The sequence below is a fragment of the Methylophilus sp. TWE2 genome, from assembly GCF_001183865.1.
Classification (GTDB): Bacteria; Pseudomonadota; Gammaproteobacteria; order Burkholderiales; family Methylophilaceae; genus Methylophilus.
On record NZ_CP012020.1, the window covers coordinates 1,313,992 to 1,370,656 of the forward strand.

57 protein-coding genes and 2 tRNA genes (2 of these 59 running past the window's edge) are annotated in these 56,665 nt (G+C 49.6%); 19 read left to right on the forward strand and 40 right to left on the reverse strand.

Translation table 11 applies throughout. From position 1 onward, the window contains the following. The 10 genes from ACJ67_RS06325 to ACJ67_RS06375 all read right to left on the reverse strand — a co-directional run. A protein-coding gene (locus ACJ67_RS06325; protein ID WP_082163930.1) for a glycosyltransferase family 39 protein crosses the window boundary here: on the reverse strand, positions 1-397 show its start. 1,256 nt of this gene lie to the left of the window's left edge; 397 of the gene's 1,653 nt are visible here — the first part of the coding sequence; the start codon lies at positions 395-397; the stop codon falls past the left edge of the window. 247 nt (positions 398-644) lie between these two features. Next, complete coding sequence (locus ACJ67_RS06335; protein ID WP_049638348.1) at positions 645-953, reverse strand: hypothetical protein; 309 nt, start codon at positions 951-953, stop codon at positions 645-647. Continuing rightward, positions 950-1,921 carry a sodium-dependent bicarbonate transport family permease gene (locus tag ACJ67_RS06340; RefSeq protein WP_049638349.1) on the reverse strand — a complete coding sequence of 324 codons (972 nt, stop codon included), beginning with the start codon at positions 1,919-1,921 and terminating at the stop codon, positions 950-952. Before ACJ67_RS06340 ends, ACJ67_RS06335 begins: the two co-directional genes overlap by 4 nt. Before the next feature lie 219 nt (positions 1,922-2,140). Beyond that, entirely contained in the window at positions 2,141-4,702 is a 2,562-nt protein-coding gene (locus tag ACJ67_RS06345) for a methyl-accepting chemotaxis protein (protein WP_049638350.1), read from the reverse strand. Between the two features lie 255 nt (positions 4,703-4,957). Continuing rightward, positions 4,958-5,482, reverse strand: coding sequence for a TIGR00645 family protein (locus ACJ67_RS06350; protein WP_049638351.1), 525 nt, complete (start codon positions 5,480-5,482; stop codon positions 4,958-4,960). A 157-nt stretch (positions 5,483-5,639) separates the two neighbouring features. Further along, positions 5,640-6,677: a GTP-binding protein gene (locus tag ACJ67_RS06355; protein WP_049638352.1), complete on the reverse strand. Its 1,038-nt coding sequence runs from the start codon at positions 6,675-6,677 to the stop codon at positions 5,640-5,642. Between the two features lie 128 nt (positions 6,678-6,805). Continuing rightward, complete coding sequence (locus tag ACJ67_RS06360; protein ID WP_049638353.1) at positions 6,806-7,489, reverse strand: MAE_28990/MAE_18760 family HEPN-like nuclease; 684 nt, start codon at positions 7,487-7,489, stop codon at positions 6,806-6,808. Continuing rightward, a complete protein-coding gene (locus ACJ67_RS06365; protein WP_082163932.1) occupies positions 7,489-8,517 on the reverse strand; it encodes a DUF262 domain-containing protein in 1,029 nt (342 codons plus the stop codon). The genes ACJ67_RS06360 and ACJ67_RS06365 overlap by 1 nt, the downstream gene beginning before the upstream one ends. A gap of 158 nt (positions 8,518-8,675) precedes the next feature. After that, entirely contained in the window at positions 8,676-8,975 is a 300-nt protein-coding gene (locus tag ACJ67_RS06370) for a HigA family addiction module antitoxin (RefSeq protein WP_049638355.1), read from the reverse strand. Positions 8,976-8,998: 23 nt separating this feature from the next. Beyond that, a complete protein-coding gene (locus ACJ67_RS06375) occupies positions 8,999-9,277 on the reverse strand; it encodes a type II toxin-antitoxin system RelE/ParE family toxin (protein ID WP_049638356.1) in 279 nt (92 codons plus the stop codon). A 191-nt stretch (positions 9,278-9,468) separates the two neighbouring features. On the opposite strand from ACJ67_RS06375, the gene ACJ67_RS06380 reads away from it, so the two are divergent. The 4 genes from ACJ67_RS06380 to ACJ67_RS06395 are packed head-to-tail and all read left to right on the forward strand — an operon-like array spanning position 9,469 to position 11,315. Next, positions 9,469-9,729 (forward strand): YlcI/YnfO family protein, encoded by a 261-nt coding sequence (locus tag ACJ67_RS06380; protein WP_049638357.1) that lies wholly within the window; start codon positions 9,469-9,471, stop codon positions 9,727-9,729. Next, a complete protein-coding gene (locus ACJ67_RS06385) occupies positions 9,726-10,025 on the forward strand; it encodes a type II toxin-antitoxin system RelE/ParE family toxin (protein ID WP_049638358.1) in 300 nt (99 codons plus the stop codon). Before ACJ67_RS06380 ends, ACJ67_RS06385 begins: the two co-directional genes overlap by 4 nt. A 58-nt stretch (positions 10,026-10,083) precedes the next feature. Beyond that, on the forward strand, positions 10,084-10,320 hold the full coding sequence (locus ACJ67_RS15115; RefSeq protein ID WP_049638359.1) for a TIGR02450 family Trp-rich protein: 237 nt from the start codon (positions 10,084-10,086) through the stop codon (positions 10,318-10,320). After that, positions 10,317-11,315: an NAD(P)/FAD-dependent oxidoreductase gene (locus ACJ67_RS06395; RefSeq protein ID WP_231587269.1), complete on the forward strand. Its 999-nt coding sequence runs from the start codon at positions 10,317-10,319 to the stop codon at positions 11,313-11,315. Before ACJ67_RS15115 ends, ACJ67_RS06395 begins: the two co-directional genes overlap by 4 nt. A 70-nt stretch (positions 11,316-11,385) precedes the next feature. Here ACJ67_RS06395 and ACJ67_RS06400 read toward each other — a convergent pair whose 3' ends face one another. The 6 genes from ACJ67_RS06400 to ACJ67_RS06425 form a co-directional block, all read right to left on the reverse strand. Continuing rightward, positions 11,386-13,641 (reverse strand): EAL domain-containing protein, encoded by a 2,256-nt coding sequence (locus tag ACJ67_RS06400; protein WP_231587270.1) that lies wholly within the window; start codon positions 13,639-13,641, stop codon positions 11,386-11,388. Between the two features lie 32 nt (positions 13,642-13,673). After that, positions 13,674-14,915: a cation:proton antiporter gene (locus ACJ67_RS06405; RefSeq protein ID WP_049638360.1), complete on the reverse strand. Its 1,242-nt coding sequence runs from the start codon at positions 14,913-14,915 to the stop codon at positions 13,674-13,676. Positions 14,916-15,092: 177 nt separating this feature from the next. Continuing rightward, positions 15,093-16,661: a diguanylate cyclase gene (locus ACJ67_RS06410; protein ID WP_231587271.1), complete on the reverse strand. Its 1,569-nt coding sequence runs from the start codon at positions 16,659-16,661 to the stop codon at positions 15,093-15,095. Between the two features lie 251 nt (positions 16,662-16,912). After that, the gene (locus ACJ67_RS06415) at positions 16,913-17,530 is read right to left on the reverse strand and encodes a membrane integrity-associated transporter subunit PqiC (protein WP_231587272.1); all 618 of its coding nucleotides are present in this window, start codon (positions 17,528-17,530) and stop codon (positions 16,913-16,915) included. A gap of 14 nt (positions 17,531-17,544) precedes the next feature. Continuing rightward, positions 17,545-19,215 carry an intermembrane transport protein PqiB gene (pqiB, locus tag ACJ67_RS06420; protein WP_049638363.1) on the reverse strand — a complete coding sequence of 557 codons (1,671 nt, stop codon included), beginning with the start codon at positions 19,213-19,215 and terminating at the stop codon, positions 17,545-17,547. Continuing rightward, the gene (locus ACJ67_RS06425; protein ID WP_231587273.1) at positions 19,202-20,449 is read right to left on the reverse strand and encodes a paraquat-inducible protein A; all 1,248 of its coding nucleotides are present in this window, start codon (positions 20,447-20,449) and stop codon (positions 19,202-19,204) included. The genes pqiB and ACJ67_RS06425 overlap by 14 nt, the downstream gene beginning before the upstream one ends. 277 nt (positions 20,450-20,726) lie before the next feature. Between ACJ67_RS06425 and ACJ67_RS06430 the strand changes: the two genes are divergently transcribed. Continuing rightward, entirely contained in the window at positions 20,727-21,338 is a 612-nt protein-coding gene (locus tag ACJ67_RS06430; protein WP_082163936.1) for a hemerythrin domain-containing protein, read from the forward strand. 78 nt (positions 21,339-21,416) lie between these two features. On the opposite strand, the gene ACJ67_RS06435 is transcribed toward ACJ67_RS06430, so the two are convergent. From ACJ67_RS06435 to ACJ67_RS06450, 5 genes are all read right to left on the reverse strand, one after another. Beyond that, positions 21,417-23,645 (reverse strand): xanthine dehydrogenase family protein molybdopterin-binding subunit, encoded by a 2,229-nt coding sequence (locus ACJ67_RS06435; RefSeq protein ID WP_049638364.1) that lies wholly within the window; start codon positions 23,643-23,645, stop codon positions 21,417-21,419. Positions 23,646-23,665: 20 nt separating this feature from the next. Continuing rightward, positions 23,666-24,124: a (2Fe-2S)-binding protein gene (locus tag ACJ67_RS06440; protein WP_049638365.1), complete on the reverse strand. Its 459-nt coding sequence runs from the start codon at positions 24,122-24,124 to the stop codon at positions 23,666-23,668. A gap of 63 nt (positions 24,125-24,187) precedes the next feature. Continuing rightward, complete coding sequence (locus ACJ67_RS14605; RefSeq protein ID WP_082163938.1) at positions 24,188-24,340, reverse strand: DUF2474 domain-containing protein; 153 nt, start codon at positions 24,338-24,340, stop codon at positions 24,188-24,190. Further along, positions 24,340-25,341: a cytochrome d ubiquinol oxidase subunit II gene (gene cydB, locus ACJ67_RS06445; protein WP_049638366.1), complete on the reverse strand. Its 1,002-nt coding sequence runs from the start codon at positions 25,339-25,341 to the stop codon at positions 24,340-24,342. The genes ACJ67_RS14605 and cydB overlap by 1 nt, the downstream gene beginning before the upstream one ends. Then, a complete protein-coding gene (locus ACJ67_RS06450) occupies positions 25,342-26,772 on the reverse strand; it encodes a cytochrome ubiquinol oxidase subunit I (RefSeq protein ID WP_049638367.1) in 1,431 nt (476 codons plus the stop codon). Positions 26,773-27,146: 374 nt separating this feature from the next. On the opposite strand from ACJ67_RS06450, the gene ACJ67_RS06455 reads away from it, so the two are divergent. After that, the gene (locus ACJ67_RS06455; protein ID WP_049638368.1) at positions 27,147-27,653 is read left to right on the forward strand and encodes a hypothetical protein; all 507 of its coding nucleotides are present in this window, start codon (positions 27,147-27,149) and stop codon (positions 27,651-27,653) included. Positions 27,654-27,719: 66 nt separating this feature from the next. On the opposite strand, the gene ACJ67_RS06460 is transcribed toward ACJ67_RS06455, so the two are convergent. After that, positions 27,720-27,795: transfer RNA gene (locus ACJ67_RS06460), tRNA-Asn, on the reverse strand. Between the two features lie 221 nt (positions 27,796-28,016). Here ACJ67_RS06460 and ACJ67_RS06465 point away from each other — a divergent pair. Further along, positions 28,017-28,574, forward strand: a complete 558-nt coding sequence (locus tag ACJ67_RS06465; RefSeq protein WP_197080674.1) for a hypothetical protein — start codon at positions 28,017-28,019, stop codon at positions 28,572-28,574. Between the two features lie 90 nt (positions 28,575-28,664). On the opposite strand, the gene ACJ67_RS06470 is transcribed toward ACJ67_RS06465, so the two are convergent. Both ACJ67_RS06470 and ACJ67_RS06475 read right to left on the reverse strand, forming a co-directional pair. Continuing rightward, positions 28,665-29,876 (reverse strand): pyridoxal phosphate-dependent aminotransferase, encoded by a 1,212-nt coding sequence (locus ACJ67_RS06470; protein ID WP_049638369.1) that lies wholly within the window; start codon positions 29,874-29,876, stop codon positions 28,665-28,667. 153 nt (positions 29,877-30,029) lie between these two features. After that, positions 30,030-31,040: a tetratricopeptide repeat-containing serine protease family protein gene (locus ACJ67_RS06475; RefSeq protein ID WP_049638370.1), complete on the reverse strand. Its 1,011-nt coding sequence runs from the start codon at positions 31,038-31,040 to the stop codon at positions 30,030-30,032. A gap of 155 nt (positions 31,041-31,195) precedes the next feature. Here ACJ67_RS06475 and uvrB point away from each other — a divergent pair, with 155 nt between their 5' ends. The 5 genes from uvrB (at position 31,196) to ACJ67_RS06500 (ending at position 35,708) form a co-directional block, all read left to right on the forward strand. Then, on the forward strand, positions 31,196-33,229 hold the full coding sequence (gene uvrB, locus ACJ67_RS06480) for an excinuclease ABC subunit UvrB (protein WP_049638371.1): 2,034 nt from the start codon (positions 31,196-31,198) through the stop codon (positions 33,227-33,229). After that, positions 33,226-33,492, forward strand: a complete 267-nt coding sequence (locus ACJ67_RS06485) for a SemiSWEET transporter (RefSeq protein ID WP_049638372.1) — start codon at positions 33,226-33,228, stop codon at positions 33,490-33,492. Before uvrB ends, ACJ67_RS06485 begins: the two co-directional genes overlap by 4 nt. A gap of 83 nt (positions 33,493-33,575) precedes the next feature. Then, positions 33,576-34,445 carry a UTP--glucose-1-phosphate uridylyltransferase GalU gene (galU, locus tag ACJ67_RS06490; protein WP_049638373.1) on the forward strand — a complete coding sequence of 290 codons (870 nt, stop codon included), beginning with the start codon at positions 33,576-33,578 and terminating at the stop codon, positions 34,443-34,445. A gap of 5 nt (positions 34,446-34,450) precedes the next feature. Further along, entirely contained in the window at positions 34,451-34,996 is a 546-nt protein-coding gene (locus ACJ67_RS06495; RefSeq protein WP_049638374.1) for a hypoxanthine-guanine phosphoribosyltransferase, read from the forward strand. A gap of 325 nt (positions 34,997-35,321) precedes the next feature. Continuing rightward, positions 35,322-35,708 (forward strand): BLUF domain-containing protein, encoded by a 387-nt coding sequence (locus ACJ67_RS06500; protein WP_049638375.1) that lies wholly within the window; start codon positions 35,322-35,324, stop codon positions 35,706-35,708. Between the two features lie 69 nt (positions 35,709-35,777). Here the strand turns inward: ACJ67_RS06500 and ACJ67_RS06505 are convergent. The 10 genes from ACJ67_RS06505 to guaB form a co-directional block, all read right to left on the reverse strand. Continuing rightward, a tRNA-Ser gene (locus ACJ67_RS06505) sits at positions 35,778-35,868 on the reverse strand. Positions 35,869-35,968: 100 nt separating this feature from the next. Next, complete coding sequence (locus ACJ67_RS06510) at positions 35,969-37,354, reverse strand: ATP-binding protein (RefSeq protein ID WP_049638376.1); 1,386 nt, start codon at positions 37,352-37,354, stop codon at positions 35,969-35,971. Between the two features lie 9 nt (positions 37,355-37,363). After that, entirely contained in the window at positions 37,364-38,134 is a 771-nt protein-coding gene (locus tag ACJ67_RS06515) for a response regulator (RefSeq protein ID WP_049638377.1), read from the reverse strand. A gap of 82 nt (positions 38,135-38,216) precedes the next feature. Continuing rightward, complete coding sequence (locus tag ACJ67_RS06520) at positions 38,217-38,666, reverse strand: Spy/CpxP family protein refolding chaperone (RefSeq protein ID WP_049638378.1); 450 nt, start codon at positions 38,664-38,666, stop codon at positions 38,217-38,219. A 119-nt stretch (positions 38,667-38,785) separates the two neighbouring features. Next, a complete protein-coding gene (locus ACJ67_RS06525) occupies positions 38,786-40,381 on the reverse strand; it encodes an ABC-F family ATPase (protein WP_018985505.1) in 1,596 nt (531 codons plus the stop codon). 93 nt (positions 40,382-40,474) lie between these two features. Beyond that, positions 40,475-41,077, reverse strand: coding sequence for a nitroreductase family protein (locus tag ACJ67_RS06530; RefSeq protein WP_049638379.1), 603 nt, complete (start codon positions 41,075-41,077; stop codon positions 40,475-40,477). 12 nt (positions 41,078-41,089) lie between these two features. Continuing rightward, on the reverse strand, positions 41,090-41,587 hold the full coding sequence (locus ACJ67_RS06535; protein ID WP_049638380.1) for a GreA/GreB family elongation factor: 498 nt from the start codon (positions 41,585-41,587) through the stop codon (positions 41,090-41,092). Positions 41,588-41,604: 17 nt separating this feature from the next. After that, entirely contained in the window at positions 41,605-42,624 is a 1,020-nt protein-coding gene (gene trpS, locus ACJ67_RS06540; protein ID WP_049638381.1) for a tryptophan--tRNA ligase, read from the reverse strand. A 44-nt stretch (positions 42,625-42,668) separates the two neighbouring features. Then, positions 42,669-44,276: a glutamine-hydrolyzing GMP synthase gene (guaA, locus tag ACJ67_RS06545; protein ID WP_049638382.1), complete on the reverse strand. Its 1,608-nt coding sequence runs from the start codon at positions 44,274-44,276 to the stop codon at positions 42,669-42,671. A 118-nt stretch (positions 44,277-44,394) separates the two neighbouring features. After that, positions 44,395-45,855, reverse strand: coding sequence for an IMP dehydrogenase (guaB, locus tag ACJ67_RS06550; protein WP_049638383.1), 1,461 nt, complete (start codon positions 45,853-45,855; stop codon positions 44,395-44,397). 141 nt (positions 45,856-45,996) lie between these two features. Here guaB and ACJ67_RS06555 point away from each other — a divergent pair, with 141 nt between their 5' ends. Then, a complete protein-coding gene (locus ACJ67_RS06555; RefSeq protein ID WP_049638384.1) occupies positions 45,997-46,473 on the forward strand; it encodes a DUF4124 domain-containing protein in 477 nt (158 codons plus the stop codon). A gap of 14 nt (positions 46,474-46,487) precedes the next feature. Here ACJ67_RS06555 and ACJ67_RS06560 read toward each other — a convergent pair whose 3' ends face one another. Next, complete coding sequence (locus ACJ67_RS06560) at positions 46,488-46,811, reverse strand: RnfH family protein (RefSeq protein WP_049638385.1); 324 nt, start codon at positions 46,809-46,811, stop codon at positions 46,488-46,490. A 3-nt stretch (positions 46,812-46,814) separates the two neighbouring features. Continuing rightward, positions 46,815-47,249, reverse strand: a complete 435-nt coding sequence (locus ACJ67_RS06565) for a type II toxin-antitoxin system RatA family toxin (protein ID WP_049638386.1) — start codon at positions 47,247-47,249, stop codon at positions 46,815-46,817. 83 nt (positions 47,250-47,332) lie between these two features. Here ACJ67_RS06565 and smpB point away from each other — a divergent pair, with 83 nt between their 5' ends. Beyond that, on the forward strand, positions 47,333-47,788 hold the full coding sequence (gene smpB / locus ACJ67_RS06570) for an SsrA-binding protein SmpB (protein ID WP_049638387.1): 456 nt from the start codon (positions 47,333-47,335) through the stop codon (positions 47,786-47,788). Between the two features lie 7 nt (positions 47,789-47,795). Here smpB and ACJ67_RS06575 read toward each other — a convergent pair whose 3' ends face one another. Further along, a complete protein-coding gene (locus ACJ67_RS06575) occupies positions 47,796-48,635 on the reverse strand; it encodes an NAD(P)H-hydrate dehydratase (protein WP_049638388.1) in 840 nt (279 codons plus the stop codon). A gap of 131 nt (positions 48,636-48,766) precedes the next feature. On the opposite strand from ACJ67_RS06575, the gene ACJ67_RS06580 reads away from it, so the two are divergent. Genes ACJ67_RS06580 through ftsB form a run of 4 tightly spaced genes read left to right on the forward strand, consistent with a single transcriptional unit; the run spans position 48,767 to position 53,039 of the window. Then, entirely contained in the window at positions 48,767-50,401 is a 1,635-nt protein-coding gene (locus tag ACJ67_RS06580) for a CTP synthase (RefSeq protein WP_049638389.1), read from the forward strand. A gap of 9 nt (positions 50,402-50,410) precedes the next feature. Further along, positions 50,411-51,250 carry a 3-deoxy-8-phosphooctulonate synthase gene (gene kdsA, locus ACJ67_RS06585; protein WP_049638390.1) on the forward strand — a complete coding sequence of 280 codons (840 nt, stop codon included), beginning with the start codon at positions 50,411-50,413 and terminating at the stop codon, positions 51,248-51,250. Between the two features lie 31 nt (positions 51,251-51,281). Continuing rightward, positions 51,282-52,568, forward strand: a complete 1,287-nt coding sequence (eno, locus tag ACJ67_RS06590) for a phosphopyruvate hydratase (RefSeq protein ID WP_018985492.1) — start codon at positions 51,282-51,284, stop codon at positions 52,566-52,568. Positions 52,569-52,598: 30 nt separating this feature from the next. Further along, positions 52,599-53,039, forward strand: coding sequence for a cell division protein FtsB (ftsB, locus tag ACJ67_RS06595; protein WP_049638391.1), 441 nt, complete (start codon positions 52,599-52,601; stop codon positions 53,037-53,039). A 33-nt stretch (positions 53,040-53,072) separates the two neighbouring features. Here the strand turns inward: ftsB and ACJ67_RS06600 are convergent, their stop codons facing one another. Further along, positions 53,073-54,083, reverse strand: coding sequence for a folate-binding protein YgfZ (locus tag ACJ67_RS06600; protein ID WP_049638392.1), 1,011 nt, complete (start codon positions 54,081-54,083; stop codon positions 53,073-53,075). A 145-nt stretch (positions 54,084-54,228) separates the two neighbouring features. On the opposite strand from ACJ67_RS06600, the gene ACJ67_RS14810 reads away from it, so the two are divergent. Then, a complete protein-coding gene (locus tag ACJ67_RS14810; protein ID WP_156171652.1) occupies positions 54,229-54,636 on the forward strand; it encodes a hypothetical protein in 408 nt (135 codons plus the stop codon). Between the two features lie 50 nt (positions 54,637-54,686). Here ACJ67_RS14810 and ACJ67_RS06610 read toward each other — a convergent pair whose 3' ends face one another. Both ACJ67_RS06610 and ACJ67_RS06615 read right to left on the reverse strand, forming a co-directional pair. After that, positions 54,687-55,721, reverse strand: coding sequence for a VWA domain-containing protein (locus ACJ67_RS06610; protein ID WP_049638394.1), 1,035 nt, complete (start codon positions 55,719-55,721; stop codon positions 54,687-54,689). Positions 55,722-55,780: 59 nt separating this feature from the next. Beyond that, positions 55,781-56,665 carry the 3' portion of a vWA domain-containing protein gene (locus ACJ67_RS06615; RefSeq protein ID WP_049638395.1) on the reverse strand. It continues 147 nt past the right edge of the window, so 885 of the gene's 1,032 nt are visible here — the last part of the coding sequence; the start codon falls outside the window, past its right edge — the gene reads right to left on this strand; the stop codon is at positions 55,781-55,783.

Here is a 56,665-nt window from a genome sequence, read left to right on the forward strand (position 1 = left end):
ATACAGTCTTGTGAGCCAACATTGCCGAGACATATTCTCTAATAAAAAAGAAGATGGCCAGGCAGGTGACAAAAGCAGCACTCAAAGGCACCAGGCGGATACAAAAATTGTTCAGCCCACAAGCATAAAGACTGAGGTCAGTGAGCCAATAGAATAAAGGCGGTTTATGAAAAAACGGTAGTTCATTGATGGTAGGTAGCCATAGATGGCCACTCTTCAGCATCTCCCATGCAACAGTCACGTATCGTGCTTCATCTGGACTCTTTAAGGGTCTCCATCCAAGTGAGATGAGTAGCCAGATTAAAATTGCTGACCACCAGCTGATGGTTAATAGCGAAGTGGCCGGCTGTAAACTAGTACGGTTTGTTGCAATCAGTTTTGTAAAAATTTTTTCCATCACAAATAGCCATCTTCCAAATTATGTGCGTATCACCCAAGTCGTCGCTTGTGGGGTTGTTTTCAGAGGAACATATTTCATTTTGACTTTCACTGATGGCTTGTCTTCAGTACTAAGCGCTGTTCCTTTCACAGGAGTGACATTGCTGGGATCATCCCAACAGAGCTCGTAAAAAATGGTCACGGTGCAATAAATGATCAGGAGCACATATATCGAATAGAGCAAATCTCGCATAGTGTCTTTCCTCCTAGTGCAAAAGCCATTTAGCGTCAGAAACCAGACACATGCCACCATAGCGTTTGAGAATGGGTCGCAGTGTTTCAATCACACTTTTTAGCTGGTTTTCTGCGCAGGCAATCACAAAAGTGATGTTTTCAAATTTTTCGCCAAAAGCACTGCCATCCCTCAGCCCGCGTTCGCCGCGTCCGCCCACATGGTGGTAAATGGTGTAGCTTTTAATATTGATACTTTCCAGTTGTTGAATCACTTCCTCTTTCTCTATGGATTCCACGACCAGTTCAATGCGTTTCACGCCTATCATTTCTGAATCTTTCATAGTTGTTGAGCAAAATAAAAATATGTTGGAATGCCAATCACCACATTAAATGGAAAGGTGATACCAAGGGATAACGTCAGGTAAAGCGAAGGGTTGGCCTCGGGAATGGCGATCCGCATGGCAGGGGGCACGGCGATATAGGAAGCACTTGCGGCCAGCACCCCGACTAGCATTGAACCGCCATTGGAGTAACCCAGTAATGTATGCCCAAGCGCTACGCCAACCGCCCCAAGTAACAGCGGCATCAAAATGCCAAAGCTGACCAGAAACAAGCCAGCACTTTTAAAGTCGGATAACTTTTTGCCAGCCTCTATCCCCATCGCCAGCAAAAACAGGCAGAGGACACCCATAAACATCTGTTGGAAAAACGGGAGTACTGATTGCAAATTTTTCTCAGGGACGATATCGCCAATCAGCATGCTTCCCAGTAGTAACACAATACTGCCGTTGGTGAGGGACTCATGCAGGATAGACCGGCGTGTCGAGAGGGTCATGTCAGCTTCGCTGTGCATGCTATGCCGCACATGATTCGCAAGATAAAGACCGATCAAAATGGCAGGCGATTCCATGACAGCCAGCATCATCACCGGATACTTTTCATAACTCATCTGCATGGCATCAAGAAAAGCGATGGCTGTCAGAAACGTACCCGCACTGACAGAACCATAATGTGCCGCAATCGCCACCGCATTGAGTTTATCCAGATTGCTCAGTCGCCAGATCAGCTGATAAGCAATTACAGGGATGACCACGCCTAATCCTAATGCCACCATCAACGCGGGTAAGGCTTCGTCATACGAGGCATGGGATAGCTCCTGACCGCCATGAATGCCGATTCCAATCAGCAAATATACAGTCAATGATTTGACTAGCTCTGGTGGCATTTTCAGGTCAGAGCGAACCAACTGAGCCAGCATGCCAAGTAAAAAGAAAAATACGGAAGGCAACAATAAGCTTTGCAACTGCATAACACCGATCCAGGTTTTTGACACCGAGATTATGCGCAGTTAAAAGCGTTCTGAATAATATAAAAATTAGAGGAAAAAGTTCTGTTTATTAGAACGTTTATGCGGGATAAAAAACACCCCGGCTGAGCGGGGTGTTTTTTATTTGATCACTGCAGGAAGCCGTTAAATATTCAAATTGCTCAGTCAGTCTTGGCGTAATTTGTGTTTTTAGACGTGACTTTAAAAGGTTTCCCACTCCGCACTGTTGTCTGTTCCATTACGCAACACGGTACGCGTGGGCGTGTAAGCGGGACGTGCTACTGTTTTGGTCAATTTTGGTTGAGAGGCATGCAATGCAGAGGAACTCAATTTATATTGGCTCACTTTTTGATTGAGTTGCGCGGCCTGATCTACCAGTGACATGGCTGCAGCGGTGGCTTCCTCAACCAGTGCCGCGTTTTGCTGGGTGACTTCATCCAGCTGAGTCACAGCCGTATTCACCTGATCAATCCCGGTGCTTTGTTCCTGGGAAGCGGTGCTGATTTCGCCGATTAAATCCGAAATCTGCTGAATCGCCATGATGATTTCATCCATGGTGCCATTGGCCTGGTCCACATATTGGGAACCATTGGCAACTTTTTCGGAAGAGTCCACAATCAGTTGCTTGATTTCTTTGGCGGCGCTGGCTGAGCGTTGCGCCAAGTTACGTACTTCACTGGCCACCACCGCAAAGCCTCGGCCTTGTTCACCGGCACGGGCAGCTTCAACCGCTGCATTCAACGCCAGGATATTGGTCTGGAAAGCAATGCTGTCAATGACCGAAATAATTTCCTCAATACGTGAAGAGCTCTCGGTAATCTCTGACATGGTCGTCACGACTTTACCAAACACCTCACCCCCGCGGGCAGCAATTTCGCTGGCCTTAAAGGTCATCGTATTCGCCTGTTTGGCATTCGACGCATTCTGTTTTACGGTAGAGGAAATTTCTTCCATGCTGGCCGCGGTTTCTTCCAGCGAGCTGGCCTGTTCTTCCGTGCGTTGAGACAGGTCATTGTTGCCCACTGAGATCTCGTTAGCCGCGGTGTTAATCGTTTCACCGGCCACTTTGATAGAAGCAAGGATATCTGTCATGGTGTCTATAATGCTGTTGACACCTTCACACAGCTCCTTGATCTCACCTTGTTTGTCATTTGTCGTAATGCGCTGGGTTAAGTCGCCATTTTGCACTAATGCCACCACCTCACCGGTTTCGTGCACGGCGTTTTTCATGGCATTGGCTTCATTGACCTTGGCCGTAATATCTGTGGCATATTTCACCACCTTAAAGGCATTACCTTCTGCATCCAGAATAGGGTTATAACTGGCTTGCAACCAGACGATCTTGCCACCTTTACCTACGCGTTGGTACTGGCCATTATCAGGTTCGCCTTGTGCCAATTTCTCCGAGAACTGTTTGTATTCCTGGCTGTTTTTATAGCCCGAATCGACAAACATACTATGGTGATTGCCGATGATTTCCTGGTGGGTATAACCTGTCACCGCAGCAAAGTTAGGATTAACGTTGGTGATGTTACCTTTAAGGTCAAACTCAATCACTCCCATGACTTTGCTAATGGCAGCAATTTGCCCGGCAAAATCTGCGTTCTTGAGTTTCTCAGCAGTAATATCGGTGGCATATTTCACCACCTTGAATGGTTTGCCTGAGGCATCAAAAATAGGGTTGTAGCTGGCTTGTAACCAGACTTCCTTGCCGCCTTTACCAATGCGTTTGTATTGACCGTTATCTGCCTCGCCACGTGCCAGTTTCTCCCAGAACTGTCTGTATTCCTGGCTGTTTTTATAGGCAGCTTCGACAAACATGCTGTGATGACTACCAATGATTTCCTGTGGGCTATAGCCAGTCACTGCCGCGAAGTTGGGGTTAACGTTGGTAATGTTGCCTTTCAGGTCAAATTCAATGACGCCCATCACCTTGCTGATGGCAGAAATCTGGCCTTCAAAGTCTGAGTTCTTGAGTTTGTCTGCTGTGATGTCGGTGGCATATTTCACCACTTTAAAAGGTTTGCCCGCGGCATCAAAAATAGGATTGTAACTGGCTTGCAACCAGACTTCCTTGCCACCTTTGCCGATGCGTTTATATTGGCCGTTATCGGCTTCGCCCCGCGCCAGTTTTTCCCAAAATAGCTTGTATTCCTGACTATTTTTATAAGCTTGTTCAACAAACATGCTGTGGTGTTTGCCTAATATTTCTTGTTTGCTATAACCAGTCACGGCAGCAAAGTTATCATTGACGTTGGTGATATTGCCTTTAAGGTCGAACTCAATCACGCCCATGACGTGGCTGATGGCTGAAAGCTGGCCTTCAAAGTTTAAATTTCTGAGTTTTTCTGCCGTGATATCCGTGGCATATTTCACCACTTTAAATGGCTTGCCATTGGCGTCTAGAATCGGGTTGTAACTGGCTTGCAACCAGATATCATTACCGCCTTTGCCTTTGCGCAAATATTGGCCTTGATCAGCCTCACCGCGCGCGAGTTTCTCCCAAAATGCCTTATATTCTGCACTGGCTTTATAAGCAGCATCGACAAACATGCTATGGTGCTGACCAACAATCTCCTGCTTGCTGTAACCGGTCGCTGCGGCAAAATTGTCGTTGACCGCGATAATATTTCCTTTTAAGTCGAACTCAATCACGCCCATCACTTTATCAATGGCACGGATTTGCCCCTCTAAATTCAACTGTTTATGTAACTGTTCTAATGAAGGTTGCTTGGCTAATTTTCCCAATATATTTAGACCCATCTCACCACTCCATTTATATAAATTAATTTAAGAATTATTATCGCGACATTATTTTCATATTAAATACTTAAAGTTCATAAGGGTATATGTGAATAAGGCGTGGATTTGTAGTCCAATTAGCGAAATAAGCGCGGAAGAGCCGTTTGTTTTGGCGTTTTATTTCTGTAATTACCTGTCATGGTTAAAACGATGTGATAGATCAAAAACAAAAAGCCCACCAAAAGGTGGGCTTTTAGGGGATTCAGCAGACTTTATTTAGTGGTCGCTGCCATGCCCGGCAATTTTATCCATCCAGGCAAATAACACGCCGGTGATAATAAACGTCAGGTGGATCCCCACCAGCCAGGCCATTTGCTCGGTGCTGAAAGAAGCGGTGCCAGAGCTTTGGTGCACAAACGCCTTCAGCAGGTCGATGGCAGAAATCGCAACGATAGAACCAATCAGTTTCAGTTTAAGGCCAGAGTAATCCACTTTACCCATCCATTCAGGGCGGTCTTCACTGTCGGCCGTATCAATGCGCGAGACAAAGTTTTCATAACCGCTGAAAATCACCATAATCAGCAAGTTACCCACCAGCGTGATATCCACCAGCGCCAGCAATGACAGCACCGTTTCCTGCTCGGTGAGTGACCCCAAATGCCCGGCAATATGGGAAAACTCCTGGCCAAATTTCACCAGCAAAATCACCAGCCCGCCCACCAGGCCGAGATACATCGGCGCCATCAGCCAACGGCTACTAAAAATCAACTGCTCTAAAATTCTTTCCAAAAACTTCGCCATGAAAACTCCAAATAGAAACTACTAATTTTTCTCAATGAATGATTTTGCAGGATGAAGCGCAAGGCGCACGGAACACAGAAACCGGATTGTACTTGTAGTACATGAGGATTTCGCGTACCGCGCAACACAGCGATTCGCCTGTTAAATCACTTCATTCCTAGAATTGCGTAAGCATGTCACGAACTGCGCTTTCTTCTATGCCCTTGCCAATAATCACAATCCGGCTAATCGGCTCATCCTCATCCCAGCCTTCAAGCAGCGTAGGCGGGTAGGGCGTAAAGTGCACCGCGTGTATCGCTAGCGGTGCAGGCGCATCTTCCACATGCAAAATGCCTTTCATGCGCAGTAGCTTTTCGCCATGCGTCTGGCACAACTTGAGTATTACGCTTTTAAAGTCACCCCACGCCATCGGCTTAGGCAAGTAGACGGTAAACGTGTTCACATCATCATGCGAAGGCGCTTTAGGCAAAGTGCCTTTTTTTGCCGCACTAAACCCACTGGCAGGCGCACGCAACCAGCGCTGCGGGTTGGCCTGCTTGCTGGCAAAGTCAAACAAGCCTACATCAATAATCTGCATCGGGTCTATCTCGCCATGTAACACAAACTGCTGCGTCGCATTCGGGTTAATCTCGGTCAGCTTCGCCTGCAAAGCCTCAATCTGCTCAGGCGTTGCTGTGTCACGCTTGGTAATCAGCAACACATCCGCCACCGCCGCTTGTTTCAGCGCTTCTTTCTGTTGCCCAATCTGCTGCAAACCATACGCCGCATCTATCGTCACCACCACAGCGTCTAAACGATACACCGATTCAATCACCGGCTCATTCATCAGGTTAGCCAAAATCGGGCCAGGGTCCGCCATGCCGGTGGTTTCAATCACCAGGCGGTTAAATTCCGGCACCGCTTGCAAACTGCGCTTAAAGAACAAATCGCGCATGGTGTCCGCCAGCTCATTTTTAAGCGAGCAACACAAACAGCCAGAACTCAACAACACCGTGTTATCGGCAATATGCTCGCTCTCAATGGTTTGCGAAATCTGGCTATTGGCAAAAATCTGGTCCAAGCCTGCTTCACCGAGCTCATTGATGATCACGGCAGTGTCTTTCATGGCAGGGTTATGCAGCAGTTTGTTGAGCAGGGTGGTTTTGCCGCTACCCAAAAAACCAGTGAGCAGCGTGACGGGGATACGTTTATCCATATAAATTCTAATAAAACGAGTGTGGGAGGTATTTTAACGCGGATATTTATTGGTATTGCTAAGTGTTTAAACTTATATATGGTGGTGCTATTTGTAACAACAAGAGAAAATTAAGTAATTTATTGAGTTTAATAGAATCGTTTGAATGATGATTTAATAAATTTCTTTTGTATAAAGTGTAATTCTGTAACGTCAGTTATTTTTTGGGTAGCAGTCGCAATGGTGTCCATTTTTTTTCTTAAAACATCAACTCTAAATTTTTCACCAACCTTCGCGGCACTATCTCGACCATGAGCCACAGCATTTCGCCTCTCTACAATCTCATCGATAGTAACTTCTTCAGATTTTTCTAAGGTGGGCGATTCAATTCCCAAAGCTCTAAGAGATTCATTTATTGTTTTTGCCCAAACGTTTTGTAATGAGTTTGAGAAAACAGTTTCGTTAAGTTTGATTACATTATTCGAACCGGCTTTAATAAATAGATCCACTGATTTTGCAATGATCTTACTCTGACTGCTATCGTAAATAGATTTCATGTCATTGAATAAGGCTAAAGACAAGAGAGGTTTTTCAAAATGATTGTTTTTAACACTCTTAGCCGAGATGAGAAGAACAGAAGTCTCAATAATGTCATTTACAGATTTTTCAAAAGCGCCGTAAAGCTGAACATAAAATAATCCCTTCATAATTTGTACTTCAAGCGGGATTTCTTCAAAAGGATTGCTAGGTTCTAAAGTTGTTAAATGATTTAGAAAGGCATATACCTCCGCATATCTTTTCGCTGTTCTATCTTTAACTCCGCTGTATGGCATTAAATGAACGCTGCCTTTACAAAATCTATTCTTTCCTTAAGTTTAAGCTTCGAGTTCGTGGCTCCCGTTGTTAGTTTTCTCAGATCTTCATTATCCAAAAGGCTTTTTAGTATTTTACTGTCAATATCTAATCCAGACTTGATCGCATCTGCAACACCAACTGAAATTGCTTCATAAAGGACTAGTGGGGTCGAGTTTTTCCTATTTCCTCGAACAATTCCATCAGGCAGTTTCTCATTCAACACTCTGAATGTTTCTTTGAATATTTCCTTTAGGTTATTTTCGTCATTAAATTCTTTAGTTTTCTTTTCCATGAATTCATTTAAGAAGTCTTTTACGCCATGTACGAATAGCTCCCTATCTTGATAGTAAGCAAAGAATTTCAGAACTAATTCCTCTAGGTTTTCTTTAGTTCTTAGAACATTTATAAAATTTTTATCACGGGCTAATTCTTTTATTACATCATTAAATCTACCTATGAAAATACAATTACGTATTTCTTGTGGATGCAGAATAATTCCACCTGTATTCAGTCTTTCAAAAAGGTCGTAGCGTACCTCTAGATCACTTCTGTCATTAAGGACTGTTATACGAATTGGTCGCGTCATAAACAATAGCTGCAATGACTTCGGCAAGTCACTAAACTTCAGATCATTTAATGTAGAAAGTTTTTCTAAGCCTTTTAATTTTAAAACAGAGCAATTTGGATTAACCTTTTGAATAGTTTCAGCATCACCAACGAAATTAACAAGTGTAGTCAATCTCTGTAAGCCATCAACAACTTCCCATGTCGAGTCTTTATTTGTTGCCATGAACAGGCTTGGAACAGGGATGCCCAGAAATATAGATTCAATTAATAATGATTGCCTATCTTCTTTCCAAATGAAGTGTCGCTGGTATTCTGGTGCTATATCAATAGACTTATCTGAAACCATGTCATAAAGTTGCCTAACGGTGATGTCGTAGCTATCAAATGAAACGGTTTTTCTGTTGCTATCCAGTTGATCTTGAATTTTTATTGGATCCATTTTTAGCTCGATTAATTAAATTGAAAGTAGTTTAACTGATTTACAAAGCCAGGTGCCCATAGAGAGTATGAGGTCCAATCCCAATCAGCACCAACCGCCAACCACCTCTGCGCGTTTTGCAAACACAATAATTCGGGTCAGAATAAAATTAAAACGCTCTACGCTGCCTTCTGCTCTAACGGTTTAATTTTAGTCAGCGTTTCTGCCATCCGTTCCTTTTGTGTGGCCGTTTCATAATCCATTTGTAAACCAGTCCAAAATGCATCATTTAGGCCAAAGTATTTGGATAAACGTAAGCCTGTATCAACGGTAATCGCGCGTTTTCCGGCAATAATTTCTGCGATACGTGCTTGCGAAACACCGATCTCTTTTGCCAGGCGATATTGGGTAATACCGTAAGGTTTTAAAAACTCTTCAAGCAATATTTCACCGGCAGTGGGGTATGCAACTTCACGCATGGTTTTGCTCCTTGTTTGGGTGGTTAGTGGTAGTCCACAATTTCAACATCAAATGCTTGACCGTTCTCAAATCTGAAACAGATGCGCCACTGGTCATTGATTCTGATACTGAACTGGCCTTTACGGTCACCTTTTAAAGCTTCGAGACGATTGTTGGGCGGTATTCGCAACTCTTCAACCCGAAGAACCCGATTGAGCATGGCTAGTTTACGCATGGCGACAGTTTCAATATTCGCAAATCGAGCAATACGAGTGCCATTGAATAATAGCGCTACATCGTTATCTTTAAAGGATTCGATCATGGCTTAATACTATCGCATGGCGATAGTATTGTAAAGCAATCGAAAATCGAACTTCTAAGCGACTCGTTATGACTAAAATGTTTATCGTTCCAGCGAATTTTCAACCTCCAAATCTTGAGCAAATGTTCATTGCCTGAGCAGACAGATTCTTCTAAGATTGCATTACAAATGAATTACATGTGAGGTGCTTGATGAAAACTGCGACGATTCCTGCTTTGCGGGTGGAGCCAAAGTTGCGCGATGCGGTTGAAGAAGTGTTGGCTGAGGGCGAAACACTTTCAAGTTTTGTCGAGGAAGCGTTAAAAGCGAACATTCTGCGCAGGCAGCATCAGCAGGCGTTTATCACCCGAGGTTTGGCTTCTGCCGATATCGCGCGTCAGAATCAGGAGTATTACAGCGCAGAGGCGGTGTTGGATGAATTGCAAACCATGCTGGATGAGACCAAGCCTTGAGTTACCGCGTACGGTTGACTAAAGAGGCGCGGGAAGATTTAAAGCGTTTGTATGCATTTTTACTCTCCAAAGATAGAGCGGCTGCCGAAAAAGCGTTAAAAGGTATTCATCAGGCCATTGAGGCAGTGACGCTTTTTCCCTACACATGCCGAAAAGCGTTGGACGATAACGCTTTTTTGCGCGAGTTGGTGATGAGCTTTGGTGATTACGGCTACGTGGCCTTGTTTGAAATTGAAGCGCCGGACATCATCACGATTATTGCAGTGCGGCATCAGCGTGCAGATGATTTCTTTTAGCGGCATGCTTGTTGTTTGATTTGCGGATATAACTTTTAGGGTTGCTTGTCACAACAATATGCAAACAAAACCATTACGGCTTAACCCTAAAAAGCTGTTACATTCCAAGTGGACAGCGGTAAAGCCTGTGAATAAAGAAAAACATTTTATGGTGACTAAGCTCATTATTGCAGACGAGGAAACGCAAGTGATAGAGGTAGTGGAGATTGAAGCGGTGATGACTGGGCGCATGCAAGTGATTGATTGGCGTGCGTTGCAAAACCGCGATGCGTGGAAGCAGGGGGGGGGGGCGTGAAAAATATTGCGGTGATTGGTGCGGGGATGGCAGGTTTGGCTTGTAGCCAGACCCTTCAACAAGCCGGGTTTCTGGTGACGGTGTTTGAAAAAAGCCGTGGGCCCTCTGGGCGGGTCTCTACGCGCCAGGGCGAAGGCTGGCAGGCTGATCATGGTGCGCAGTATTTTACGGTGAGCCAGCCACCATTTGAGGCGCAGGTGCAAAAGTGGTTGCAGCTGGGCGTGGTGGCCGAGTGGCATGGACGTTTGTATGAGGCGGATGATTCCGGTATCCGCCCCAAGCAGTCTGAAAAAAGACGCTATGTGGGCGTGCCACGCAATACTTGCCCGGCGCGGCAGATGGCGCAGTCTTTAACCGTGGAGCTGGAGCAGACGGTACAGGAGATTACCTTTACCGAGGGCAAGTGGCGCGTGAAGAGTAAAGAACACGGCATTTATCCGCAGGTGTTTGACAAGGTAGTGCTGGCGATTCCGGCACCACAGGCACAAGCACTATTAGGATTTAATCTGGAGATGCAGACACTGGCTGCCAGCGTGAACATGCGCGGTTGCTGGGCATTGATGGGGCGTTATGCACATACGCTGGATTTGCCATTTGATGGCTTGTTTGTGAATTCCGGGCCGCTGAGCTGGGTGGCGAGAGACAGCAGCAAGCCAGGCCGATTGCATGAAGGCAGTGCGGTTAAAGAGGTGTGGGTGTTGCATGCCAGTGCTGAATGGTCTGAGGCGAATATTGAGCGTGCGCCAGAAGAGGTTGCAGTAGAACTGGTAACGGCATTTAAGGCCTTGGGTGGTGAGGCAGCCATGGAACATAGCACGCACCGCTGGCGTTATGCAGATTGCGCCCAATACCTGCACCAAGGCTATGCCTGGGATGCTGCGCAGCAATTGGGTTTGTGTGGTGACTGGCTTAACGGCGGCAAGGTGGAAGGCGCATGGATGAGCGGCTACCAGTTAGCGCAGGAAATGATACAGGCTTGCGAGCCTTGTTATTAATTTGCCGCTTATTGGAAGACACTGGAATATATAAACTTGGTGTTGACTACACCATGCCATACATCTAAGGCTACACAGAAGATGTGGTTTTGATAAATGCTTCAAAAGCATCAGCAGGTAAAGGTTTGGAAAACAAATACCCTTGTACTTCATCACAGCCACAATCACGCAAATGCTTGAGTATGGTTTCGTCTTCCACGCCCTCGGCGATAACATCCAAATTCAAGGTATGTGCCATTTGTACAATCGCGCGGACAATGGCGGCATCGTTGGGGTCGGTATTGATGTCGCGCACAAACGACTGGTCGATTTTCAGTCGGTCGATATTGAATTTTTTGAGGTAGGCCAGGCTGGAGTAGCCAGTGCCGAAGTCGTCGATAGCGAGTTTGACCCCGAGTTTCTTGAGTCCATCAAGCTGGGCGAGCAGGTGGCCGATGTCTTCAAGCAAAATGGATTCGGTGAGCTCCAGCTCTAGCAGTTGCGGGTTGAGGCCAGTTTTTTCCAGGGCTTTGATAATCACTTTATCCAGGTTGCCACGGCGGAATTGTACGGCAGAGACGTTGACGGCAACACTTAGCGGTGGCAGGCCATTCTTTTGCCATTGCATGCATTGGCGGCAGGCTTCTTCAATAATCCATTCCCCCATTTCTACAATGAGGCCGGTTTGTTCGGCAATGCTGATAAATTGTGCCGGAGGTTGCATGCCATTTTGCGGGTGATGCCAGCGGATCAGTGCTTCTGCGCCAATGACCTGTGCATTTTTGAGGCTGATCTGCGGTTGGTAATGCAGCTCAAACTGGTGATGGGCAAGCGCTTCACGCAGGCCATAGGCAATATTGAGGTAGTGCAGGCTGTCGGTATTTAGTTTTTCGGTAAAGAAGCGGGCGGTGTTACGTCCTTCTTCCTTGGCTTGAGACATGGCTTTGCGTGCGCGGCCAAATAGTTTTTCAAAGTCATGACCATCGGTGGGGTAAACGGCAACGCCTATAGAACAGGAGGTGGAAATGTTGCTGCCCGCAAAAGCAAATGGCGAGGACACTTCAGTCAGCAGCATATCCACCATATAGTTGATGGAATCATCATCGTGGATATTGTTGAGCAAGATAATAAACTCATCCCCGCCGTGGCGGCTGATGGCGTCTGTTTCGTGCAAACAGCCTTTGAGCCGCTCGGCAAACAGCTTGAGTAGTTTGTCGCCTGAGGCGTAGCCCAGTGAGTCATTGAGGAATTTGAAGTTATCAAGGTTGAGTGCCAGCAGGCCGATTTTTCGATTGCTTGGTGCTGCGATGGAGATGGCGGCTTCCAGCCTGTCCTTGAATAGCGCAATATCGGGCAGGCCAGTCAGGGCATCATGCGAGGACAGGTACTGGATTTCTTTTTGGGCCGACTTGAGATCACTGATATCGCTGAAGGTGCCCACATAATGGGTAATATCGCCTAGCTCGTTTCTGACTTCACTAACGGACAACCATTCTGGAAATATTTCGCCATTTTTGCGACGGTTCCAGACTTCGCCGCGCCAATGTCCAAAATGCGTGATGCTTTCCCACATGGCGCGGTAAAAAAGCTGATCATGCAGGCCTGAGGAAAGCATTTTGGGTGTTTTGCCTTTGACATCCTCAATGCTGTAGCCGAGCACCTTGGTAAAAGCAGGGTTCACCGACAGAATTTTAAGGTTGGTATCGGTCACCATAATGCCTTGTTCGCTGCCTTCAAAGACTTTTTCAAATTGGCGTAGTGACTCCTGGTATTGGTTGCGGTTGAGCGCTATCCCAATAATCGAAGACCCGATTTCCAGTAGCATGCGGTGAAACAGGCTGGGTTCGCGGTGCTCAAAACTGGAGAGGGCAAACGTGCCGATGACTTTGTTTTCGGCAGAAAAAATAGGGATGGACCAACAGGCCCTGATATCAAACTCATGGGCCAGGTGGCGGATATCTTCCCAGCGTTCATCGGTAAAGGTGTTGCTGACATATTGTACCGTCTGCTGGTAGATGACATTGCCGCAGGAGCCCCCTCCGGGGCTGGGGCGCAAGCCGTTAATTTTCTGGATTTGTTCTGGAGTGAGGCTGGGTGCAACATAGACATTGAGGTACTGGGAATGGTCGTCCATGAGCATGACTGAGCTGAATGAATTAGTCAGCAGGCTTTCTGCCAGCAGGCAGGTTTGTTTGATAACCTCCAGATGCTCTGCGCCCTGGGCAATTGATTTGAGGATGGCGCGCTGCAAGTTGAGCAGCTGTGTTTGTTCTTCAATAGACAGCGCGCCGCTATGCGAAACGCTTTGATGTGATACCGATGACGCTGTTGTGTGTTGGGCGCTCAAAAGAGTATCCAGTCTTGATGAAGAGTGATGTGTTAATCAGTGTTATCCTTTTGTGCATTGGTGTCAATAGTTCTGGCTGGGTGTGCCAGTTGAGGGAGTATCCATTTGCGAAACATCAGCGGGGTGATCAAGGTCGTGACCACGCCCATCAGCACCAGGACAGAGAACAGGTCCTGGCCGATAAAGCCACGTTCATAAGCAATGCTGGCGATGACCAGTTCCATGACGCCGCGGCCATTGAGGATAAAACCGATCCCCAGCGCATCACTTTTAGAGAGGCCGATGAGCCGGCCACCCAACCAGCCAGCCAGGATTTTGGTGGCAATTGATACCGCCAGCACTACAGCCACAAACCAGAACGAATCTATGATCTGTACCTTGAATTCAAGGCCAAGGTAGGCAAAAAACACGGGGGCCAGGAAACCGCCTGTAATTGAGCTTAACGTCAGCTCAAGCTCTTTGTAGCGTTCGGGCAGGAAAAACGTACGGTCTATGAGCAGCGCACCAAAAAAAGCGCCGATCACAAAATGGAAGCCAAGGGCTGAACTGACTGAGCCAAATACTAGCACCAGCAGCAGCAATAGACCAAACAGGGCTTCATTGCCAATGAAATGGACCAGTTTTTCTGACAGCAGGTCGATATGGATGCCTTTTTCTATCGCCTTTTTGATCAGCAGGCTGACTGCCAGGATCAATGCCATCAGCAAGATCAGTTTCCAGCTGGCATGAAAAATCGCACTGCCTACTGCCTGAAAAGATTTTTGTTCTGGCAAGTTAAGAATCACCCCTAGGACCAGCAACGCGGCGATGTCGTTAAAAATCGCAGTGGCTATTGAGAAACGTGCAATCGTCGAATCCAGCAGTTTGAAGCTTTGCAGGATGCTAATGGTGACCGGCAATGCCGTGATGGAAACGCACAAGCCAAGAAAGATAGTGCGGCTGACATCCAGGCCAAAACCGACCCCCACCAGGATACCGCCAGAAAGAGGTAGCAAAAATCCCAGGAGCGCGATCACCGCGCCTTTGCCGCGCATGGAGTCGATGACTTCCTTGAAGTTCATTTCCAGTCCGGCAGACAGGACGATCAGGAAGACAGCAAATTCAGAAATGCCGGACAGTGCCGGGGTAGGCGAAATCAGGTTCAACAGGCTAGGGCCAAGAATCACGCCTGCCAGCATTTCGCCGATGATGGCAGGCTGGTTAATGCGGCTGAACAGTTGACCCAGCAGGCGCGCGGTGACGATGAGGATAAGCAGAGTAGTCAGAAAAGGCATGCTGTTCTCTTTGTTTTCTTACAAGACATCCTGCAGTTGTGGATGATTCTGCCGGGTTTGTGCAGGTATTTGAAATGCAGCTACGGTCATGCGACCTTGAGTGTAAATCATTTATGCAGGGAATGGCATGCCTGACTTGTAAAATAGCTGCTGATTGAAGAAAGTTGGCAGCCAGGTTCAGTTGGTCAATACCTGCATCATTTCCTTGCGGTTTTTGCGCGTGCGCTTGTTGGCATACATGCGCTTGTCTGCGATACGCATGAGCTCTTCCGTACTATCGGCTTCATGGCTAAACACGACCCCCACACTGGCACCAACACCAATAAAGCCTTCTTTTGCTATTTCAAGGTGCGTGTATTCGAGTTGATGCTGGCACCATTCGATGTCATCTTCATGGCAGATCACGGCAAACTCGTCTCCTCCCAGTCTGTACAGCTGGCCACTCGTATCCAGTTTTTTCAACAGGATCTGGGCAAAGCTTTTAAGCAGGTGGTCACCAGCTTCATGACCAAAATGATCGTTGATGTGTTTGAGATTATCAATGTCCAGGAACATGAGGCAGCCATGCTCAGGGAATTGCAGCATCTGGTTTTCAAGGGCATGGCGGTTGGGCACGCCCGTAAGCCGGTCTGTCATGGCTAAAGAACGTGTACTCTGTAACTCACCCAGCATATGTTCTTTTTCGTGATGCAGGCGGTTGATCTGGTAGGCCACCACCAGCGAAAGCATGATGGCTTCCACGGCAACCGCGACCAGCCCTAGCTGTTCTATCGTCCATGCATCTGAGCTGAGTCGTTGTGCGGTGATTGAAAGCCCCCCCAGCACGCCAAAGACAGCGACAGCAATCAGGTAGAGCTGGGCAACACGGTGTTTTTGCAAACTGAGGCGTAAGCCGCTGATTAAACCAAACACCAGGAAAATCGCCACGCCATACCGGTCCATTTCCAGCATCCAGTTGGGGAATAGCATGGCAGTCACCATTAATGCGACCAGTGCAAGACGCACTAACAGCGACAGGTGGTAAAGCTTGGGATGATGAAACTGGTTGATGCCCAGCAAATGGCAGACAAAGCTGATATAAGCAAGGTTGGAAAACAGGATAGGTAAACTGGTCAGGTAAAAACAGTGCCATTCAAATAGTTGCTTGAAAACGCCTAGCGCTGCACTTTGAAAAATCAGGTTACCCAGGATAAACAGGGCATACATGCGCTCGGTCGGATGGCCTGGGGTGGCACCAATGGCAAAGTAATAGGTGAATATGCCCAATAAAACGCCCAGTAATATCAGGCTGATTGCCGTGGTGAAGTTGGTCTGTTGCTGGTATGAAGCCAGGTCAGTCACAAAAAGTTCGGGTTGCGCCAGATAATAAGGGGATTGCAACCAGGTGACCAGGCGGTAAGTCCCTGGTAACAGGTGAACGATGTGGCCATGCCTGAGCAGGAAAGAATCTTTTGCCTGGCTGCTTAAACCGCCCTCAATGATGGTGGTCTGCTGCTTGCCATCAGTGATTTCGTGCTGATAATGGGCAATGGTTGAAGTGTTTTTGAAATCAATCACATACTGGTTGGCTTGCGTGATGGTGAGCACACTCTGGCAGACAAATTTACCGCCTTGCAAGGGAATGCTGGCGATGACAACCCCCTTGCTGTTCATGCAAGTAGTGCCCAGCAGCGTTGGGTCAGCTGAGGCCTGAGGCATCAGCACAACCCATGAGGCCATCAGCATCCAGAAGAGAAAACGTTGCAAGCCTATTGTCCGAAAAGAGTCAATTCACGACGGAGTGTACATGAAAAGTTCCTGCGCGACGGCTGGGCCAAAGCATTAAAAAACGCAAAGAATTACTAACATGTGGTTGTTAGGGGAGGGGTGACTGCTCTTAGGGGCCGTTAACGCTATTTCAGTTGCCGCTGCTGGAGAGCATTTATTCGTTGCGCAACATCGACCATTGAGCGTTAACAGGCTCTAGCCTATCGTTGGGTTTTCATCGGCATTTTTTGTCATGGTGACGAAGAGGGTTGCCATTGCTTGGCAATCTGGTCACACAGCAAGTCCAGATTATGCCCCATGGCGCGTACCAGGGCAGGATAGCCATCCTCAGCCAGTGGGGTCGTGAACCTGAATGATTGGGGTGGCAGGGATGAGCCTCCTGATTGCCATTGCCCACTGAGCACAGCATAGCCCTGCATATGACCATGGAACTGGTCTATGGTGATATTCAGGCTGTTAGAAGCGACTGCCAGGCCCGGTTGTGGGTCGACCACGATGACATGGGCCAGCCGGCTGGCCAGGCGTGTACGCAGCCCACGGCGTAATTCTTGCGACAGGTTGTCTACCCACAAGTGATCACGTGCAGGGCGCATGGTAATGTCATCGAGCTGTATCACGATGCGGTCAGTATCCAGGTAGTCGGCCAGCTGGATACGGTTTAGTAGCAATGTGTTGGTCGTTGTGCTTACCGAGGGGCTATCTCGTTGTGGAGCGCTGACTTCCGGCAGGCTGTAGCGCTCGGTTTTAACCGGCGGATTGGATTGAAAGCACGCGCCGAGACTGAGGGTCAGTATCAGCAGCATGCCAAACCGGAAATGTCTTGTTGAGGTCATTGTAGAGATTGTCATAAGCCATCAATTCCTTACGGTTTGGCGGGGGCCAATGGCACAGGGTCATTGCCGGGTTTACGGTCAAACAAGATGGCATTGGGCTGCTCGTTCAAGGTCCGCGCCAATGGCTGGATATCCCGCAAAGCCTTATCCAGGCGCTGCAGGGTGGTAGTGAGCTCCTGGTAGGCCGTAGACTCCGGCGAAAGGCCTTGCAAGGTGCCGCGCAACGCTTGCATGGTGGCGCGCAACTCCTGCATGGTCTGGTTCATATTAGACGGCATTTGTTGCACGTCAGGCTGGTTCAGCAACTGGTTGACCTGTTGGCTCAGGGCGCGGATTTCCTGCATGGTTTTTTCAGATTGCTGCAGGTTTTTATCCAGGCCGGAAAGGACTGGCTCCACATTGAGCCGGTTCAGTTTATCCAGCAGGTCAGACAGTTTTTGCTCAATTTGCGCCAGGTTGGTAGCCGTGGTGGGCATCACTGGTAGACCTTCAAAGCGTTGGGTGCGGTAGGTTTTGTGGACATGCTGGTCCATATTCAGGTCGACAAAGACCGAGCCGGTAATCAGGTTGCCGGATTTAAGGGTGGCATGCAGACCACGCTGCAACATATGATGCATCCTGTCTTTCCATTCCTGGAGGTCAGCCTTGCCATTCTCTGCCAGACGGCCAGGCTCCAAATGGATGAGGACCGGAATCGCATAACGGAAATCCTTTTTGCGCTCAGGCGAATTGAATTTCCACGGTACGCTGATCACCGTGCCTATACGCAAGCCCCTGAACTCCACGGGGGCACCTTTGGATAACCCGCGCACGGTATCATCTACCAGCAAGACATATTCAATGAACTGGTCGTAAATCTGCTGGCGTGCAGCGTCTTCATTGGCGTAGAGCTCAAATGTGGTTTCGGAGACGACTGGTTTGCCCATAGGACGGTCATCCGCATGCCCAAAACTGACCCCGCCTGCGATCATTGATTCAACCGTAGGAATATTGGCTTTGAAGCCTTCGGAATCCAGCTTGACGTCTATGCCCACTGTGGTCCAAAAACGTGAGTTTTCGGTAACCAATACATCATAAGGATGTTCGATAAACAGTTCGTGCTTCATCTGGCGCTGCTTGGGGTCGAATACCGCGCTGACGACACGGCCGACGCGCAAACCCTGGTAAGTCACCGGGTCGCCTACACGCAAGGCATTGCCGACTTTGCCGATCAGGTTGACATGCACGCCCTTGGCGCCATTAAGTGAAATGGGTGGCTGGTCCAGCACATTAAACTGGTCGGTTTCTTCTGCGCTTTTACCAGGTTGCAATTCAATATATGCGCCAGAGATGACGGTATTAAGACCACTGATGCCTTCCAGCCCGATACGCGGTTTGACCACCCAGAGCTGGGTATCCTTGACTAGCATGGGTTCGGCTTTTGGCGTAATGCGCGCGATGACTTCTATATGTCCCAGATCTTCTGATAAAGTGACTTGTTCCACCTGCCCGATATCCACGCTGTGTACCTTGATTTTTGTCTTGCCGGCCTCTATGCCCTCGGCATTGGTCATGGACAAGATAATTTGCTTGCCAGCCTTGGTGTAGTTGTCATAAATCAGCCACAGCCCGATCAGAAGGGCCACGATAGGCACAATCCAGATCGGTGAAATTCTCGCTTGTTTGCTGACATTAGCCAGCATATGGTTATTCTCTGTCATGCGTATTTCCCTGGGTATCCCATAGCAGGCGTGGATCAAATGTCATGGCTGCCAGCATGGTGGTGATCACCACCGCGCAAAAGGCAAGGGCAGCCGGGCCGGGAAAAACCGACATCAGGTTGCCCGATTGTATCAATGCCACCATGATGGCAACGACAAACACATCGACCATGGACCAGCGGCCTATCAATTCGGTCAGGCGGTAAAGCCCGGTTTTCTGCTTTGCGTTCAAAGGGCCGGGGTATCTTGCCAGCCATGACAATAGTACTAATATCAGCACTTTGAAAATCGGCACCAGCACGCTGGCCACAAAAATCACCACGGCAATCGGTTCTGAGCCATGTTGCCATAACTCCAGCATGCCGCCAATAATCGTTGAGGCATGTGTTTGGCCCAGCGAAGTGGTAATCATCATCGGGTAGGCATTGGCCGGGACGTATAAAATGACCGCTGTCAGCAACAAGGCCGAGGTGTATTCCAGGCTATTGGGTTTGCGCATATGCAGGTTACTGCCACAGCGGCTACAAGTATGCCCTCTGTCAGAAGCGGTGGCCGGGAGCATGTTAATCAGGCCACAAGTGGTGCAACCGATGGCATGCTGTTCGGCAGCACTCGTGCCGCAACGCAGTCGCGTATCGGGAGGCGGCTCCCCGGCCAGCCTGAACCATAACCAGTCGATATCCACAGAGCGTGTGGTCATCAGTAATAACAACGCAAACACGCAGTAGGCCCAGAAGGAGGCGCCCAGCTGAACCTCACCAATCTCGGTGAGTTTCACCAGGCTGACCAGTGCGGCAATCATGAATACATCGGCCATCATCCACGGGTGCAGGCGTGAAAACAGGCGGGCAATCACGTCGCTATGAGCGCGCGGCACGCGACGTAACACATTGGCCTGCATGAGAATCACCCCTATCAGGTACAAAGCCGGCAAGAAAATGGCGGTACAACTCACAATCAGTGCAACAATCGGTTGATGCACGTTGACCAGGGTCAGGGCTGTCTGCGGTAGCTCAATCTGCGTATCCAGGCCATTGGTATCCATGCTGATAAACGGGAACGCAATGGCAATCAATAAACTGAGTAATGCACTCATGGCGAGCGCAATGCTGCGTTGCACGGGGTGCAAGTGCCGTCTGGCCAACACATGACCACAGCGCGGACAGCAGGCATGTTCGCCGGGGCGCAGTACGGGGATGGCACTGACCAGGTCGCAGGCGCTACAAGCCCGCAAACGCCGCCATTTTGTTTTTTTCTCGGTCGTCATTCGGATAGGGGTCGGTGGTGAAGTTACCTGCCTTTTCACTGGCATGGTAAACGGGTTGGATTTGAATAAGCAAGAAAAATTCCTTGCGTATTCTTAGCCCAAAAAAATTGCAAGCTGATCGCTTTTGACCTTGTAAAGCAAATCTGACAAAAAGATCAGTTAATCCAGCCTATTGATCTTAATGACTTAAAGGCAAGATTTGCGCTCTACCACATTATTTTAACTACGACGTTAGGAGAGTAGCATGAGAACAGAAGAAAACATGAAGTCCAGCAAACCAGCCACTGGCAAACAGGCGGTCGGCAACAAACAGTCAAGTCCCAAGAATTCAAATTCCGTCAAACACGACGCCATCGTTTTGCTCAAGCAGGATCATGCCGAAGTGAAAAAGATGTTCAAACAGTTTGATAAGTTAGCCGAAAAAGAGGACATAGAAGGCAAAACACAGATTGCCAACAAAATCTGTGCGGAGCTGATTGCGCATACGATAGCTGAAGAGGAAATCTTTTACCCAGCTACCCGTGAAGCCATTGACGATGACGACCTGCTGAATGAGGCCAAAGTAGAGCATGACAGCGCCAAAGAATTGATTACACAAATACTGAGCATGAGTCCTGAGGATCCCATGTACGATGCCAAAGTCACTGTGCTGGGCGAATACATTACACACCATGTGGAAGAGGAAGAGACAGAAATGTTTCCTATGGTGCGCGAATCTAAAAAGGTAGACCTCAAGGAAATGGGTGCAATGATCACTTCTCGCAAAGCCGAAATCATGGAAGAACTCTGTGACATGGAGGGTGAGGTTGATCCGCAGCAATTACAGGCCAAGATCGGCATGAGCGCCAAACATTAAATGCGTTTTTCCATAAAAAAAGGAGCGTGAAGCTCCTTTTTTTGCGGCCTGGTTAAGAAGTACCTATGTTTGATTGCGTCAGGCCGCGGTCAGGCTATTTTTAATTGGCAAGTTGCGTATGCGCTTGCCGGTCGCCGCAAAAATCGCATTCGTGAGTGCAGGCGCGATGGCTGCTGTGCCTGGCTCACCAATGCCACCGGGCGCTTCGCTGCTTTGTACAAGATGAACTTCAATCACGGGTGATTCACGCATGCGCATCACGCGGTAGTTGTCAAAGTTGCTTTGTTCCACCTTGCCATTGTTGATGGTGATTTCACCCCATAAAGCGCCGGAAATGCCGAAATTAATGCCGCCTTCCATTTGTGCTTTGACATGGTCAGGGTTCACCACCATGCCGCAGTCGACCACACAGACCACGCGTTTGATGTGTACCTCCTCCTCTTTGACTTCCAGTTCCGCCACCTGCGCTACATAAGTGCCGAAAGCGTATTGGACTGACAATCCTCGTCCTGACCCTTTGGGTAAAGGTTGACCCCATCCTGCTTGTTTGGCTGCCACTTCAAGTACATGTTTCGCGCGGGGGGAGTTTTTCATGTTGGCCAGGCGATATTCCAAAGGATCTTTGCCAACTTTGTGTGCCAGCTCATCAATAAAGCTTTCCACCATAAACGTATTATGTGTAGCGCCGACGCCACGCCACCAGCCGGTGACTATACCAGGCGGCTCTTGCCGGATATATTCGACAAAAATATTGGCAGGCGCATACAAGGGTTCCCGGGCCACTTCTACCGCATCCGAGTCCAGCCCATTTTTGAAGAACTGTGGAATCCAGCGTGCCATGATGGAAGAGCCGGTCACCTGGTGTTGCCAGGCCGTGATATTGCCGTCCTTATCCAGCCCGGCAGAGAGGCGGTCGTGATAATACGGGCGGTAAATGCCGTGCTGCATGTCTTCCTCGCGCGTCCACACCAGTTTGACTGGATAATCCACCGTCTTGGCAATCGCCACTGCTTGGTTGATGAAATCCACATCCAGGCGGCGGCCAAAGCCGCCACCAATATGATGGTTATGGATAAATACTTTTTCCGGCGGCAGTTTGGTAATGCCCACCGCACCTGCCTGTGCCATGGCCGGGACCTGGGTGCCTACCCACACATCGCAACGGTCTTTTTGCACATGTACCGTGGCATTCATGGGCTCAATGGCCGCATGGGAGAGGAAGGGCAATTGATATGTGGCTTCAAACTTCTCATCCGCTTTGGCAAACGCTTCTTTGAAATTGCCATCTGAACGGGCCACTGCGCCTGGCGCCGCGCGGCCTTTGTCGCTGGAGGCCTGGTTGAGCTGCTGGACGATGTCTTTCATCATCAGCGTTTCATTGCGGCCACCATCCCATTTGATGTCGAGCGCGGCCAACCCTTGCTTGGCTGCCCACATATGGTCGGCAATGACGGCGACGGCATCGTCCAGCTTCACAATCTTGCGTACCCCTTTAATGGTGCGCGCTTTTGAATCATCGACAGAAACGACTTTGCCGCCCAATACCGGACTCATTGCCACGGTGGCAATTTTCATGTTGGGTTGCCGCACATCAATGCCATACACGGCTTGACCATTTACTTTCTGTGGGGAATCCAGCCGTTTGATGGGCTTGCCTATGAGGGTGAACTCTTTGGCTTCTTTAAGGGTGACTTCTTGGGGCACGGGAAGCTTAGCTGCTTTTTCGACCAGCTCGCCATAGCCTATTTTTTTGTCTGAGCCAGTGTGTAACACGTAACCATTTTCTACACGGCAGTCTTTGGCATCCACATTCCAGTCCTGGCAGGCTGCACTGACCAGCATGGTCCTTGCGACGGCACCGGCCTTACGCATGGGTTCCCAGGCGCCACGGATAGAGGTCGAGCCGCCAGTGACCTGTCCGCCTAATAGTGGATCAGCGTATTTCTTTTCATCTGCAGGGGCTTGTGCCAATTTGACCTGTGCCGGGTCTACGCCCAGCTCTTCGGCAATCAGCATGGTAATAGAGGTGAACGTGCCTTGACCCATCTCTACCTTGGACATGACGAGGGTGACCACGCCTTCTTTATCAATGCGGATAAAGGCATTCGGGCTAAATGCATCCCTGGCCGCCTCTTCACTGTTTGCTGGGGTGGAGTGGCCGTCTTTGTCTTCAAACATTTTTGGTAGCGCAAAGCCTATGAGCAGGCCGCCGCCTGCAGCAGCACCGGCAATGATGAAATTGCGGCGTTTCATGCCATGCTCAGAAAGGGTTTCGGAGTTTGCGGGTGTTTTGTCGGAGGTGCTCATGCTGGTATCCTTTCTCGGCCTCAGGCCTTGACCTTGGCGGCATTTTTGATGGCAGCCTTGATCCGCGGATAGGTGCCGCAGCGGCAAATATTGCCAGACATCGCGTTGTCGATATCTTCATCAGAGGGATTGGGTGTTTGCGCTAACAGGGCCGATGCGCTCATGATTTGACCAGACTGGCAGTAACCACACTGCACCACATCGAGCGCCAGCCAGGCTTCTTGTATACGTTTGCCGACTTCAGTCTCGCCTATGGATTCTATAGTGGTGATTTTCTTGCCACTCGCCAATGAAACCGGCGTGATACAGGAACGCGTAGCCTGGCCATCCAGATGGATAGTGCAGGCACCACACAACGCCTTGCCGCAGCCAAACTTGGTGCCCGTTAGCCCGATCACATCACGCAATGCCCACAATATGGGTGTGTCGTCCGTGACATCCAGCGCGTGCTCTTTTCCATTCACATTGAGCGTGATCATTTCTCAACTCCCTTCCATTTATTTTCAGGTATTTTTAATTAAAGGCTTTGCCAGGTCGATAATTTAATTGTTAAACCCTGCTGCCTTCATTAATAGTTTCATGAGCAGACTCATGGCGGCCAGCGTAGTAATGCTGGCCAACCAGATCAGTATCATCCATCCTAGCCGTTTAGCCAGGTTGCTTTTAGTTGTGTCGCGTTTAGGGGCTTGCTGCATTAATGGTAGGCCTCACCTGGTTTGACCTTGCCGCGGAACACATAATAACCCCAGGCGGTATAGATAAGAATAATCGGGATAATGATGACAGCACCTACCAGCGCGAAGGCCTGACTTTGTGGCGGTGCGGCGGCGGCCTGTATGGTCATTTCTGGCGGGATAATATTGGGCCAGATGCTGATGCCTAAACCTGCATAGCCAAGCAGAACCAGACACAGCGTATAGATGAATGGGCTGGTTTCGGCCTTGGCCTTCAGGGCGGCTTGTAGCTTGTAAAAAACGAATACGACCAGCAAGGGCACGGGTGCCAGCCAGAGCAGGTTGGGCAGCGTGAACCAGCGCTCCGCAATGCGGCTGTCCATCAGGGGTGTCCAAATGCTAATGATGATGATAATGGCGAACAGCACGATGGAAATACGTTGCGAGAGTTTGTAGCATGTGGCTTGCAGTTCGCCAGTGGTTTTAAAGATCAGCCAGGTACTGCCTAACAGCGCGTAAGTCACCAGCAGGCCTACGCCGGTAAACAGCGAAAAGGGCGAAATCCAGTCCAGCGGCCCGCCAGCATAGGCCTGATTCGCCATTTTAATGCCTTGCAGGTAAGCACCCAGCGTCATGCCCTGAAAAAAGGTAGCCGCAATCGAGCCGCCTAGAAAAGCCTTGTCCCAGAAGTGCCGCTCCGTATCCGTAGCGCGGAACCGGAACTCAAAAGCCACCCCGCGGAAAATGAGCGCCATGAGCATAAACAGCAAAGGCAGTGAAAGGGCACTTAAAATCACCGAATAAGCCAGCGGAAACGCCGCCAGCAACCCTGCGCCTCCAAGCACCAGCCAGGTTTCGTTGCCATCCCAGATTGGTGCCACGGTATTCATCATTAAGTCCCGGTCATCTTTTTCCTTGAAAAAAGGATACAGGATGCCGATGCCTAGATCAAAGCCATCCATGATGATGTACATCATGATGCCAAACAGGATAATGATGGCCCATACCAGTGATAAGTCCATTTATTGTTCCTTTCCGGAAGAGGGCGTCTTGGCATCGGGGTGAAACTCTGGCGCCAGTGCAAATTCATCCACATCGCTGGGATTGATGGAGATGGCATCACCCTGCAAGGCTTCGCCGGTTTTGGGCCCGGTGTTGATTAACCTCAGCACATACATCGTCCCCATGCCGAACACGGCCAGGTAAATCAGGACAAACAGTGCCAATGTCACTGCCACTTCACTGGTCGTGTGAGGGGTCACGGCATCCGCTGTGCGTAATACACCATACACCACCCAGGGCTGCCGGCCGATTTCTGTGGTTAACCAACCTGCCAGGATGGCAATGACGCCGGTAGGCCCCATGGCGACTGCAAATCGCAGAAATGTCTTATGTTGATATAACTGGTTTTTATAGCGTAACCATAGTGAGGTCGCGGCCAGCAATATCATGAGCATGCCCAGGCCCACCATGATACGGAAAGTCCAGAATACAATGGTGGCGTTAGGCCTTTCATCGGCAGGAAATTCCTTGAGTGCCGGAATCTGTTCTGTCAGCGAGTGACGCAGGATCAGGCTGCCCAGTACCGGGATTTCCAGTGCAAAATGGTTTTTTTCCTGTGCCATATCTGGCCATGCCATGAGGATGAGGGGCGTAGGTTCATTGGCCTTATTTTCCCAGTGGCCCTCGATGGCTGCAATTTTAGCAGGCTGGTGTTGAAGGGTATTGAGCCCGTGCATGTCGCCTATCACCACTTGCAAAGGCGCAATCAACAGAATCAGCCATAGGCCCATAGACATCATTTTGCGTACGGCAGGATTGTTTTTGCCTCGCAACAGTTGCCAGGCCGCTGCCGCAGACACAAAGAGCGCTGTCGCCAGATAGGCGGCAATCACCATATGCACCAGGCGGTAGGGGAAGGATGGATTGAAGATGATTTTTAACCAATCGACGGGGATCACTTTGCCATTGACCAGTTCAAAACCCTGTGGCGTTTGCATCCAGCTGTTGGATGCCAGGATCCAGGTGGCGGACACCAAAGTGCCTATTGCCACCATCAATGTCGCAGTAAAGTGGAGGGCCGGTCCCACTTTATTCCAGCCAAACAGCATGACCCCTAGAAACCCGGCTTCGAGGAAAAAAGCGGTGAGTACTTCATAAGCCAGCAATGGCCCGGTCACACTGCCTGCGACATTGGAAAACCCCGACCAGTTGGTGCCAAATTGGTAAGCCATGACCAGGCCAGAAACCACGCCCATGCCAAAGCATAAAGAAAACAGCTTGACCCAGAAATGGTATAAATCAAGATACACCGTTTGCCTGGTTTTTAACCAGCTGGCTTCTAATACTGCAAGATAGCTTGCCAAACCGATGGTGATTGCCGGAAACACGATGTGAAACGAGATGGTGAACCCAAACTGGATTCTTGCTAACGTCAATGCCAATTCAGACATGCTTGTCCTTTACATCACATGCGACACATTCCGCGTCAGCCCGGTAGAGATTGAGCTGCCCGCAAATACTATTAGCATTGACCACTATTCAGCGTATTAAGTTTGCCTGACAAAGCTGGCTTTACAGAAATTGTGGGTTGATGCCTGAGGGTAGGCGTATTTGTGCAAGCCGAGTCAGATTAACTTGTGCTTAAACCGACATCTTATCCATCCCCGATACTCCGCAATACAATATTAGTTACGTTATACCGTCAGATTCATCAAAAAATTCACTACTTATTATCCTACAGTCATATCAGCGCAATGACACTCGTCGCTGTATACACACCTTCTTATACTTTGTGCTCCTGTAAGAAACAATTTTGGAGATGACTATGACAACAGTAACGGGTTTATTTAGAGATCAAGACAGTGCAGAGCGCGCCTATCTAGCCGCTACCCAAGCGGGTTACAGCGCGAATGATATTAACGTGATCATGTCCGAAGAGACGCGTGAGCGTTATTACGGTAAAAATGCCACATTGGAAACAGAGGTTGGCAATAAAGCGGCCGAAGGCGCGGCTGTGGGTGGCGCGATTGGCGCCACGGCAGGAGCAATTGCAGCGGCCATTGCAGCTGCGGGTACCGTGCTTGCTTTGCCAGGGCTAGGATTGGTGATTGCTGGCCCATTAGCAGCTGGTGTCGCCGGGGCGGGGGCAGGCGGGGTGACCGCTGGCTTGGTCGGTGCCTTGATTGGCTGGGGTATCCCGGAGGATACTTTGAAGGAATACGAAGCGGATGTTAAAAATGGCGGGATTCTAATTGGCCTGAATTCAAAAAGTGACGAAGATGCGCGTCGTTTTCAAAACGAATGGAATACGCCTGTCGTTGCTGGCGCATAAAAGACGTTTTTATAACGACTGCCTAAAAGCAAAAAGCCTTGCATTTCTGCAAGGCTTTATTTTATTTGGCTCCTCAACCTGGGCTCGAACCAGGGACCTACGGATTAACAGTCCGGCGCTCTACCGACTGAGCTATTGAGGAATCGGTACGTCGTTTGAAGGCGCTATATTACTGAGGCCTCGGCCCTTGGTCAACTACTTTTTGCGAAAATTTTTATATTTTTTTCTGGGTGCGAATGGTCGAAACAAATTGCCTAATTAACAGTCATTTTGAGGAAAATATTTGTAATTTTGGATGCAATTATTCTTGACACGCGCGGCTTTAGCAGAGTGCTGGCTTATAATGCAGGGTAGGAGAAGGGTATGCGAACCATGATAGGAACAGTAGCGAGTATAGAGGGTCAAGTGGAGGTGGTTGATGGCCGTGGTCAGCATCGCCTGCTCGCCGTTGGCGATCTGTTGCGTGAAGGTGACCAGGTGGTGATGACAACTGCCGGAAGTGTATTATCGCTGGCAACCATTACAGGTGACGCGATGCAGTTCAGCGGGCAACAAGCCATTACCATGACGACGCAACTGACAAGCCAGTATGCCGCCGATGCCAGTGACGATGCGATTCATCCATGGTTGTTACAACAAGTGTTAGCGTCAGCACTGTCTGGCGAGGATGTATTGGACTTATCTGGCCTCCTTAGGGAGATGCCTGCTGAAAATAGCTTTGCTGCGTTTGCTGCAACGGTTTTGCCGGAGGCTGAACATGGCTCCAGCTTGAATATTGAAGATCTGATTCAGGATCACGCTATGGCCCAGCCGGTAGGGGCGGAGATGGGCGGCATGGCCGACCTGATGGCAAGTACTGGACTGCCGAGTGAAGTGGCTTTGCAGCAAAGCTTGCTGAATGACCTGATTAAAGATTCTTAACCTCAACGAATCCAAGCGAATCCAATAAAAAAGCGCCATTCGGCGCTTTTTTATTGGGTGGCACTTTGTTTAATTAGCTAAGTGTTTATATTAGCTCAGTGCTTTTTCTATGCGGTCCAGCGCTTCGCGCAGGTTTTCCATGCTGGTAGCAAACGAGATACGGAAGTAACCTTCAGCACCAAACGCAGAGCCAGGCACCACGGCGACATTGTGTTCTTCAAGCAGGTATTCTGCCAGGGCCATATCAGTCGTCTCTTTTATTTTGCCCGCTTGATGCAGATTGGTAATGGCTTGGCGTGCATCCGGGAATGCATAGAATGCGCCGCCTGCCATCAGGCAACTTAAGCCAGGCATGGCGTTAAAGCGGTCAACCACATATTTATGGCGCTCGCGGAAAGCGGCCACCATCGGCTTGATACAGTCTTGCGAACCACTCAGTGCGGCTTCTGCTGCATATTGTGAAATAGACGCCGGATTACTGGTTGACTGGCTTTGCAGGATTTCCATCGCTTTAATGATGTAAGCCGGGCCTGCGGCATAGCCGATACGCCAGCCGGTCATTGAGTACGCTTTGGAAACACCGTTCAATACGATGCAGCGGTCTTTGAGGCTGGGCGCAGCATTGAGGATGTTATGGAATTTTTCACCAGTCAGGTTGACGTGCTCGTACATGTCGTCTGTTGCGACCAGTACATGCGGGTGTTTTAACAATACTTCACCCAAGGCTTTTAATTCGTCTAAGGTATATACGGCGCCGGTAGGATTGGAAGGGGAGTTAAACATCACCAGTTTGGTCTTGGCAGTGATGGCGGCTTCCAGTTGGGCTGGCAGCAATTTAAAGCCTTGTTCAATGCCGCATTCGATAATCACTGGTTTGGCCTCGGCCACCATGGCGATGTCTGCATAGCTGACCCAGTAAGGGGCAGGCACAATCACTTCGTCGCCAGGATTCAACACCGCCAGGCAAAGGTTGAAAATGGTCTGCTTGCCGCCGACGCCGACAATCACTTCATTCACGGCATAGTCAAAACCGTTTTCATTCTTGAATTTGTTGACGATGGCTTTTTTCAGCGCCGGAATGCCGCTGACCGGTGTGTATTTGGTATAGCCTGCATCAATCGCTGCTTTGGCGGCATCTTTAATATGCTGCGGTGTATCAAAGTCAGGTTCACCAGCGGCCAAGCCAATAATCGGGCGGCCTTCTGACTTGTATTTAGCCGCTTTGGCAGTAATGGCCAGAGTGGGGGATTCTTTAATCGATAAGACACGCGCAGACAGCACGTTGGCGGCAGCTTGGCTCAAGATTGCTTCCTTGTAGAGGTCGTATTTTGCTCGGGCAGGCGATGCATGAATGCAGCCTGCAAAAAAATGAAAAACGCGATATTCTACGCAAAAACACTCGGCTGTGGAAGCTGCAGCGAGTGTTTTTCAAGACCAACAGTGAAAGCATTATTTTTAGCAGCCATGCCCGCAACCAAGATATGCCTGGTAAGCCGTGACTAGCAAAGGATCAATTTGTTGCAGCCGCGTTTCAACCCTGTGTACGGTTTGTATGTCGCCCAGCTGTTGTGCCACTTCGCCGCGCCTGAACCAGGCCTCTATAAATTGGTTGTCTAATGCAACTGCTTTATCGAAAGAGATGGCGGCGGCTTCAAATTGTTTTAACGATTGTTGTGACAGGCCCAGGCTAAACCATGCGTCTGCACTGCTGACTTCTTGCTGTGTCCATTGCACACTTATTTTTTCCAGTGCCGCCCAGTCCTGACGGGATTCCGGCACGGCTGCCCGCATATAAAAAGGTTTCTTGTCCTCATCTTCTTCCCACAGGGCTTTGCCACTGATAGGAAAATCGCTACTTGCTGGCATTTTTTCCAAGGTTTCCAGCCATTCAACCGGCAGGGCGAAGTGTATGCTGCCACCGCGACCAGCAGTTTTAAAAGTATTAATCCCAACCAGCCTGCCTTGCATGTCAAACAATCCGCTACCGCTGGCGCCCATCAGGAACTTTGCGCTACTGCGTATCATATTGCCAGCAGTGGTGGGATATAGGCCCTGTATTTCCCCTCTGGAAGTGAGTGGGGCAGGGGCACCATTGGAGTGACCAATCGCTGTAATTTCCTGCCCCCGTGTCAGTGACAGGCTGTTGCCGCGAGGCACTGGCTTGAACGGCATATTGTGGGTAGTGACCAGGCAGAGATCATGCCAGGCATCTGCGCGTACCTCAGTAATGGAATAACTGTCTTCACCACGCGAAACCCAGGGTTGTTTGGTGGCGCGCATGACGTGGCAATTTGTCACCACTGCATTTTCTGCCACCACGACACCAGAGCCATAGGCCATGCCCCCATCCTGGTTGTATCCACGTATCATGACCACGCCAGAGTAAGAATCCATCAATGCCTGTTGGTCGAAAGCCTGTGCAGTAGATGCGGTTACTGCCAGCAATGCTAGTAGAAAATGTCTCACGTGATCCCTTGGGTCGTTTTATTGTTGATGAACTGACTGGTTCTTGTGGTAAAAGTTCATGCGCTAATCAAGTGACTAGAATGTAAATCATACGCCTGAGACGGCAAAAACAGTTAAAATAGAGCTCATATTATTCTTGTTCCCAGATTGTTCTTGTGATCGTCACTTTCCCTGGCAGTAAATATGAATTGCACGAGCCTTTTCCGCCTGCTGGTGACCAGCCGCAAGCGATTGAAAAATTGACGCAGGGTATCCATGACGGCTTGAAGTTTCAGACCCTGCTGGGAGTCACTGGCTCTGGCAAAACCTATACCATGGCTAACGTGATTGCCCGTACAGGTAAACCAGCCATTGTCATGGCGCCTAATAAGACACTGGCCGCACAGCTTTACAGCGAGTTCAGGGAGTTTTTCCCCAATAATGCGGTCGAGTATTTTGTGAGCTATTACGACTACTACCAGCCCGAAGCCTATGTGCCTTCGCGCGACCTGTTTATTGAAAAAGATTCCAGCATTAACGACCATATTGAGCAGATGCGTTTGTCTGCGACCAAAGCCTTGCTGGAACGTGAAGATGCCGTGATCGTGGCAACGGTGTCGGCGATTTATGGTATTGGTGACCCCGGTGAGTACCATGGCATGGTATTGCATATCCACCAGGGCAAGAAAATTTCGCAAAAAGACATTGTGGCGCACCTGATTGCCATGCAGTATGACCGCAATGATTTTGATTTTGGCCGTGGCTGCTTCCGCGTGCGGGGCGATATTATTGATGTGTTCCCCTCCGAGAACAGCGAAACTGCCGTGCGCATCAGCCTGTTTGATGATGAAATTGATACGATTCAATTATTTGACCCGTTGACAGGTCAAGTCTTCAACAAAATTCATAACTTCCGCATTTTCCCTTCCAGCCATTATGTGACTGCGCGTGAAGCCACCGTGCGGGCGATGGAAACCATTAAGGAGGAATTGCGCCAGCGTGTGAGTTTTTTCCTCAGTGAAAACAAACTGGTAGAAGCGCAGCGCATAGAGCAGCGTACCCGGTTTGACTTGGAAATGCTTAATGAAATCGGCTTTTGCAAGGGCATTGAAAACTATAGCCGTCATCTGACCGGTCGCAACCCAGGTGATCCACCGCCGACGCTGATTGATTACCTGCCAGAACAGGCGCTGATGATCATTGACGAGAGCCATGTCACAGTCCCGCAAATTGGGGGCATGTATCTGGGTGACCGTTCACGCAAGGCTAACCTGGTGGATTATGGCTGGCGCCTGCCGTCGGCCATGGATAACCGGCCACTTAAGTTTGAAGAGTTTGAGCGCATTATGCGGCAATGCGTTTTTGTCTCTGCCACCCCCGCTAATTATGAAAAAGAGCATCAGCAGCAAGTGGTTGAGATGATTGCGCGCCCCACCGGATTGGTGGATCCTGAAATCACCGTGAAACCGGCTGATACCCAGGTAGATGACTTGCTTGGCGAGATCAAGTTGCGTGTAGAAGTCGGCGAACGCGTACTGGCCACCACATTGACCAAGCGTATGGCTGAAGACCTGACAGATTACCTCAGCGAACATGGCGTGAAGGTGCGTTATTTACACAGTGATATCGATACGGTAGAACGCGTTGAAATTATCCGTGATTTGCGCTTGGGCGAATTTGATGTGCTGGTGGGGATTAACCTGCTGCGTGAGGGCCTGGATATTCCTGAAGTCTCGCTGGTGGCTGTGCTGGATGCGGATAAAGAAGGTTTTCTGCGCTCCGAGCGCTCATTGATCCAGACTGCAGGACGGGCGGCACGTAACTTGAACGGCAAGGTGATTTTTTATGCCAATAGCATCACGCGCAGCATGAAGCTGGCCATGGATGAAGCGGATCGCAGACGTAAAATCCAGTTGGCGTTTAACGCCGAGCACGGCATTACCCCTAAAGGTGTGACCAAGCGTATCAAGGATATTATTGAAGGCGTTTATGATAAAGATGAAGCACAGCGTGAGCGTAAGGCCGCACAAGAACAAGCGACTTATGAAAGCATGAGCGAGAAGGCATTGACCAAAGAGCTCAAGCGCATCGAAAAAGCCATGCACGATGCGGCCAAGAACCTGGAGTTCGAGAAGGCAGCCCAATATCGCGACCAGTTGAAAAAACTTAAGTTACAGGCATTTGGTGCCGAAGTAGAAGATTTGAAATGAGTGTGTTGAATACCTGTATTGGTTCAGTGGCAGCCGTTTGCACAACGCTTGCATTCGTGCCACAAGTCATCCAGTCCTGGCGGACACGGGATTTAAGCGGAATTTCCTTGCCCATGTACATGATTTTTACGACGGGGGTGGTGCTTTGGTTTATCTACGGCATCTTGATCCAGGATTGGCCAGTGATTATTGCAAATGCAGTCACGGCGATTCTGGCCAGCACAGTTCTTTTATTAAAATTGAAATCTATATTTATAATTTAAGTCAGATGACTATCGATTGATATTTTAGTTATATGACTGCCCGCATATTTTTTATAATTACTTTTGATTTTTAGGATACGACCATGAAAAAAATTACAAAAGCAGTCTTCCCTGTTGCAGGTCTCGGTACGCGTTTTCTACCAGCGACCAAAGCCAGTCCCAAGGAAATGCTGCCTGTCGTGGATAAACCGCTGATTCAATATGCGGCTGAAGAAGCCATTGCTGCTGGCGCGACCGAGCTGATTTTTATCACAGGCCGAAATAAACGTTCGATTGCCGACCATTTTGACAAAGCCTATGAACTGGAAGCCGAACTCGAAGCGGCTGGCAAACAAAAGCTGCTGGACATCGTGCACAGTATTTTGCCTAAAGGTGTGAGCTGCGTGTTTATCCGCCAGTCACAAGCCTTGGGTTTGGGTCATGCAGTGTTATGCGCCAAACCAGTGGTGGGTGATGAACCATTTGCCGTGTTGCTGGCGGATGACCTGTTGTGCGGCGATGTTTCCATCACCAAGCAAATGGTTGATGTGTATGATCAACATCAGTGCTCTATCCTGGGAATTGAAACAGTGGCTCCTGAAGAAACCAGCAGTTATGGGGTGGTAGATGCCATTGCTGAAACGGATGACCTGCTTGAAGTTAAGGGCATGGTGGAAAAACCAAAACCGGAAGAGGCGCCTTCTAACCTGGCAGTGGTAGGCCGATATGTGCTGAGTCCACGTATTTTTGATTGCCTGGAACATGTCAAACCAGGCAAGGGCGGCGAGATTCAACTCACTGACGGTATTTCCGCCCTCATGCAATATGAAAAGGTAAAAGCCTATCGTTACAAAGGTAAGCGTTATGATTGCGGCAGCAAGCTGGGCTTTATGCAGGCAAACGTTGAGCTGGCGCTGCGACACCCGGAAATTGCCGATAGTTTTAAAGCCTACCTGAAAACACTCAACTTCTAATCCTTATGACAGCACCCCAGAACCAGGCGCCATCATTCTGGATGGCGCATTCTGATGTTGTGTTTACAGCATCGGAAGTCAATTCCGCCATCGACCGCATGGCTATCCAATTGCAACAAAGCGTGAGTGCAGAATCTGTGGTGCTGTTATGCGTCATGCGTGGCGGGCTATATCTGGCGGGACAGCTGATGAGCCGCTTGTCGTTACCAGCCCGGCTTGATTATTTGCAAGCCAACCGTTACCAGGGAACAGCGGGTCATGAAATTGTCTGGAGCAAACAGCCTGAGCTGGACCTTGCCGGGCAAACAGTGATTGTGCTTGATGATATTCTCGATGAAGGGATCACCTTGGCGGCTGTCGTGCAGTATTGCCGTGAAGCGGGTGCCCGCCAAGTTGTGACGGCTGTACTCACGGAAAAAGACAATGGTCTGCAAAAACCCTTACAGGCGGATGTGGTGGGCCTGATAGTGCCAAACCGCTACGTATTTGGTTGTGGCATGGACGTATATGGCTGGTGGCGGAACTTGCCAGAAATCCGCGCACTCACCTAGCGCTTCTTAATTATCAACTGCCATCACTGCTCACAGCGGGATATCTTAGTCATCATGAGTAGCTATTGCTCTGTCTAAATGTAAGTCTTGCGTGACGGAAAAATACTTTTTTTCAATATTGCTGCCTGTGTCCCCGATAGTCAGCTATCTCGGATAATGCCAAAATCAATTCCATCGACCTCTGTAAAACGGCAGGATGGCTCCTCAATTTCTGTGTGCGATCAAATAGCGCCTTACAACGAGATGAAGTGTTAAGTAGATTTATTACAATTGTTTTGCGCAAAACTGCTACTATCCTAAAACATCAAAAAACTAAAGGCTGCCAATGAAATTTGTTTTGTACACAAGTGTTCTGAACCAGGAGCATTATGACGTGATGGCTGTCCCCGCTATTGTCAGAACGGCCAGAACAGAGAATAGTATTCATGGCATTACAGGGGTGTTGTTATTTGACGGGCTCAATTTCACCCAGTACTTTGAAGGGCAGGAAGAAGCTGTTGATGTGCTATGGCATAACATTCAGCGAGATAAACGCCACAAAAACATCATTGTGGTACTGACGGGTCATCAGGAAGGCAGGTTATATGATGACTGGGGAATGGGCTACATTGATATAAGTGACAATGAGATTGATATTGAAAGCTGCATCTCCGCCGCTGATTTTTCAGTCGATATCTTTAAGCAAACGATCAGCCGTCTGGATGTCGAGTAATTGGCTGCGCTTCATTGCTTGTGTATTTAAACAGAAGCTTAATCCAAGATTTGACTACTTTTTGATGTCTGGCGGAGAAGGGGGGATTCGAACCCCCGATACGCTTTCACGTATGCCTGATTTCGAGTCAGGTACATTCAACCAGCTCTGCCACTTCTCCTGATGCTGTCTTGCGCCGGTAAACACAAGCTTAGACAAGGGCGCTAGTCTACACTGTGGCGCCTATGCCATTCAACAAAAATCTATCTCGATTGGCGTGATTACAGTGGTAGCCTGATTTCAACCACCAGGCCTGTAGCGGGCAGTGGCTTGTTGCTTAATGATAGCTTGCCGCCATGTTTTTCAACAATCATACGCGCAATTGAAAGACCCAGCCCGGTACCACCTGTCTGGCGCGAGCGCGAGTCTTCTACCCTGCGGAATGGTTCTAGTACGTTGCTAAGTTCCTGCTCAGGGATGCCAGGGCCATCGTCGGAAATGATGCAAATGACGTGTTCGCCCTCAGTGTAGAGAGAGAGCTTGGGTGTTTTCGCATACGCGGTGGCGTTATTCAGTAAATTGGTCAGGCAACGAGTGAGTAAGTGTGCAGAGCCCCATATCGTGATTGATTGCGTGGATAATTGGCTGTCGATGGTAACCCCGGCTTCTTCAAAATCATCACATACAGCCGTTGCCAGCGCTGTCATGTCAATTTTGCTTTTGTGGATGTTCTCGCCACATAACCTGGCAAAGTCCAGGCCCTCACGGACCATTTCCTGTGTGGCAGTCAGGTCTTTGATCAGGCCTTGCTTGAGTTCCTGGTCTTTGACTTTTTCCAGCCTTAACCGTAAACGGGTAAGGGGGGTTTGCAGGTCGTGCGCAATCGCACCGAGAATAAAACCTCGCTCCTGGATATGCTTGAGGATGCTGCGTTGCATTTCGTTAAAGGCTTTAGCAGCATGGCGTACTTCGGTTGAGCCTTCATTTTCTGCTAAAGGCGGATGCTCAATGTTATGGGCCAGTTGCAGCGCCGCATTTGCCAGTTTGCGCAAGGGCTGGGTTGCAACATAAGCCACCGCCCAGATAATGCTGATCAGTCCAAGCAATGCGAGCAAGATAGCCATTGGGTTACGTTCGTGTGGCGGTCCGCCTGGCGGACGATGGCTTCCATAATGCACTTCAATCAATATGGGCGTGTTGTCTTCTAAATGCGTATAGATTGCCAGGCACTGACCGTGAGGGCGTGGAGGCGGCGGGCTCCCAAACGCAGAAGGGGGTGGCGGTGGCGGACCTCTGCGTGGTGCGCAATGGCTGGGTTTCGACAGGCTGATCAAATCGGCGACTTCTGGCACCAACAGGTTGTTGAGGTTGGCGAGTTCTGCTGGTAGCACAGGCGCATTTTGTGGTGGTTGTACGCCGATGGTGACATGACTGCCCATGCGCTTGAATACGTCTTGTATCTCAGCACGTTTTTCGGGGACGGTCGCTTCCAGAATGCGGATCATGCTTTCAATACGGTCAAAGGCAAACTGGTCACGCATGCGTGTTTCGTTCTCGCGGAAATCGCGTTGTCCCAACATGCTGACCACGGTAGCTGTCAGCAGGATACCGATGATGGCAATGAGGAAAATGCGGACCGACATTGCGCCCAATAATTTTTTAATCATGGATTGCTCTTATTTAAGGTAGCGGACATCCGCGGTGAGTAAATAACCTTCATTGCGCAATGTTTTGATCATGGATGGATTCTTAGTATCCACTTCAAGTTTCTGTCTTAATCTGCTGATTTGTAAGTCTATTGACCTGTCAAATGGTCCGGCTTCACGTCCATGCATTTCTTCCATCAGTTGATCACGGCTCAAGGTGCGGTTGGCGTGTAACAACATGAAGCGCAGGAATTTAAACTCGGCATTGGAGAGTGGTATGCTGGTATTGCTCTGGTCTATCAATGTGCGGTTTTGGATATCCAGTTTCCACTCGTTAAACTCAATGACACGCAGAATGCCACTGTCAACCGCCTCATCATTGGCTTTTTTGCCAGCTTGATAGTCTGATTGCATCCGAGAGCGGCGAATCACACTGCGGATGCGGGACAAGAGTTCCAAGGGTTCAAATGGTTTGGCTACGTAGTCATCAGCCCCAGTTTCCAGGCCCATGATGGTATCCAGGGAGCTGGTGCGTGCTGTCAACATGATAATGGGCAAAAGGCGATACTTGGGAGATTCACGCAGCTCTCGACACAATTCTATGCCGTTACGTTGCGGCATATTGATATCGAGAATGATCACATCTGGTGTTTGTTGCTGCAAGGCAAGCCACATTTGTGCATGATTGGCTGCCTGATGGGTGGTCAGCTGATTGTCTTGCAGAAAGTCACACAACAGCTCACGAATCGCATCATCGTCATCTACCACCAGTACATGTGTCTCGGAATGGCCGTCATTCATAAAAATCTCTGGCTTTAAATTGAGTATTTGAGCACAAAAACCGGCCGTTGTGGCCGGTTGTATTTATCAAACCAATCGTGGTTTATTCGTGATGTGGTTTGTCATGATGGGAATGCTGGGGAAATGCATTTTCATCAAAGGCTTTTTTCTGCGCATCGTTCAATTGTGCATAGAAAGTACGAATCGCTTTGGCTCGCTCAGCTTGACGCAAATCACGCTCTTTATCCCAAGCTTCCATTTTATCCAGGCGTTGCAGGGTATTGAGTTTATTCAGCTCTGCAACGTCAGGATGTTCAGCTTTATCCTGAGGTTTGATTTGTGCCTGATAAGTCTTCCAGGCCGCTTCCTGTGCGTTGCTTAATTGCAAAATCGTGTGCAATTTGTCCTGGTGTTTTTCAAAATGCTCCAGGCGGTGTTCCTGCCATTTTGCATGATCAAATTTGCCTTTACCGCAACCCTGACCATGTTCAGCAAAAGCGGTGCCACACACCAATACCAGAAGTCCTGCCAATGCCAGTTTTTTCAGTTTCATGATGTTTCCTTTCAATCATCATTGCAACATTGCAATGGTGACATTAAAACACCCGAATGTATCGGGTGTTTGTCTGATCGTGCTGGCTGTGTATCGGAATGTATCGCTGATTAGGGAGATTATGCGATGCCTTGGCTGGCCAAGTAATCCTCGTAGTTACCAGTAAAGTCGACAATGCCGTCGGCCTTGATTTCAATAATACGCGTGGCGATCGAGCTGACGAATTCACGGTCGTGGCTGACAAAAAACAACGTCCCTTTGTATTTATCCAACGCGGTGTTTAGCGCTTCGATAGACTCCATATCCATGTGGTTAGTTGGTTCATCCATCAACAATACATTGGTTTTAGCCAGCATCAGTTTGCCATAGAGCATGCGGCCTTTTTCACCACCGGAGAGGACTTTGACGGACTTCTTGGTCGCTTCCGTCGGGAACAGCAAACGGCCCAACATACTGCGCACAGTATTGTCATCATCCCCTTGCTGGCGCTGCGCGGTCATCCACTCGAACAGGTCTTCACCTTTTTCAAACTCGTATTCATGGTCTTGCGCAAAATAGCCAAGCTTGGCTTTTTCTGCCCATTTCACTTCGCCATGCTTAGGTTGCAAATCACCAGCTAAGCAGCGCAGGAAGGTTGTTTTACCGATACCGTTTTCACCAATAATGGCGACTTTTTCACCGGCTTCGAAAATCATTTCGACATTGTTGAATAGTGGTTTATCAAAACCGTGACCCAGTTTTTTGAGTTCTACGGCGTTACGGTGCAGCTTTTCCCTGTCGTCAAATTCAAAGCGGATAAATGGATACTGGCGGCTAGAAGGTTTAAATTCTTCAACCTTGATTTTTTCGATCTGCTTGGCACGGCTGGTGGCCTGCTTGGCTTTAGAGGCGTTGGCAGAGAAACGGCGTACAAAGTCCTGCAAGTCGGCAATCTGTTGCTTGGCCTTGGCGTTATCCTTGGCTTGCTGGTTACGGGCTGCAATGCTCGCTTCCATGTAGTCGTCATAGTTGCCAGGGTAGGATGTAATTTTGCCGTAATCCATGTCGCAGGTATGCGTACAGACCTGATTCAGGAAGTGGCGGTCATGCGAAATGATGACCATGGTGCAGTCACGATTATTGACTACGTCTTCCAGCCAGCGGATGGTATTGATATCGAGGTTGTTGGTCGGTTCATCTAGCAATAACACGTCTGGATTGGCAAACAAGGCCTGCACCAGCAATACGCGCAGCTTCCAGCCAGGCGCTACAGCGCTCATGAGGCCGTTATGCTGCTCGATAGGAATACCGACGCCAAGTAACAGCTCGCCTGCACGCGCTTCGGCAGTGTAACCATCATACTCGGCAAACACGCCTTCAAGCTCTGCTGCACGCATGTAGTCATCTTCAGTGGCTTCGAGGTTGGCATAAATGGCATCGCGCTCTTTCATCGCATTCCACATTTGCTCGTGACCCATCATGACCACGTCCAGCACACGCTGGTCTTCGTAAGCAAACTGGTCCTGTTTCAGGAAGGCCATACGCTCGTTAGGGTCCAGACTGACGTTACCGCTAGTAGGCTCGAGTACGCCTGCCAGAATCTTCATGAATGTGGATTTGCCACACCCGTTGGCGCCAATCAAGCCATAACGGTTACCGTCACCAAACTTGACAGACACGTTTTCAAACAGGGGCTTAGAGCCAAACTGCATGGTGATATTGTTTGCAATTAACATGAACAACCTTCTTAAAAGTTTTGCTGCGCATCAACGCAGGGAAAATATTTCTTAGTAAGCCTGCAAAAGGCCATCATTCATAAGCGGCGATGATTAAAATGTGTTGTAAATCACGACTTCATTCATGGGTAACTGGCCGCCGCGAGGTTTGGCGGCTTCTAAAGCCTTGCCAACCACGACAAACATGACCGGTACATGATCGGCCGGCAGATTAATCAGTTTTGCCACGGCGTCAAAGTCAAAGCCATCCATGGGGCAGGTGTCATATCCCATCTCCTTGGCAGCCAGCATCAGCGTCATGGCAGCCATGCCGCCCGAACGCATACCTTCATCGCGTTGGGCCTGGTCATGATCAGTGTAATAATCGTGAATAGCCTTGACCAGGTAGTCACTAACCTGTTGCGGTGCATTGACCCAATAACGCGCAGGATCTTTTTCCCAGGCTTTTAAGTCTGCTGTCAGGATAATCAACAGCGAAGCATCTGTGACTTGGGCCTGGTTCCAGCTCACAGCGCGAATCTGGTGACGTAACACCGGATCAGTCACGACCACAAAACGCCAGTGCTGAATGTTGAAAGCGGTGGGTGATAGCATCGCCAATGACAACAGTTGCTGTATTTCAGCTTCTGTCATGCGATGACTGGGATCGTACGCTTTGATCGAACGACGTTCCTGTATGGCTTGTGATACGTTCATGATGCCTTTAATTCAATACTCAATGGTTAAAATGTTCAGCTGCATTGCCCCAGCCGGTCGTTGCCATAGTGTGCTGTCGCCAACTTTACGGCCTAGCAATGCTTTAGCCAGTGGGGAGACATAACTGACTTTATGTTGCGCGATGTCGGCTTCGTCTTCCCCGACAATTTTGAACGACTGTTGTTCGCCTTCTTCGTCCTCGACAGTGACTGTCGCGCCAAAGAGCACGGTATGACGCGGTTGCTGCGAGGGGTTCACCAACTGGGCCGACTCCAGCCTGGCAATCAGGTAACGCAAGTCGCGGTCTATCTCAGCCAGCTTTTGCTGCGCGTTAGGGTCTTCCTTGCGCGCGGTAAACTCGTGACGCTGTGTTTCCAGTGTCTTGACAGATTGTTGTAATTGCTGCAAGCCGTCAGGCGTCACATAGTTTGCATGCGGGCTGATTGGGCGTTCCGGTAGGTCTGTTCCTGCCAGCTCCAGATCATCCTCTTTTACAAATCCGCGACTCATGTTGTGTTTAATTTCGCCTAAAAATAGGTCAGGCCCAAGGCTGCGCGGACCTCACTCATGGTTTGTGCAGCGACTTCGCGTGCTTGCTCGGTGCCTTCGCGCAGCAATTGCAAAATATACCCTTTGTCACTGGCCAGTTCGGTACGGCGGGTGCGGATAGGTTCCAGCATTTCTTGCAGCACGGCTTCCAGGCGTTTTTTCACAATGCTGTCTGCCAGGCCACCGCGGGTATAGTGGGCTTTCAGTTCTGCCACTGCGGCTTTGTCTGTATCAAAGGCATCCAGGTAGGTAAAGGCGATATTTCCTTCAACATGGCCGGGGTCTTCAATTTTTAAGTGTAGCGGGTCGGTATACACACGTTTTACTGCCTTGGTCACTTCATCCGCAGTTGCGCCGAGATTGATCACGTTCCCCAGTGACTTACTCATTTTGGCTTTGCCATCAATGCCAGGCAGGCGGCCTAATTCTGGCACCAGGGCCTTGGTTTCGACCAGGATCTCCTGTTTGGTGCTCGCATTTTTATAGGTGCGATTGAAGCGGCGAACGATCTCGTTGGTTTGTTCAATCATGGGGATCTGGTCTTCGCCCACTGGCACCAGTGTTGCTTTAAATGCCGTAATGTCTGCGGCCTGACTCACCGGATAGGTGAGAAAACCAGCGGGAATATCACGCTCAAAATCACGCAGGCGGATTTCCTCCTTGACGGTCGGGTTACGTTCCAGGCGCGCCACGGTGACAAGGTTCAGGTAATAAAACGCCAGCTCGGTCAGCTCAGGCACTTGTGACTGGATAAAGATAGTCGACAGTTTGGGGTCTATGCCCACCGCCAGGTAATCCAGTGCCACTTCCACCACATTGCGGTGTACCTTGTCGATGTCATCCATATTGTCCGTCAGGGCCTGCGCATCTGCCAGCATCACATATTGCTTGTATTCATGCTGGTATTTGACACGGTTGCGCAAACTGCCGACAAAATGCCCCAGATGCAACGGGCCGGTAGGGCGATCGCCAGTGAGGATGATGGATTTTGTGCTCATCGTTTTATTCTCTGTGTAAGGTGAGTTCGAATCAAAATTAAAGGTTATTCCCACTCAATGGTTGCGGGTGGTTTGCCGGAAATGTCATAGACGACACGGTTAATGCCGCGCACTTCATTGATAATGCGGTTGGACACTTTGCCGAGTAGGCTATAAGGTAACTCTGCCCAATGCGCCGTCATAAAGTCGCTGGTCACGACTGCGCGCAAGGCCACCACATAGTCGTAAGTACGGCCATCGCCCATGACACCCACCGATTTCACCGGCAGGAACACCGTAAATGCTTGGCTGGTCAGGTCATACCAGGTTTTACCCGTCGCTGCGTCTACCGTGTTGCGCAGCTCTTCAATAAAAATGGCATCGGCTCGTTGCAACAACAAAGCATACTCGCGTTTGACTTCACCCAGAATGCGGACCCCCAGCCCAGGGCCAGGGAAGGGGTGGCGATAGACCATCTCACGTGGCAACCCAAGTGCCACACCCAGTTCACGGACTTCATCCTTAAACAGGTCACGCAATGGTTCCAGCAGTTTAAGGCCTAACTGTTCAGGCAGGCCGCCGACGTTGTGGTGGCTCTTGATGGTGACGGCTTTTTTGGATTTGGCGCCGCCGGATTCAATCACGTCAGGGTAAATCGTCCCTTGGGCGAGGAAGGTTGCACCTTTGTGGCCTGCGCCGCTGGCTTTGAGTTTGGCGGCTTCGGCTTTAAATACTTCCACAAACTCAGCACCGATAATCTTGCGTTTGGCTTCCGGGTCGCTGACGCCAGCGAGTTTACTCATGAATTGCTCAGTGGCGTCGACGCGGATCACATTGGCATGCAGTCGGCCGGCAAACATTTCCATGACCATATCACCTTCATTGAGGCGCAACAGGCCGTGGTCGACAAAGACACAGGTGAGCTGGTCACCAATGGCACGGTGAATCAGGGCAGCAGCCACAGATGAGTCTACACCACCAGACAAACCCAAAATCACCTCTTCATCACCTACTTGGGCTTTGATCTTGGCGACGGCTTCAGTGATGTAATCGCCCATGATCCAGTCTGCTTTTGCACCGCAAATGTCCAATACAAAGCGCTCCAGCATGGCCTGGCCTTGTTTTGTATGGGTGACTTCCGGGTGAAACTGTACGGCGTAAAAACGGCGGTCTTCATCCGCCATGGCGGCGATCGGCGTGGTCTCGTTGCTGGCAATCACTTTAAAGCCTTGTGGCAACTCAGTGACTTTATCACCGTGGCTCATCCACACATCAATGAGGCCGTGGCCTTCAGCGTTGGTGGCATCCTGAATATCGCGGAACAGGGCAGAGTGGCCGCGTGCGCGTACCTGCGCATAGCCAAACTCGCGTTTGTGGCCTGCCTCAACCTTGCCGCCTAATTGCTGCGCCATGGTTTGCATGCCATAGCAAATGCCTAATACCGGTACGCCTAGCTCAAACACAGCTTGCGGTGCTTTGTCCGTTTCTTCTTCATAAACGCTGGCATGACTGCCACTTAACACGATGCCATCGGCACCGAAGTTGCGTACAAATTCGTCAGAAACATCGCAAGGATGAATTTCACAATAGACATGGGCTTCGCGCACACGGCGGGCAATCAACTGGGTGACTTGTGAGCCGAAATCTAAGATCAGGATTTTTGAGTGAGACATGTTTTGTTAGCCACAGAGAGCACAGAGGACACAGAGTCTGAGAGAAGGGATTCTCTGTGAGCTCTGTGTCCTCTGTGGCTTAAATTAAAAATGGAGTCAGTCGCGTTTATCAATACTGTTAATCAATACGATAGTTAGGCGCTTCTTTGGTAATCTGCACATCATGCACGTGCGATTCGCGCATACCGGCACTGGTGATTTGTACAAACTCAGCCTTGTTACGCATTTGCTCAATGGTAGAACAACCAACATAACCCATGGAAGCGCGCAGGCCGCCCATTAACTGGTGAATCACTGCTACGACACTGCCTTTATAAGGCACTCGCCCTTCAATGCCTTCTGGCACCAGTTTGTCAGCGTTCGCAGTATTGTCCTGGAAGTAACGGTCAGAAGAGCCTTTTTGCATGGCACCAATCGAACCCATGCCGCGGTAAGACTTATAAGAACGGCCTTGGTACAGTTCAACTTCGCCCGGCGCTTCTTCAGTGCCCGCAAACATGCCACCCAGCATCACATTATAGGCGCCGGCAGCAATGGCTTTGGAAATGTCGCCTGAGAAGCGGATGCCACCGTCAGCGATAAAGGGGACGCCAGATTTTTCCAGCGCTTTTGCCACATTACTGATGGCAGTAATTTGCGGTACGCCAACGCCAGCCACAATTCGGGTAGTGCAGATAGAGCCAGGGCCAATACCTACCTTAACGCAGTCAGCCCCATGGTCAACCAGTGCGAGTGCAGCTTCAGCTGTCGCGATATTGCCCCCAATCACCTGCAGTTTAGGATAACGGGTCTTAGCCCATTTAACGCGGTCAAGCACGCCTTGCGAGTGTCCGTGTGCGGTGTCAACGACAATCGCATCCACGCCCGCTTCAACCAGGGCGGCAATGCGTTCATCGGTGCCATCACCCACACCCACGGCAGCACCTACGCGCAAGCGACCTTTTTCATCTTTACAGGCCAATGGGTGATCTGATGATTTCTGGATGTCTTTAACAGTAATCAGGCCTTTGAGCTCATAGTTCTCACCCACGACCAGCAAACGCTCCAAACGGTGTTTGTGCAGCAGGCCCATGATTTCTTCGCGGCTGGCACCTTCGCGTACCGTTACCAAACGATCCTGTGGCGTCATGACATTGCTAACGGCTTGATCCAAGTTGGTTTCAAAGCGCAGGTCACGGTTAGTGACGATGCCAACAACTTTGCCATCTTGCAAAACAGGCAGGCCAGAGATTTTTTGTTGTTTGGTGATGTCCATCACTTCACGGACGCTCATGGCAGGGTGGATAGTGACAGGGTCAATGACGACGCCGGATTCAAAGCGCTTCACGCGCGAAACACGAGATGCCTGCATCTCTACCGACATGTTTTTATGAATAATGCCCATGCCGCCCAATTGCGCCAGGGCAATGGCCATGCGTGCTTCGGTGACGGTGTCCATCGCCGCAGATAACAGTGGAATATTTAAGGTGATGCTTTTTGTCAGTTTGGTACTGAGATCAACCTCGCGAGGCATCACATTCGAATGGGCGGGAACGAGTAAAACGTCATCAAAGGTAAGAGCTTGTTGCAACAAACGCATGTGAATTCCTTATCTCCAAAATATAATTATACCGATTTCGTTTTGCCTTGACAAAGCGTTTTGCATTTTTTCCTGACACTGACGAGTGGTCTGGCATGGTTTATGCATGGTGGTTTTCGAATAAGCGTGTGGACAAATTTGATGAAAATTACTTTAAAACTGATGGCGGTGTGGGGCTTGTGTTTCTGCCTGCCAGCAGGGGCTGAAATTTATAAGTGGCGCGATGAAAAAGGGGTGATGAATTATTCGGATGTCCCCCCGAAAACGAATGGTGCCAGCACGCAGAAAATCAAGGCGGCGACCGTGCCGAATGATATCCCGCTGACGCGCTCCGACGCATATCAGCCCGAAGAGGTTGCTACGCCAGTGAAAAGGCCTGGTGACAATCGTGAAGCTGCTGGCCAGTCACAAGAAGCTGAGGCCTTGAAGCTCATGCAAGAGCGGTTAAGATCACAAAACTGCGCGGCTGCCCGCAGCAATTACCGTAATTACGCAGTTGGCGGCCGGATGCAAAGTGTTAATGAAAATGGCCAGAAAGAATTCCTGAGTGACGACCAGATCAGGGAAGGGCTGGCGCGAGCGCAGCAGGAAATTGACGAAAATTGTCCACCTGAATAACCCAGAAGCGTCAATCACTTCACCTGTTGCGTTTTATGCTTCCCATTTTTGGCAGTGGCGCGCTGTCGCCTCGCTTCCTTAGGGTTTGTGAGCAGTGGTCGATAAATTTCCACGCGATCCATTGCCTGCAATATCTTGTCGGCAGATACTTTCTTTCCAAAAATGCCTAAGGCGATCGTGGGTAAGGAAATTTCCGGATGCTTTTTGAGAATGCCAGATTGCAAGATCGCATCCATTGCCGTTGTTCCCTGCCTGATCTCGAACGCGATAATGCTTTGTGCATGCGGTAGGGCATAGGCGACTTCTACCTGGATCATTTCCGGTTGCGTTTGTGGCATGGTTTATTTCAAGTTCAGTTTATCTGCCTGCTTCACAAAGCTGTCGACAAAGGTATTAGCGATATGGCTGAATACCGGCGAAATGATGCGTTCTACTAGGCTGTTGGCAAACACATATTCCAGTTTGAACTCAATTTTGCAGGCGTCTTCCCGCAAAGCGGTGAAGTGCCAGTGACCAGTCAGTTGTTTGAATGGGCCGTCCACCAGGCTGATATCCATGCGGTTGGGAAACTGTTTGCGGTTGCGCGTCGTAAACTGCTGTTGCAAGCCGTGATAGCGGATATGGATGGTCGCCTGAGTAATTTCTTCCGTGCGCTCAATCAGTTCACTGCCGCCACACCACGGCAAAAAGGTGGGGTAGTCTTCCACCGCGTCTACCAGTTGAAACATGGCTGCGCTGGAGTGCATGACTAAAACGGTTTTTTCTACTTGCGCCATAGGCTTAAACGGTTGTGCCGGAACGAAATGGGGTTTTGGGTTAAAATGCTATTTTAAGTGATTTAAGCCTGCATACCAGCGTTATGACCATCGCGCAAAACAAAAAAGCGTTTTTTGACTACTTTATCGAAGAAAAATACGAAGCCGGTATTGTGCTTGAAGGGTGGGAAGTCAAAGCCATTCGCGATAACCGCATTAACCTGAAAGAGGCTTATGTGGTGATTATGCGTGGCGAAATTTACCTGATCGGCTGCCATGTCACGCCTCTAGGCTCTGCTTCTACCCATGTTCGCCCTGATGCGATTCGAACACGTAAGTTGCTGTTGCATAACGAAGAAATTGCCAAGCTGATTGGTAAGGTAGAGCGCTCCGGTTACACCATTGTACCCCTGGATATGCATTTTACGCGTGGCCGTATCAAGGTGCAGATTGGCCTGGCCAAAGGCAAAAAACAGCATGATAAGCGTGATGTTGAGCGCGAAAAAGACTGGAAGCGCGAGCAAAGCCAGTTACTTAAAAACAAGGCGCGCGAGCGTTAAAGCGCCTTTACGCCATTAACTGCTCTAGCACTGCCGGGATATATTCCGGAATATCCTCCGCAATCAGACCAAGCCCGAACATTCTCGCTGCTTCACTATGGATCCAGCATCCAGTGGCGGCGGCCTCCAGCGCTGGCATGCCTTGCGCCAGCAGGCTGGTAATGATGCCGGCCAATACATCACCAGCCCCGGCGGTTGCCAATGTGGCGGGCGCGTGTTCATTGACAATCAAACGCCCATCTGGCGCGGCAATCACCGTTTGTGCGCCTTTCAGTAATACGACTGCCCCCGTTTGGGCGGTTGCAAGCAAGGTTTGTGCAATGCGCTGATGAAGCTGCCTGCCAGGCGCGATGCCAAACAGGCGTTCAAACTCGCCATCGTGCGGTGTCAGGACGCAGGGGCCGCTAATCGATGTTTTGAGTAGGTCGGCCTGTGCTGCGAATACGGTCAGTGCATCAGCATCCATCACCACCGGCTTTTTTGTGTCTAACATCGTCATGGCGCTGTGCCGGGTTTCTTCTGTCACCCCTGCGCCGGGGCCTATTAAAAAAGCACCCACTCTTTTATCTGTGATCAGTTCTTCTAATTGCGTTGCCGTTGAGTACGGCTTGGCCATGATGCTCAGCAGTTGGCTGGCGTAAATGGGTAAGGCGATCTCGGGCACTGCGATGGCAGTGATGCCTGCGCCTGTCCTCGCAGCCGCAAACGCAGCCAGTCTGGCCGCGCCGGTGGTTGGGTAGCCGCCATATATCAATACATAACCGCGGCTATATTTGTGGCTGCTTGCGTCAGGTTTTGGCAGCAGCGGCTGCCACAGGGATGGGGCATTGGATTCATAGGTGCTCATGCCTGAATTGTATGCCTGTCAATTGAGATTGGCGAGACCATGCAAGATTTTGTCCCTAGTCTTCATTGTGGGCGAGGGGGCTTTACGGTAAAATGTTCTCCCGTCTGTAACAATCTCAAAGTACCTCATCCATGACCAAATATGTATTCGTAACCGGCGGTGTAGTTTCTTCTCTTGGAAAAGGTATCGCAGCCGCCAGTCTTGGCGCAATTCTCGAATCGCGTGGTATCAAAGTCACCATGCTCAAGCTCGACCCTTATATCAACGTTGACCCCGGTACGATGTCCCCGTTTCAGCACGGTGAAGTGTTTGTGACCGATGATGGCGCTGAAACTGACCTCGACCTCGGCCATTACGAGCGCTTTATCAGCAGCAAAATGTCCAAGCGTAATAACTTCACGACAGGCCAGATTTACGAAACCGTGATCAAAAAAGAGCGCCGTGGTGAATACCTGGGTAAAACCGTACAGGTGATTCCGCATATTACCGACGAGATCAAGGCACATGTGAAACGCGGTGCCGAAGGTGCGGATGTGGCGATTGTAGAAGTCGGCGGCACAGTGGGTGACATTGAGTCCTTGCCATTTCTCGAAGCCATCCGCCAGATGGGATTTGAAGAAGGCAGAAACAACGCATGTTATGTGCATTTGACCTTGTTGCCGTGGATTCCGACCGCAGGCGAGTTAAAAACCAAACCTACCCAGCACTCGGTAAAAGAGTTGCGCGAAATTGGTATTCAGCCTGACATCCTGCTATGCCGCGCGGAACGTGAGATTCCCGAAGATGAAAAGCGCAAGATTGCTTTATTTACAAACGTGCCTTTTGAGGCCGTGATTAGTGCCATCGACAGTGATTCTATTTACAAAATTCCAGGTTTGCTACATGAGCAAATGCTGGATGAAATCGTTTGCCATAAGCTGAACATCCTCGCTAAGGCCGCAGATTTGTCTGCTTGGCAAAAAATTACCTATGCACAAGCCAATCCAAAAGAAATCGTCGATATTGCCTTTGTCGGTAAATATGTAGACCTGACAGAATCCTATAAATCGCTGACGGAAGCCCTGATTCATGCCGGTATCCATACTGAATCCAAGGTCAAGATTCACTACATAGACAGTGAAGATATTGAGAAAAAAGGAACTGATGCGCTCAAGGGCATGGATGCTATCCTGATTCCAGGCGGCTTTGGGGTACGTGGCACCGAAGGCAAAATTGAAGCGATCCGCTATGCCCGTGAACAGAAAGTGCCTTACCTAGGGATTTGCCTGGGTATGCAACTGGCTGTTATTGAGTTTGCACGCAATGTGGCGGGCCTCAAGGATGCCAATAGTACTGAGTTCAACCCTAAAGCAGAGCATAAACTGATTGGCCTGATTGATGAATGGCAAGACGCTTCCGGCAAGATAGAAAAGCGTGACGAGAACTCTGATTTAGGCGGCACCATGCGCCTGGGAGCCCAAAGTTGTCCTATCGTGCCAGATACCATGGCAGCCAGCATTTATGGCGCTGAGGTCAACGAACGCCATCGTCACCGCTATGAAGTCAACAACCATTACGTAGACCAGTTGAAAGCCGCTGGCCTGGTGATTTCAGCGCGTACTCCGCGTGAAGAGTTGTGCGAAATGATTGAGTTGCCGCAGGCCGTCCATCCATGGTTTCTAGCTTGTCAGTTCCACCCGGAGTTCACATCGAACCCACGTAGCGGCCACCCATTATTTAAAGCCTATGTGCAAGCTGCATTGGCACAAAAAGCGTCCAAAAAATAAGGAATATTCATGAAATTATGTGGTTTTGACGTTGGTCTGGAACATCCGCTGTTTTTAATTGCGGGTCCGTGCGTCATTGAATCCAAACAAATGGCCATTGATACGGCTGGCCAGTTAAAAGAAATGGCAGCCCGTGTCGGCGTGCCCTTTATTTATAAATCCTCTTATGACAAGGCTAACCGTAGCTCGACTAAAACCTTCCGTGGTTTTGGCATGGAAGAAGGACTGAAGATTCTGGACGAAGTACGTGCGCAAATTGGCGTGCCTATTCTGACCGATGTGCATACCGAAGAGCAGGTGCCACACGTGGCCGCAGTGGTGGATGTGTTGCAAACGCCAGCATTTTTGTGCCGCCAGACTGACTTTATCGTGGCCTGTGCGCAATCCGGCAAGCCGGTGAATATCAAAAAAGGCCAGTTTCTGGCGCCCGGTGACATGAAACAAGTGGTCAACAAGGCAAAAGAAGCCAATGGCGGTGTAGACAATATCATGGTGTGCGAGCGTGGTGCGTCTTTCGGTTACAACACGCTGGTCTCTGATATGCGCGGCCTTGCCATTATGCGCGAAACCAACTGCCCGGTGGTATTCGATGCCACGCACTCAGTACAGCAACCGGGTGGGCAGGGCGAGAAAAGTGGTGGTCAGCGTGAGTTCGTACCAGTATTGGCGCGGGCAGCAGTCGCCAGCGGCATCGCAGGTGTCTTTATGGAAACACATCCGGATCCGAGCAAAGCCTTGTCGGACGGTCCTAACGCCTGGCCATTAGGCAAAATGGAAGATTTACTGCATCTGCTGGTCGATCTCGACAAATTAGTCAAAAAAGCTGGTTTCGCAGAGCAAACCCTATAATTTTTATTTCATCTTAAGATAAGGATAAATCATGAGCGCTATTGTAGATATTATCGCCCGCGAAATTATGGATTCACGTGGCAACCCGACGGTAGAAGTCGATGTGTTGCTGGAAAGCGGTGTGATTGGTCGTGCGGCAGTGCCATCTGGTGCTTCTACTGGCACCAAAGAAGCTGTGGAACTACGCGATGGCGATAAAAGCCGCTATCTGGGTAAGGGCGTGTTGAATGCCGTTGAAAACGTTAACACCGAAATCACTGAAGCAATCATTGGCCTAGATGCCGAAGAGCAAAGTTTTATCGATAAAACGCTGATTGAGCTGGACGGCACAGAAAACAAGGACCGCCTGGGCGCGAATGCGATTCTGGGTGTCTCCATGGCTTGTGCACGTGCAGCTGCTGAAGAAAGTGGCCTGCCACTCTATCGATATCTGGGCGGTTCCGCGTTCATGCAGTTGCCTACGCCGATGATGAACATCATCAATGGTGGTGCACATGCGGATAACTCCGTAGACATTCAAGAGTTCATGATTGTGCCAGCTGGTTTGCCAACGTTCCGTGAAGCCCTGCGCGCAGGCGCAGAAGTATTCCATGCTTTGAAGAAAACATTGCATGCCAAAGGCTTGGCAACCACCGTGGGTGATGAAGGCGGCTTTGCCCCTAACCTGCCATCCAATGAATCTGCCCTGCAATTGATCATGGAATCAATTGAAGCGGCCGGTTATGAGCCAGGCAAAGACATCTACCTGGGCCTGGATTGTGCCAGTACCGAGTTCTACAAAGACGGCAAATACCATCTGGAATCAGAAGGTGCCTCACTGACGTCACAACAGTTTTCAGATTACCTGGCGACATTGGCTGACAAATACCCCATCATTACTATTGAAGACGGTATGAGTGAGTTTGACTGGGAAGGCTGGGATATCCTGACCAAACGCCTGGGCAAAACCACGCAGCTGGTGGGTGACGATCTGTTTGTGACTAACCCTAAAATCCTGCGTGAAGGCATCCAGAAAGGCGCGGCCAACTCCGTGCTGATCAAAGTCAACCAGATTGGTACCCTGACTGAAACTTTCCAGACCATCGAGATGGCAAAACGCGCCAACTACACGGCTGTGGTTTCACACCGCTCTGGCGAAACTGAAGATACAACGATTGCAGATATCTCTGTCGCCACCAACGCGTTGCAGATCAAGACCGGTTCATTGTGCCGTTCCGAGCGTGTAGCCAAGTACAACCAGTTGCTGCGTATTGAAGAAGAACTGGGCGATGCAACCAGCTATGCTGGCTTGTCTGCTTTTTATCAGTTATTCAAGTAAGTCTGGTGCATTGAATTGGCATAGGCGAATGTGCGTAAACTGACGGTCGTATTTGTAGTCCTGATTGCCCTGCTGCAATATCCATTGTGGCTGGGCAAGGGTGGTTGGTTGCGGGTCTGGCAATATTCCCAGCAGATTGAAACGCACGAAAAACGCAATGAGTACTACCGGCAACGCAATGAAACACTACGAGCCGAGGTGCGTGATCTGAAACAGGGGCAATCGGCGATTGAAGAGCGTGCCCGAAGTGAACTGGGCCTGGTGAAACAGGATGAAGTGTTTTACCAGGTGATCCAGAATAAACAGCCAGTCACCAACAAACCAACTTCGCCCCTGGAAGCCAAGCCTACAGTCGAAAAACAACTTGAGGGCAAACCGCTTGATCGCCAACAGATGGATCCAAAATTAGCAACCGGCAAACCGCTGGAGTCAAACCTTGCTGCACCGGTTTCCACTCCGCATGCACAATAAAAAGGGCGCTTGAAGCGCCTTTTTTATTGTCCGCTATTTTTCTGGCAAGGCATAAGGTAATTCTTTGAATAGCAATGGCTGGCCTTGCCAGGTAATCGCGCCAGCCTCTTTTGCTTCGAGACGACATTCAGCCAGTACCCAGTAGCCCTGGTCTGTTGCAGGAGCGACGCGCACCAGTTGCCCGGCTTCCTGTTGGTGGGCATCGTGCAATACGTCACCGGCTTGCGGAGCCTGATCGCCTGCCACGACTTGCGCCAGCAGCGTACGGCGTTTGACTTTGCCTAGGTAATGCGTGCGTGCCACGATTTCCTGGCCGGTGTAGCAGCCTTTTTTAAAGTTGATGCCGTTCAATGCATCCAGGTTGATCATTTGCGGGACAAACTGTTCTTTGGTCGCGGGGTAAACTTGTGGAATACCTGCCTGGATATCCAATGCTTCCCATAGGCTGCTACTTGCCGGACCGAATGATGCACTCAGTGTTTTCCATGCCTGTTCTGCTTGCTCTGCAGGCACGATGAGTTGAGCGCGCTGTTTGCCGTGACTGTCCGTTAATCGAATCACTGTCCCTAATGCGGTTGGGCTGATTTCATGCGGGTGTAATGGTAAATGCTGGATAGACGCTGCTGACTCGGTACTCGCCAGGCCAAGGATGACGAATTGCTCGCTGACATCTTCTACCACCACTTTGCTGCGCAGTACAAACATGCGCAAACGTTTGACCAGGTCTGGAATTAATGTCCTGGGACATTGCAGGTAGATCACGTCGTTCATGCTGAATGCATAAAACAATGCCAGTAAACGACCTTTTGCCGTACAGTAGCCGGTGAATTGTGCTGACTGACTGACTTGCTTGATATCATTGGTGAACTGACCTTGTAAAAAGGTGAGGGCGTCTGCACCACTTACCGCAATCAGGCCAAGGCTGGACAGATCAAACAATTGCGCCGGTGCCGGAATGTCAGGCGCAGCAAACGACGCTTCTGCCCGTTCATTAAACTGTGCACCCTGGGAGACTAAAAACTGTTGCCATGCAACGCTTGACATAAATGCGATTCCTTGTGGATGGCGCATGGCTGAATACTGAATATGTACTCATCAATGCACAATGAAAAAACCTATTTTACCAAGTGAAATTGAAATTTCCTTTCACCCTTCCAATTTTTTATGGGGTTGGTGTGTGGTGTTTTCAATGCTTGTGCTAAGTTCGGTTTGGTATTGCTTGCCCTGGCAGTGGAGTGTCACGCTGACAGCGATCTATCTCCTGGCTTCTCTTTCGAGCTTTAGCCGACAATTAGCAACAGGTTGGCGGTTAAGTATCCAATCGCTCAGGGTAGATGTTTATGGCGAGATGACGTTGGTAAATACCCTGGGGCAAGTCTGGAAAGTGAACGTCTTACCAGATACAGTGGTACATCCATGGTGTATGGTTTTGCATGTACAGTTCCAGTCACCATTGAATGTAGAGGAGGCTGATGTCATCCATTGGTATCGTTGGCTATTGCCACGTCGATTGTTGATCTTGCCTGATCATGCGGGCAAACAATCACTCAGCGCCTTGCGTGTATGGTTGCGCTGGGGGCTCAAGTTTGCGACTTAGATTCAAGAGCAGCACGGTGGATGTGGATGCTTGAGTGAGTGACACATCAGTCATGAAAAGTGATTGTCATGCGCGACCGATTCGCTGCGCGCAAAAAATCTGCTTTTGACGTCCTTACGGTAAAGTTTGAGCCTGTGCCTGAGGTGACGAATTGAATCGTGGCTCATGCCTGTGCCCACAATACACAGCCCCGCCAGGCTGGCGAGCAGCCAGTCTATGGAATAGGGGACAATTTCGTGTCGAGGAGATGCGTGACTTTGAATTGTTTTGAGCACGGTATGTGGGTCATCGCCATCCAGGTATTGTGCGCCAATCTCCTCTGACAGTTTTTGCAGGTAGCCTGAGGCACGCTTGGAAATAAAGCGGTCATATTCCGAGACGGCGACGCTGTCATCGCGGCCGCTACTTTTACTGGCCGTGACTTGTGCAATATTTGGTTGAACGGCAAAGCTTTCATTCGACCAGTAACCTATCATCTGGTTATCCTCAGTCAGCTTGGGAATGCCCACGCCTTGATCGCTCCCTATCCCGACAAAAAACCAGCCTTCACCGCCCTGAAAATCTTTGAGGTTGCGTGTATTGAAGGCATGTAGCAGGGGCGCTTCATCACCATCGGTAAAATATACCGCTTTGGTTGCTTCAGGCATCTGGCGTAACAGTTTGGCAGTGATCACCAGACTTTCACGCAATTGGCTATTACCGGTCCAGGCCATGCGCCAGTCCAGATGCTCTATGGTTTCATGAATGGCAGAAAAATGCTGGCAGACTTGCATTGGGGTATACAGGGCAGCTACTGCATCACCGGCAAATATGCCGATGCTTAGACGGGTGTGGCAGGGCAGTTGGGCGACAATGTCGTGCATCATGCGTTTGGTATAGTCCAGCCGGCTGACGGTATGGTTGTTGAGAGACATATCCTTGGCATTCATGCTCTGTGTCACGTCTGCAATGAGGAAGTAGGTGTGAATGTTGCGCTTGACTGGAATGCTGGGTCGCAGGACTGCGCCTAAAAGGAAAATTAACGCCAGGACCAATAACAGGGTGTCGCGATGGTGCAGCCAGTACCTAAGCCATTGTTTTTTCATGGTCAACTCTCTTATGCCCCCATCACTGGCCTAGGATGACAGAGGGTGGGCGTTTGTGTTTACTGAAAATGATTGTCGTGTGCGACAGCCTCGCTTTTAGTGAATAGTCTGGACTTGATTTCCTGACGGTAAATCTTGAGATTTTGTTTTATTTGACGTATTGGATGCCTGCTGGCATACATGCCAAGCACGCACAGACCAGCCAGGGTGGCGAATATCCAGCTTAGTGGTAATGGCGCAATATCACGCCTTGCCGGTGGCTGTGATTTCATGGCCTGTAATACATGGTAGGTGCTGTCGCCTTTAATGTATTTAGCACCAATCTCTTGAGTCAGGCTTTCCATATACTCAGAAGCGAGTTTGGAAATATAACGGTCATGTTCGCCGGTGGCGACGTTATCATCACGCACCCCCAATGTGCTTTCAGAAATTTGTGCAATGCCCGGCTGCATGGCAAAACTCTCATTCGACCAGTAGCCAATCACCTGGTTATCTTCACTCAGTTTGGGAATAGCCACGCCTTCTTCAGTACCGATGCCGACAAATATCCAGTCGTTACCGCCCTGAAACTCTTCCAAGCTTTTCGTGTTGAAGGCGTGCAGTTTAGGGGCTTCTTCACCATCGGTAAAATACACGACTTGGGCAGGTTCAGACATGCCGCGGACCACTTTTGCGGTCACAAAAAGGCTTTCACGCAAACGGCTGTTGCCTGACCAGGCCATGCGCCAGTCCAGGTGTTCAATCGTGTCCTGAATCGCCGCAAAGTTCTTGCAGACCTCAATTGGCGCATACATCGCTGCCACAGAGTTACCGGCAAACAGGCCAATGCTGACTTTGGTATCACAGGGGAGAGAAGCCACAATCTCATGCATCATGTTCTGCATGTATTCCAGCCGCGTGACTTTTTTTCCGCGTAAAGTCATGTCCGACGCATTCATGCTTTG

Bases quoted from the DNA above. Each gene is read 5' to 3' on its own strand.
- ACJ67_RS06350 (WP_049638351.1), bottom strand. From the start codon at position 5,482: ATGGCGAAGTTTTTGGAAAGAATTTTAGAGCAGTTGATTTTTAGTAGC.
- ACJ67_RS06405 (WP_049638360.1), bottom strand. From the start codon at position 14,915: ATGCCTTTTCTGACTACTCTGCTTATCCTCATCGTCACCGCGCGCCTG.
- ACJ67_RS06610 (WP_049638394.1), bottom strand. From the start codon at position 55,721: ATGAAAAAACAATGGCTTAGGTACTGGCTGCACCATCGCGACACCCTG.
- ACJ67_RS06565 (WP_049638386.1), bottom strand. From the start codon at position 47,249: ATGGCGCAAGTAGAAAAAACCGTTTTAGTCATGCACTCCAGCGCAGCC.
- cydB (WP_049638366.1), bottom strand. From the start codon at position 25,341: ATGGACTTATCACTGGTATGGGCCATCATTATCCTGTTTGGCATCATG.
- ACJ67_RS06485 (WP_049638372.1), top strand. From the start codon at position 33,226: ATGAGTGTGTTGAATACCTGTATTGGTTCAGTGGCAGCCGTTTGCACA.
- guaA (WP_049638382.1), bottom strand. From the start codon at position 44,276: ATGTCTCACTCAAAAATCCTGATCTTAGATTTCGGCTCACAAGTCACC.
- ACJ67_RS14605 (WP_082163938.1), bottom strand. From the start codon at position 24,340: ATGCAGCAAGCCCCTAAACGCGACACAACTAAAAGCAACCTGGCTAAA.
- smpB (WP_049638387.1), top strand. From the start codon at position 47,333: ATGACCATCGCGCAAAACAAAAAAGCGTTTTTTGACTACTTTATCGAA.
- ACJ67_RS06415 (WP_231587272.1), bottom strand. From the start codon at position 17,530: ATGACAATCTCTACAATGACCTCAACAAGACATTTCCGGTTTGGCATG.
- pqiB (WP_049638363.1), bottom strand. From the start codon at position 19,215: ATGACAGAGAATAACCATATGCTGGCTAATGTCAGCAAACAAGCGAGA.
- trpS (WP_049638381.1), bottom strand. From the start codon at position 42,624: ATGAGCACAAAATCCATCATCCTCACTGGCGATCGCCCTACCGGCCCG.
- ACJ67_RS06495 (WP_049638374.1), top strand. From the start codon at position 34,451: ATGACAGCACCCCAGAACCAGGCGCCATCATTCTGGATGGCGCATTCT.
- ACJ67_RS06515 (WP_049638377.1), bottom strand. From the start codon at position 38,134: ATGAATGACGGCCATTCCGAGACACATGTACTGGTGGTAGATGACGAT.
- ACJ67_RS06560 (WP_049638385.1), bottom strand. From the start codon at position 46,811: ATGCCACAAACGCAACCGGAAATGATCCAGGTAGAAGTCGCCTATGCC.
- ACJ67_RS06465 (WP_197080674.1), top strand. From the start codon at position 28,017: ATGCGAACCATGATAGGAACAGTAGCGAGTATAGAGGGTCAAGTGGAG.
- ACJ67_RS06365 (WP_082163932.1), bottom strand. From the start codon at position 8,517: ATGGATCCAATAAAAATTCAAGATCAACTGGATAGCAACAGAAAAACC.
- ACJ67_RS06375 (WP_049638356.1), bottom strand. From the start codon at position 9,277: ATGATCGAATCCTTTAAAGATAACGATGTAGCGCTATTATTCAATGGC.
- eno (WP_018985492.1), top strand. From the start codon at position 51,282: ATGAGCGCTATTGTAGATATTATCGCCCGCGAAATTATGGATTCACGT.
- ACJ67_RS06430 (WP_082163936.1), top strand. From the start codon at position 20,727: ATGAGAACAGAAGAAAACATGAAGTCCAGCAAACCAGCCACTGGCAAA.
- ACJ67_RS06440 (WP_049638365.1), bottom strand. From the start codon at position 24,124: ATGATCACGCTCAATGTGAATGGAAAAGAGCACGCGCTGGATGTCACG.
- ACJ67_RS06510 (WP_049638376.1), bottom strand. From the start codon at position 37,354: ATGATTAAAAAATTATTGGGCGCAATGTCGGTCCGCATTTTCCTCATT.
- ACJ67_RS06435 (WP_049638364.1), bottom strand. From the start codon at position 23,645: ATGAGCACCTCCGACAAAACACCCGCAAACTCCGAAACCCTTTCTGAG.
- ACJ67_RS06530 (WP_049638379.1), bottom strand. From the start codon at position 41,077: ATGAACGTATCACAAGCCATACAGGAACGTCGTTCGATCAAAGCGTAC.
- ACJ67_RS06600 (WP_049638392.1), bottom strand. From the start codon at position 54,083: ATGTCAAGCGTTGCATGGCAACAGTTTTTAGTCTCCCAGGGTGCACAG.
- galU (WP_049638373.1), top strand. From the start codon at position 33,576: ATGAAAAAAATTACAAAAGCAGTCTTCCCTGTTGCAGGTCTCGGTACG.
- ACJ67_RS06535 (WP_049638380.1), bottom strand. From the start codon at position 41,587: ATGAGTCGCGGATTTGTAAAAGAGGATGATCTGGAGCTGGCAGGAACA.
- ACJ67_RS15115 (WP_049638359.1), top strand. From the start codon at position 10,084: ATGCAAACAAAACCATTACGGCTTAACCCTAAAAAGCTGTTACATTCC.
- ACJ67_RS06335 (WP_049638348.1), bottom strand. From the start codon at position 953: ATGAAAGATTCAGAAATGATAGGCGTGAAACGCATTGAACTGGTCGTG.
- ACJ67_RS06525 (WP_018985505.1), bottom strand. From the start codon at position 40,381: ATGTTAATTGCAAACAATATCACCATGCAGTTTGGCTCTAAGCCCCTG.
- ACJ67_RS06360 (WP_049638353.1), bottom strand. From the start codon at position 7,489: ATGCCATACAGCGGAGTTAAAGATAGAACAGCGAAAAGATATGCGGAG.
- ACJ67_RS06345 (WP_049638350.1), bottom strand. From the start codon at position 4,702: ATGGGTCTAAATATATTGGGAAAATTAGCCAAGCAACCTTCATTAGAA.
- ACJ67_RS06380 (WP_049638357.1), top strand. From the start codon at position 9,469: ATGAAAACTGCGACGATTCCTGCTTTGCGGGTGGAGCCAAAGTTGCGC.
- ACJ67_RS06455 (WP_049638368.1), top strand. From the start codon at position 27,147: ATGACAACAGTAACGGGTTTATTTAGAGATCAAGACAGTGCAGAGCGC.
- ACJ67_RS06520 (WP_049638378.1), bottom strand. From the start codon at position 38,666: ATGAAACTGAAAAAACTGGCATTGGCAGGACTTCTGGTATTGGTGTGT.
- ACJ67_RS06340 (WP_049638349.1), bottom strand. From the start codon at position 1,921: ATGCAGTTGCAAAGCTTATTGTTGCCTTCCGTATTTTTCTTTTTACTT.
- ACJ67_RS06555 (WP_049638384.1), top strand. From the start codon at position 45,997: ATGAAAATTACTTTAAAACTGATGGCGGTGTGGGGCTTGTGTTTCTGC.
- ACJ67_RS14810 (WP_156171652.1), top strand. From the start codon at position 54,229: ATGCTTGTGCTAAGTTCGGTTTGGTATTGCTTGCCCTGGCAGTGGAGT.
- ACJ67_RS06580 (WP_049638389.1), top strand. From the start codon at position 48,767: ATGACCAAATATGTATTCGTAACCGGCGGTGTAGTTTCTTCTCTTGGA.
- ACJ67_RS06575 (WP_049638388.1), bottom strand. From the start codon at position 48,635: ATGAGCACCTATGAATCCAATGCCCCATCCCTGTGGCAGCCGCTGCTG.
- ACJ67_RS06500 (WP_049638375.1), top strand. From the start codon at position 35,322: ATGAAATTTGTTTTGTACACAAGTGTTCTGAACCAGGAGCATTATGAC.
- guaB (WP_049638383.1), bottom strand. From the start codon at position 45,855: ATGCGTTTGTTGCAACAAGCTCTTACCTTTGATGACGTTTTACTCGTT.
- ACJ67_RS06355 (WP_049638352.1), bottom strand. From the start codon at position 6,677: ATGGATAAACGTATCCCCGTCACGCTGCTCACTGGTTTTTTGGGTAGC.
- ACJ67_RS06370 (WP_049638355.1), bottom strand. From the start codon at position 8,975: ATGCGTGAAGTTGCATACCCCACTGCCGGTGAAATATTGCTTGAAGAG.
- ACJ67_RS06450 (WP_049638367.1), bottom strand. From the start codon at position 26,772: ATGTCTGAATTGGCATTGACGTTAGCAAGAATCCAGTTTGGGTTCACC.
- kdsA (WP_049638390.1), top strand. From the start codon at position 50,411: ATGAAATTATGTGGTTTTGACGTTGGTCTGGAACATCCGCTGTTTTTA.